The organism is Streptomyces boninensis (genome assembly GCF_048572725.1).
In the GTDB taxonomy this organism is placed as follows: Bacteria; Actinomycetota; Actinomycetes; order Streptomycetales; family Streptomycetaceae; genus Streptomyces; species Streptomyces boninensis.
In genome coordinates this window covers 6,533,779-6,591,449 of sequence record NZ_CP183837.1, presented here as the reverse complement: position 1 = coordinate 6,591,449, position 57,671 = coordinate 6,533,779, and the positions used below count along the sequence as shown (strand labels likewise).

The window sequence follows — 57,671 nt, the reverse complement described above, 5'->3', positions numbered from 1 at the left end:
ACAGCGCACCCCACCCCCCACGCGCTGCCGGGCGCCGCCCTCCCCACCCCTGTCGCACACAGCAACGGGCGGGCGGGTGGGATCAGCCTGCGTTGTCCGACGGGGCCGTAGCCGCGTCCTGGGCGTCCTTGGTCTTGTCTCCTGCGGAGCCCTTTAGGGCTGACTTCGGGATGGGGTGGTCTGCCTTCAGGGCCGCCCAGACTTGCTTCGCCTGGGAGTCCAGGGGGATGACTCGGTTGCCGTCCGTCGTGTCGTACGTGACCGGCAGCGTCGCCATCTGGATGTCGTTCGAGCTGATGCCCTTGAGGCTCTTGGCCAGGTCCGACAGGTCGGAGACCGAGGCCAGGTCCTTGTCCGTGGTGATTGAGCTCGTCGCCGTGTCGGCCAGGCGGTAGAGCTTTGTCGGGTTCGACAGCACGCCTACGCTCTTGACCTGGTCTAGCAGCGCCTTGATGAAGGTGTGCTGCAGCTGTATTCGACCGAGGTCGCTGCCGTCGCCGACACCGTGCCGGGTGCGGACCAGGCCGAGGGACTGCTCGCCGTCGAGGCGATGCGTGCCGGCGGCCAGGTTGAGGTGGCTGTCCTTGTCGTTGATGGCCTGCTTCGTCGTGACCTCGACCCCGCCGAGCTGGTCGATGAGGTCCTTGAAGCCGGAGAAGTCGACCTCGACGAAGTGGTCGATGTGGATGTCCGTCATCTGCTCCACGGTCTTGATGGAGCAGGCGGGGCCGCCGGTGGTGTACGCGGAGTTGAACATCACCCGCTGCGCCGCGGGCGCCATCTTGCCGTTGTCCTGCTCGCACTCCGGACGGCTGACCATCGTGTCCCGCGGTATGGAGACGATGCTCGCCTTCTTACGGTCCTCGTAAAGGTGCACCACCATCGCCGTGTCCGAGCGCGCCCCGGACTCCACATTGCCGCCGCCGATCTTGCCGTTCTCGCCGGTGCGGGAGTCGGAGCCGAGGACGAGGATGTCCATCGAGCCGTTGTCGGCGTCGTCGGGGCGGTCGGTGCCGAGCTTGGCGTCGACGTCGACGCTGGAGAGATTTCCGTTGAGCTTGAAATAGACGTAACCGAAGGTGGCGCCGCCGAGCAGAACCGCCACGGTGAGCACCCAGGCCGAGATCAATACGACCTTGCGGCGGGTGCTGCGCTGGGGGCGCGGCTTTCGGTGGTCCGTCATTAGGGGATCAAGCTCCTCGGGCATTTGTCCGACATGAACGGACACAGGGATTACCCGAAAGAGTGACACACCGTTGTTCGTAGAGGCAAAGTCCAGCGACTGGAATGGGACCTTAAGCACCCCATGAAGGGCCCTTTGACCAGGCGTTTAGCCCCTTCATGAGAATTCCGTGAACGGCCGGGGCCCCCGTCACGCGCGGTGACGGGGGCCCCGGTGATGATCGGCCGTACGGCCGATCAGTCGCCGTTCGGCGTCGGCGTCGTCTTCTGGATCTGGAGCAGGAATTCCGCGTTGGACTTCGTCTGCTTCATCTTGTCCAGGAGCAGCTCCATCGCCTGCTGCGCGTCGAGCGCGTGCAGCACCCGGCGGAGCTTCCAGACGATCGCGAGCTCGTCATTGGCCATGAGGATTTCTTCCTTACGGGTGCTGGACGCGTCCACGTCCACCGCCGGGAAGATCCGCTTGTCCGAGAGCTTCCGGTCGAGCCGCAGCTCCATATTGCCGGTGCCCTTGAACTCCTCGAAGATCACCTCGTCCATCCGCGAGCCGGTCTCGACCAGCGCGGTGGCGAGGATGGTCAGCGAGCCGCCGTCCTCGATGTTCCGCGCGGCGCCGAAGAAGCGCTTGGGCGGGTAGAGGGCGGTCGAGTCGACACCACCGGACAGGATGCGGCCGGAGGCCGGGGCAGCGAGGTTGTACGCGCGGCCCAGGCGGGTGATCGAGTCGAGCAGCACGACCACGTCGTGGCCGAGCTCCACCAGGCGCTTGGCGCGCTCGATGGACAGCTCCGCGACCGTGGTGTGGTCCTCGGCCGGGCGGTCGAAGGTCGAGGAGATGACCTCGCCCTTGACCGAGCGCTGCATGTCGGTGACCTCTTCCGGACGCTCGTCGACCAGGACGACCATCAGGTGGCACTCGGGGTTGTTCGTGGTGATCGCGTTGGCGATCGACTGCAGGATGATCGTCTTGCCGGTCTTCGGGGGCGCGACGATCAGGCCGCGCTGGCCCTTGCCGATCGGGGCGACCAGGTCGATGATCCGCGGGATCAGCGCCTGCGGGTCGTTCTCCAGGCGCATCCGCTCCTGCGGGTACAGCGGCGTCAGCTTGCCGAACTCCGCGCGGGACTTGCCCTGTTCGGGAGCCTGGCCGTTGACGGAGTCGAGGCGGACCAGCGCGTTGAACTTCTCCCGCCGCTCGCCCTCGCGCGGCTGCCGCACGGCACCCGTGACGTGGTCACCCTTGCGCAGGCCGTTCTTACGGACCTGGGCCAGGGACACGTACACGTCGTTCGGGCCCGGCAGGTAGCCGGAGGTGCGGACGAACGCGTAATTGTCGAGGATGTCGAGGATGCCGGCGACCGGGATCAGGACGTCGTCCTCGGAGATCTGCGGCTCGGCGCCGAAGTCGTCGCGGCCGCGGCCACGGCCCCGGCGGTCGCGGTAGCGCCCGCGGCGGCCGCGCCGGCCGCCCTCGAAGTCGTCGTCGTCATCGCGGTTCTGGCGGTCGTCGCGGTTCTGGCGCTGCCCGCCGCCCTGACCGCCGCCGCCCTGCTGGTTCTGCCGGCCGCCGCCCTGGTTCTGCTGCTGGCCGCCGTCGCCGTCGCCCTTGTTGCGCTGGCGGTCGCGGCGGTCGCGGCGGTTCTTGTTACGGCCGCCGCCGTCGCCGTCGCGCTGCTTGCCCTCGGCATTGTCGACCGCGGCCTCGGCCTTGGCGTCCTTCGGCTGCTCGCCCTTGGCGCCCTTGTCCTTGTCGCCCTTGTCGCCCTTGGACTGCGCGTCGCGCTCGCCCTGGTCCTTGTCCTTGGACTTGGCCGGCTGACCGGGGATGTCGATCTGCTGCTGGCCGCCGTCGGCCTGCTCGCCGCCCTTGGCGGCCTTCTCGGACTTCGCGGCGCTCTGCGCGGCACCCTCGCCGGTACGGGCCCGGGAGGTGGCGCGGCGCTTGGGCTTGTCGGCACCGCCGTCGGCGGGGGCCGCGTCGGCCTTGGCAGCCGCGGGTGCGGAGGAGCCGCCGGCGGCCTGCTTCTCCTTGATCACCTCGATCAGCTGGCCCTTGCGCATGCGCGCGGTGCCCTTGATGCCGAGTTGGGACGCGACCTGCTGCAGCTCGGCCAGCACCATGCCCTCGAGGCCGGGGCCGCGGCGCCGGCGAGTGCTGCCGGAGGAGGCGGCGGGGGCGTCCGAAGCGCTGCTGGCTGCACCCTGGGCAGCATCCACGCCCATCAGATCGGTGGTGTCGCTCACGAAGGGTCCTTCCCTGGAGCGGGCGTCGGCCTGTCTGGCTCGGCGACCGGTTGTGCTTCTCCGGCAGTGGTCCTATGGCTTGCGGACCCGCCGGGGCGGTGGTCCACCGCTATGTGCTTCGTACACACACGGCGGAGAGATCTGTGCTGGCTTGGCGTCGTAACCACGCCGATCGGGCGCCTCACTGCGCAGGCAGGCTGCTCAGGCAGTGCAGGGGGGTCCCGGAAGAAAGGCACACAGGCGAACGATGCGCTGGTGCTGCCTTGAGGTTAACACTATCCGATCCAACAAACATTCCCCCTCTCCAACGCTTGCGGTCCGTCACGCCAACGGCAGCAGGCTTGCCCCGTCGGCATCCAGGTCGAGCCGGCTGGCCGTCCAGCCGTCGGCCGCCGCCGCGGCGACCTTCTCCGCGGAGCCGTCGTCCGTCAGCGCGAGCACCGTAGGCCCCGCACCCGAGATGACTGCAGGGACGCCATCGGCCCGCAGCCGGTTCACCAGCGCCACACTTTCGGGCATCGCGGGAGCGCGGTACTCCTGGTGGATGCGGTCCTCGGTGGCGGCGAGGAGATGCTCGGGACGCCTGGTCAGCGCCTCGACGAGCAGCCCGGCGCGGCCCGCGTTGGCGGCCGCGTCGGCGTGTGGGACGGTGCGCGGGAGCAGCCCTCTGGCGGTCTCCGTGAGCACCTCGGTGGCCGGTACGAAGACCACCGGAACGATGGAATCGGCCGGATCCATGCGTACGGCCCTGACGGCGCCGCCGCCGGCCGGGGCGCCGGTCGCGCCGTTCTCCGACCAGGCCAGGGTGAAGCCGCCGAGCAGGCACGCCGCGACATTGTCGGGGTGGCCCTCGATCTCGGTGGCCAGCTCGACCAGGCCCGCGTCGTCGAGCTTCGCCTCGCCGCCTATCGTCACGGCGCGGGCGGCGGTGATGCCGGCGCAGATCGCGGCCGCGGAGGAGCCGAGGCCGCGGCCGTGCGGGATGCGGTTGGCGCAGACGACTTCCAGGCCGCGCGGCTGGCCGCCGAGGAGGTCGAAGGCGGTGCGCATGGCCCGTACGAGGAGGTGGGACTCGTCCCGCGGGAGGGTCTCTGCCCCCTCACCCGCGATGTCCAGGTGCAGTCCGGAGTCGGCTACGCGGACCACGACGTCGTCGTACAGACCTAGTGCGAGGCCGTACGCGTCGAAGCCCGGGCCGAGGTTGGCGCTCGTCGCCGGCACGCGGACGCGTACGGCGGCGGCGCGGAATGCTGGACCGGCCATCGCTGTGGTGACTCTCCTCAGGTGGGGTGCGATGTGAAGAAGATGTCGTCAAGCGGCGCATCGGCCCCTGCGACCGCTCGGCGTCGCGCCTTGGGGAGGGGCCATCCGGAAAGATAATGCAACGACAGCTTATCGAAGGAAGGTTCTGTGGCGACATAGGGCGCACAGGAGGCGCACGGTGTGTTTCGCACGGCTGCCCTGTGCGCCCGTCGTCTTAGGCGAGGCCCAGCTTCTCCGCCGCGGCGTCCGCGTCTACCGGGACCGAGACCGCCGGCGGGGCGCCCGCCACCGCCCAGTCGGGGTCCTTCAGGCCGTTGCCCGTCACCGTGCAGACGATGCTCTGGCCTGCGGTTACGCGGCCCTGCTCCGTGGCCTGCAGGAGGCCGGCGACGCTTGCCGCGGAGGCGGGCTCCACGAAGACGCCCTCCTTCGAAGCCAGCAGCTTGTACGCGCGCAGGATCTGGCGGTCGGTGACCGACTCGATGTGGCCGCCGGATTCGTCGCGGGCCTGTTCGGCGAGGGACCAGGAGGCCGGGTTGCCGATGCGGATCGCGGTGGCGAGGGTCGAGGGGTTGGTGACCGGGGCGCCGTTGACGATGGGGGCGGCGCCGGCGGCCTGGTAGCCCCACATGTGCGGGGTGCGCTTGGCGAGGCCGTCGGCCGCGTATTCGCGGTAGCCCTTCCAGTACGCGGTGATGTTGCCCGCGTTGCCGACCGGCAGCACGTGGATGTCGGGGGCGTCGCCGAGGGCGTCGACGATCTCGAAGGCGGCGGTCTTCTGGCCTTCGATACGGAACGGGTTGACCGAGTTGACCAGCGCCACCGGGTACTTCTCGGAGAGCCCGCGGGCGAGGTTGAGGCAGTCGTCGAAGTTGCCGTCGACCTCGATGATGCGGGTGCCGTAGACCAGCGCCTGGGCCATCTTGCCCATCGCGATCTTGCCCTTCGGCACCAGGGCGGCAGGCATCAGCCCCGCGCGAGCCGCGTACGCGGCCATGGACGCCGAGGTGTTGCCGGTGGAGGCGCAGATGACGGCCTGCGCGCCGTCGCCCTTGGCCTTGGAGATGGCCGTGGTCATGCCGCGGTCCTTGAAGGAGCCGGTGGGGTTGGCGCCCTCGACCTTCAGGTGGACGTCGCAGCCGGTGACCTCGGACAGGGTGTTGGCCCTGACCAGCGGGGTCCCGCCTTCGCCGAGCGTCACCACGGGAGCGTCCGCGCCGAGCATGGGCAGCCGGTCGCGGTACTCGTGGATGATGCCCCGCCACTGGCGGGTGCCCGACATTCGGCTGTCGTCGATAAGTGCGTTCATGGGCTGGTTCCTCTATTCCCCTTCGACCCGCATGATGCTGGCGACTCCCCGCACGGAGTCGAGCTTCCTCAGCTCGTCGACGACCGTCCGCAGCGCCTCGTCCGGCGCCCGGTGGGTGACGACGACGAGCGATGCCTCGCCATCCTTGCCCTGCTGTCTGACCGTGTCGATGGACACGTCGTGCTCGGCGAAGATGGCCGCCACGTGGGCGAGCACGCCCGCGCGGTCGGCCACGTCGAGGCTGATGTGATACCGCGTGACCACGTCGCCCATCGGGCCGACGGGCAGCTGCGTGTACGCCGATTCGCCGGGCCCGTGGCCACCGTTGAGCTTGTTACGGCAGACGGCGACGAGGTCGCCGAGGACGGCGGAGGCGGTCGGCGAGCCGCCGGCCCCGGGTCCGTAGAACATCAGCTGGCCGGCGGCGCTGGCCTCGACGAAGACCGCGTTGTACGCCTCGCGGACCGAGGCGAGCGGGTGGCTGAGCGGGATCATCGCCGGGTGCACGCGGGCGGTGACGGAGCGGCCGTCGGCGGCGCGCTCGCAGATGGCGAGGAGCTTGACGGTGCAGCCCATCCGTTTCGCCGAGGCCATGTCGGCTGCGGTGATCTCGGTGATGCCCTCGCGGTAGACGTCGTCGAGGCGGACCCGGGTGTGGAAGGCGATGCCGGCGAGGATCGCGGCCTTGGCGGCGGCGTCGTAGCCCTCGACGTCGGCGGTCGGGTCGGCCTCGGCATAGCCGAGGGCGGTGGCCTCGTCGAGGGCCTCGCTGTAGCCGGCGCCCAGGGTGTCCATCCGGTCGAGGATGAAGTTGGTGGTGCCGTTCAGGATGCCGAGGACCCGGTTGACCTTGTCGCCCGCGAGGGATTCCCGGAGGGGGCGGACGAGGGGGATCGCGCCGGCCACGGCCGCCTCGTAGTACAGGTCGACGCCGCGGGCGTCGGCGGCCGCGTAGAGCGCGGGGCCGTCCTCGGCGAGCAGGGCCTTGTTGCCCGTAACGACGGAGGCGCCGTGCTCGAAGGCGGTGGTGATGAGGCCGCGGGCCGGCTCGATGCCGCCGATGAGCTCGATGACTACGTCGATGTCACCCCGTTTGACCAGGGCTTTCGCGTCGGTGGTGAGGAGCTCGTCCGGGATGCCGGGGCGTGAGCGCCCGGCCCGGCGGACGGCCACTCCGGCGAGCTCGACCGGGGCGCCGATGCGGGCGGCGAGGTCGTCGGCGTGCGTCGTCATGAGGCGGGCCACCTCGGAGCCGACCGAACCGCAGCCGAGCAATGCCACCTTCAGTGGCGATGCCTCGCTCATCACGACCTCGCTTCCCGCAGACGCGCGTTTGTCTTCCGGACCAGTCTCGCCCAGGGGGCCGCGACCGCGACCCGCTGTCCAGAATACGAGACAGGTGACTTGCTTATTGAGATGATCCTCAGCCGACGTCCAGCCGCAGGAGATCTTCCTCCGTCTCCCGGCGGACGATCACCTTTGCCTCGCCGTCCTTCACGGCGACGACCGGCGGCTTGAGGGCGTGGTTGTAGTTGCTCGCCATGCTGCGGCAGTACGCGCCGGTGGCCGGGACCGCCAGCAGGTCGCCCGCGGCGACGTCCGCGGGCAGGTAGGCGTCCCGTACGACGATGTCGCCGGACTCGCAGTGCTTGCCGACCACGCGGGAGAGCATCGGCGCCGCGTCGGAAGCGCGGGAGACCAGCGCGACCGTGTAGTCGGCGTCGTACAGGGCGGTGCGGATGTTGTCGGACATGCCGCCGTCGACGCTGATGTAGGTGCGGATGCCGTCGAGCTCCTTGACCGTGCCGACCTCGTACAGCGTGAAGGCGGTCGGGCCGACGATGGCGCGGCCCGGCTCGACGGACAGGCGCGGCTGGGCGAGGCCGGCGGCGGTGCACTCGCGGGAGACGATGTCGCCGAGCGCCTTGGCGATCTCGTGCGGCTCGCGCGGGTCGTCGTCGGTGGTGTACGCGATGCCGAGGCCGCCGCCGAGGTCGATCTCGGGCAGCTCGATGCCGTGCTCGTCGCGGATCTCGCGGAGCAGCCCGACGACGCGGCGGGCGGAGACCTCGAAGCCGGCCATGTCGAAGATCTGCGAGCCGATGTGGGAGTGGATCCCGACCAGCTCGAGGCCATCGAGCTTGAGGACGCGGCGTACGGCTTCCGCGGCCACCCCGTCGGCGAGCGCGAGGCCGAACTTCTGGTCCTCGTGGGCGGTCGCGATGAACTCGTGGGTGTGCGCCTCGACGCCGACCGTGACGCGGATCTGGACGCGCTGCGTCTTGCCGAGCCGCTGGGCGATGTGCGCGACGCGGACGATCTCCTGGTACGAGTCGAGCACGATGCGGCCGACGCCGGCTTCTACGGCGCGCTCGATCTCTTCGTTGGACTTGTTGTTGCCATGCATCGCGATGCGGTCCGCGGGCATGCCCGCGGAGAGGGCCACGGCGAGCTCGCCGCCGGAGCAGACATCGAGGTTGAGGCCCTCCTCGGTCAGCCAGCGCACGACCGCCCGGGAGAGGAAGGCCTTGCCCGCGTAGAAGACGTCGGCGCCGGCGAAGGCGTCCGCCCAGGCGCGGCAGCGGGCCCGGAAGTCGTCCTCGTCGAGGAAGATCGCCGGAGTGCCGTGCTCTTCGGCGAGCCGCGTGACCGGGATGCCGGCGACGGTGGCGGCGCCGTCGGCGGCGCGGTCGACCGTACGGGACCAGACGCGCTTGTCGAGCGTGTTCAGGTCGGCGGGCGGCGGCGAGTAGTGCCCCTCGGGGAGCACGTCGGCGTGCCGGGGTCCTGCGGGGTGGGCGGAACGACTCACGGTGGCTTGGCTCCTCGGGCGGGTTTCTCGGGACGGCTGCTTGGGACGGCGGCTGGGACGGCTGGTTCAGATGCGTTCGGGGGCGGTGATGCCGAGCAGGGTGAGGCCCTGTTTCAGCGCCGTCCCGGCGGCGGCGGTGAGGCGCAGCCGCGCGTGGTGTTTCTCGGTGACCTCTTCGTCACCGCGGGGTAGCGGGGGGTGGTCCGCCTGGAAGGCGAGGCAGGCGGTCGCGAGCTGCTCCAGGTGGCGAGCGAGCCGGTCCGGGGACCGGTGGATCGCGGCGGTCTCCACGACGGTGGGGAGATCGGCGATCGCCGTGATGAGGGCTGCGCCCTCGGTGCTCGGGATGTCGCCCTGAAGAGTGTGCCGTATCGCGAGGTCTGCTGCGTTGCGCGCGGTCGCGCGGGTGCGGGTGTGGGCGTACTGGATGCGGAAGAGAGGGCTGGACTCGTGGGAGGTGAGGAGGGTCTCGTCGAGGCGGGGGCGGTCGCCTGCGGCGGGGCGGAGGAGGGCCCAGCGGAGGGGGTCTTCTGGCCATGAGCGAGCTTCTTCTGCTTGCGCGCGGCTCAGGGGGGTGGGGTGTACGCGTACGTCGATCGCGGTGCCGGCTGGGTGGGGCGGGTTGCGAAACGTCCCGGGCCAACCCGTCCCGCCTTGCGGGACGCCTTCCCCCGGAGGGAGCGGCATGACCTCCGCGCCGGCGGCGCGGAGGAGCCTGGACAGGGACTGTGCCGTGAGCTCTGCTCGTACGTCCCCGGGGGTCGGGTGCAGTGTGTACGTCTCCCCCGCCAGCGCGCTCGATTCCGCGTACGAGCCGCCCTCCCGGAGGGCCGCCGCGATCGTCTCCTCGTGCCGGTTCGCCGCCAGCGTGAAGTTCAGGAAGCCGGGGCCCGTGATCTCGACCTTGGTGATGCCGTCCGCCCGCTCCAGGCGGGGGCGGAGGCGCTCGGCCAGCTCGCGCGGTGGGAGGTTTGCCGCGGTGGCGAGCTGCAGGGCGATGCTTGTCGCGTAGTCGCCGGTGCCGCCTGGGCGCGGGGGTGTGACGACGATGCGCTCCGGCAGGTCGCCGGAGAGGGTGAGCTCGCCCTCCGCCGTGGCTGCGCGCAGCGCGCAGCGGACGGTGCGGGAGAGTTCGGCGGGGGTCACGGGGCAAGCGTATTTCAGGGGTGGGGGGCCAGGGCTAACCAGTTTCGCCCGGTGGGATCAGCGCAGGGCGCTCTCGGCGGACTCGGCGCCGTCGGCCGCGGGGCCTTCCGCCCCGGCGCCGCGGCCGTCGCCCGTACTCGCGAGCAGCCGGCGGACCAGGCTGACCAGATCCGCCGGGTCGAATGGCTTGGCCAGGAAGGCGTCGACCGGCGTCGACCGCCCGGCCTCCGCCTCGAGCTGCGTGCAGGCGCTGACGATGGCGATCGGCAGGTCGCGGGTGCGGGCGTCGGCGCGCAGCCGGGCGGCGGTGCACAGGCCGTCGAGGCGCGGCATCGCGATGTCGAGAGTGATCACATCGGGCCGTACGCGATGCACGACCTCCAGGCATTCGGCACCGTCGGCCGCGGTCACGACCTCGAAGCCCTCCAGCTCGAGATTGACCCTGATCAGCTGCCGGATCACCTTGTTGTCGTCCACAACAAGGACCCGACCGGACAAGCCAGGCACAGAGAAAAGGGTAGGTGCGCGACCCCCGCCGCGTCCCGGATTTGCGTACTTCCCCGCGTGCGGGGAGGGGAGTGTGGAAGCGTTTACTGCTATGTGGCCGCAGCCTCAACGGCCGCGTCGACGGCTGTCTCCGCGGCGTGCTCGACCGTCTCGATGCCGTGCTGCCGGGTGGTGTGGCCGTCGGACAGGACCGCGATCAGGTAGGTGTGGCCCGCGCGCTGGGCGCGGCCGATGCTGTTGACGTCCCAGCGGCCGGTGGCGGTGCGCGGCAGCCAGCCGTTCTTGAGCGCCACGGAGCCGTCGGCGGCGCCCGTGACCGCCGCGGATATCCCCCAGCGCTGGTCGGGGACGACGCGGCACATGAGGTCGTCGAGGACGGCCCGGGAGGCGCGCGTGAGCGGGGAGTCGGTGGTGAAGACGGCCTTGAGGAGGCGGAGCTGGTCCGCCGCGGTGGTACGGGTCAGGCCCCAGTGGCCGCCGCTGCCCGGGTCCGTATCGGTCAGGCCCAGGCGCTTGTTGGCGGCGGCGAGGCCCGCGGCGCCGCCGATGGACTGCCAGAGGGCGTCGGCGGCGTCGTTGTCGCTGCGGGTGATCATCGCTTCGGCCAGGCGGGTTTCGGACGCGGAGAGCTTGCGGTGGGCGTCCTGGGCCTTGAGCAGCAGGGCGGCAAGGATGTCGACCTTGGCGATGCTGGCGGTGTCGTACGTGCCGCCGCCGTGCGTGGCGGTGTCGCCGGTGGTGAGGTCCGTAACGGCGAGGGCGTACCGGCCTGATGGGACCGGGAGGGCGGCGAGGGCGGCGTCCACCGTCGCGTCGAGGTCGGGGGTGGGTGTCGGCGAGGGGGACGGATTGTCCGTCTTCCCCGGTGACTTCGGCGACTTCGACGGCTCCGCCGCTTCCGCGGTGCGGGCCGGTGACTGGCATGCCGTACCCGCGGCGAGGGTCAGGAGGGCCAGAAAGGCGGCGGTCGTGAGCGCGATGCGCGGTGAGCGGGACACGCCGGGGAAATTAGGCAGCGCATTTCACAGCCGTCTGGGAGCGGCCTCAACATCGGCTTAAAAACGGAAAGTCGGGAACGCGGGGGACGCATGCGTACCGGAGCAACCACGGAGGGTCAAGGGTCGAGCGTTTGTCCGTGATGTGCTTGTGATCTACCGCCGAGATCTCTTAGTGTCACGGCAGTTCGCACATGCGAGCACCGCGTCCCCCGATCCGCCGAATCCTGCCCGTCGGGGGCCGGCACCGTCGTCTTGCCACCGCAGGGCAGGAGCGGGGGAACCACCGTTCTCCGTCGGGGACTTTCCCGACTAGGGGTGCAGCCGCACCAATTGGCGCGGCCGGGCAGCTCCAGCCCGAACCCGACAGCTCACCTCGCAGGCGCCGGAGAAAGTCCCAGCATGGCCGGTACCGGCACACGCCGCGCACCCAAACAGCGCGTCGGCACCCGACGCGTCGTCACCGTCGCGGGCATAGGCATCGCCCTCCCCGCGCTCGGCACGCTCGCGGCCTCGGCCGCGAACGCGTACACGGTGGAGAAGGGCGACACCCTCTCGGACATCGCGGCGGACCACGGATACGGATCCGACTGGCAGCGGCTGTACGAGGACAACAAGAAGACGGTCGGCGGCGACCCCGACCTGATCCTGCCCGGCCAGGAGCTGGACATCGACGGCAAGGCCAAGGCCCCGGCCGCCAAGCCCAGCTCCTCCGCCGACAAGGCCGCCGACAAGGCCGAGGCCCAGCGGTACGTCACGCACACCGTCGCGGCCGGGGACACGCTCGGGAAGATCGCGGCGAAATACGACGTGCCGGGCGGCTGGCAGCGCGTCTACGCGGACAACAAGGACAAGGTCGGCTCGGATCCCGCCGCGCTGAAGGTGGGCACGAAGCTGAAGGTGGACACCAAGGGCGGGAAGGTCTCGAACCCCGTTCAGCAGGCGTCGGATTCCTCGGGCTCCGGTTCCTCCGGCTCCGGTGGCTCCGGCTCGTCCGCGATCCCCACCACCGAGGCGGGCATGAAGGCCGCGGCGCAGAAGCTGATGCCGGCGGACCAGTTCACCTGCTTCAGCAACATCGTGGAGCGGGAAAGCGGCTGGAACCACAAGGCGACGAACCCGTCCTCGGGCGCGTACGGCCTGGTGCAGGCGCTGCCCGGCTCCAAGATGGCGTCCGCGGGCGCCGACTGGCGGACGAACCCGGTCACGCAGATCAAGTGGGGCCTGACCTACATGAACGAGCGCTACGACAGCCCGTGCGGCGCCTGGGAGTTCTGGCAGGCGAACAGGTGGTACTGAGCGCCTGACCTACTCGTCGAGGTAGGCGTCCAGCGCCTCGTCCAGTGAGGTCGTCCACTCGTTGAGGGCGGCCTTGCTGGACGCGGCCACCTCGGCCGGGTATTCGCGCCGGCGGCGGGTGTGCACGGTGACGGTGAGCCGGCGGCCGAAGCGCGAGGTGGCCCACTCGACGGCGCCGATCTCGTCCCAGCCGAAGTCCGCCTCGGTGTCGTCGAGGGTGAAGCGGACGCCGTCGGCGTCGACGGCGATGGAGCCGCGGCGGTCGGAGGCCTCGAAGGCGGGACCGTCGCCGGGCTCGCCGTCGGCCTCATCCTCGTCCGTGGACTCGCCGTCCTCGTCCTCGCCGGCGCTCTCCGCCGCGTCGCCGGCGTCCGCCGCGTCCTCGGCGGCCTCCGCCTCGACGCCGTCGCCGTCCTCGTCCGTCTCCACGCCGGCCTGCGCCTGGTCCTGCGTTTCCGGCTCCGGCTCCTGGTGCGCGGGCACGAGGCCCGGCACCGCGCCCGGGTCGGTGGCGGCGGCGTTCACGGTCGGTATCTTGGTGCCCTTCTTCTCCGTCACAGCGCGCATTATTGCGGATCACCCGCCCGTCCCGTCCAGCCCGGCAGCGCCAAGGCGGCGGAGCCGGAAAAACTCATCGTTCTTTAAGGTGCGGCGTCCGCCGTCAGCCCCAGGCGGCCTCGGCCACCGCCACCCCGACGAACACCGCGCCGAGCCCCGCCACCACGCTCGCGACGGCGTTGGCCGCGGCGTAGAACCGCGCCCCCTCCTCCGCGAGCCGCAGCGTCTCGTACGAGAAGGTCGAATACGTGGTGAGCGCCCCGCACAGCCCGGTGCCGAGAAGCAGCTGCAGCCGGTCTCCCGCCGCGCCCGCGACCACCGCGCCGGTGAGGACGCCGAGGACGAGGCAGCCGGCGACGTTGACGGTCAGCGTGCCCCAGGGGAAGACGGAGTCGTGGCGGAGCTGCACGGCGCGGTCGGTGACATAGCGGAGGGGGGCGCCGACCATGGCGCCGGCGATGACGAACAGCCAGTTCACCGCGGGTCGCCGCCCCGGCCCACGTAACGGATCACCTCGACCTCGTCGAGGATGACCAGGCCCTCCCCCACCAGCTCGTCCAGCTCCGGCAGGAAGCCGCGGACCCGCTCCTCGGTGTCCACGATGACGATGGCGACCGGCAGGTCCTCGCTCAGGGACAGCAGCCGGGAGGTGTGGATGAGGGAGGAGGCGCCGAAGCCCTCGATGCCGCGGAAGACGCTGGCGCCGGCGAGGCCGGCGGCGTGGGCGCGGTGGACGATTTCGGTGAAGAGGGGTTTGTGCTGCCAGGTGTCGTTCTCGCCGATGAAGATGGTGACCCGCAGGGCGGGGCCGGTGAGCCTGGTCATGGCCTGGTGCCTCCGGTTCGCTCAGCGCGCCACCTGACCAGGCGGCGGGTGGTGGACGCGGCCGCCCAGACCGCGAGCAGCGCCGCCAGCAGGGTGAGCCCGAGGTACAGCAGGCCCAGGCCCGGGCGCCCGCCGTCTACGAGCCGCTCGATGTCCACGGCGTACGTCGAGAAGGTGGTGAAGCCGCCGAGGACGCCGGTGCCGAAGAACGGGCGGACCAGGCGGTGCGCCGCCCATACGTCGGTGATCACGACCATGAAGACGCCGATGACCGCGCAGCCGACGACATTGACGGCGAGCGTCGTCCAGGGGAACGCGGCCGGGGCGGCCGTCGGCCACAGCAGCGCGGCCCCGTAGCGGGCGGCGGCGCCGAGACCGCCGCCGAGCGCGACCATGCCGATGACGGGGCCCTGTCCGCGCCAGGCGCGCTGCCGCGGGGCGGGCAGGGGCGTCTCGGCGTCGGGGTCGACGGGCTCCTTCGTCAGGTGCGGCCTGGGCGCGGCCGTCATGCGCTTCTCTCCTCCTGCTGGCCGGGCTCCAGGCTATCGAGGGGGTGCGGGGGGCACCACGCGAGCGAGGGCTCTCACGCCGCCGCCCGCAGCAGCCCCCGCACCGCCTCCAGCGCCCTCCGCGCCTCCGGCGTCCGTACGGCCCCGACGTACACATGCACGCCGCTGGGCGCGTACTGAAAGCTCCCCTCGTTCCCGGCCTCGGCCAGTCTCGCCGCCAGCGTGAAGACATCGGGGGCGAGGATGTCGCGGCCGCCCTGGAAGAGGTGCACCGGCGGCAGCCCGGCGAGGTCCGCGTGTACCGGGCTCAGGCGCGGGTCGCGCGGGTCGGTGCCCGCCGCCCACAGCTTGCCCGCGCCTGCCAGCGGTCCGGCCTGGAGCATCGCGTCGTACGGCTGCAGCGCGGCGATCGCGGGATGGCTCAGGGAGACGTCGAGCCAGGGCGCGAAGGCGATCACCTGCCGGGGCGCCGGCAGGCCGCGGTCGCGGTAGGCGATCGCCTGGCCGAGGGCGAGGGCGCCGCCGGCCGAGTCGCCGGCGAGGGTGACCTGCTCCGCGCCGCCCGCCTCGGCGACGGTCTCCTCGTAGACGGTCCGCAGGAAGTCGTACGCCTCGTCGACGTTGCCCTCCGGCGCCAGCCGGTACAGCGGGACGGTGACGGTGGCGCCGGTGTCCCGGCTGATGCCCGCCACGATCCGCCAGTGGGCGGCCTGGAGCGCCAGCACGTAGCCGCCGCCGTGGGTGTAGACGACGTGGTGGCCGCTCGCCCCGGCGGGGGGCGTGAGGCGCAGCACCGGGCGCCCGGCGACGGTGGTCTCGGTGATCTCGTGGCTCCGCCGCAGGGCGGCCGGGGTCGGAGCGGGCTGCGGGTACTGGCGATTGAAGAGGTCCGCGGGGCCGCGGCGCCGCGCCCGCCAGCTCTCCACCCGGATCCGCGCGGTGGTGGCCGCCATGGACAGACTCATCTGCCGCTCCCTGCTCTCGACTTCCCGGTGCCCGCCGCCCTGTGCGGCACCGCTCGATCCTGCAGCCTTCTGACCGCTGTGACCAGGGGTGTTGGCGACGAGTCGACTCAGTCGCGGACGCCGATGCCTTCCTTTGGCCGGGTCTCGTCCGGTACGGAATCGGAGTACTCGAAGAACAGCAGCATCCCGATCGCCGACAGCACCACCGCCGCACCGCCGAGCGTCACCGCGGCGCGGCTGATGCCGCGGGCCGTGGAACGTCCGGCCCGCACTCGCGCCCAGGCGCCGGCGCCAAAGGCGAGGGCGGCCGCGCCGAGCGGGTACGCGAGCCAGAAGAGCTGCATGGTGGCCCCGATGAGCACGCCGGCTATGGCGAGGACCAGGGCGGTCGTCGCGAGCTTGTCGCCACGGGCGGCCGGCTTGGCCGGCGGGATCGGCGCGGATGGCGCAGGCACCGCAGCACCTGGTCCCGGACCCGGCCCCGGCCCGCCGACCGGCACCGGCACCCAGCGCCCGCGGCTGCTCGCCGCGTACAGCAGCGCGGGGCGGATCAGGTGGCGCCGCTGCCAGATCGCTTCGAGGTACTCCTGCTCTCGGCGGGCGGGGGCGGAAGCCGCCGCCGGCTCGGACGCGCCTACGCCGCTCACCGCCGCCCCGGGCAGCGCGCCGCCCGGCACCGCGCCGAAGTCGCTCGTACCGGCCGGGTCGGCGCTGCCCCCATCGCCGGCGGCGACGCCGCCCGTATCCGAAGCGCCCGCGTCGAAGCCGCCCGCGCCGGGCACGCCCGCGCCGAGCCCGCTCGCGCCACCGGCACCGAAGACGGCCGCGTCCGGGACCGGCGCCCCGAAGGCCGTCGCGTCGCCGACGCCCGCCCGCGGCACCTCCCCCAGCACATCCGCATGCCCCGCCCGCAGCCGCGCCAGCCGGGTCGCCGCGCGCACATACGCGTCGTACTCCTTGCCCGCCTGCTTGCCATGCCAGCCGGTCACGAAGTCCCGCCCCGCGCGGCGCGCCGCCCGGGAGCCGAGGGCCGCTATCTCCATCGGCTCCAGCCAGCCCGCCTCCGCATACCGCGGGAGCTGCTCGCGCGCCGCCGCCAGCACCCGCTGCCGGTCCCACACCGCGAGCCAGATCACGCCGCCCAACGTGGGCGCGAAGAGCAGCGCGTACAGCAGCATGAACGCGGCCTGGTGCACCATCGCCCCGGCGTTCCACAGCGCGTGCAGCAGCATCGCGCCGCCGAGCCCGGCCAGCGGCCACAGCACGCGCGCGGCCTTCCGCCGCGACATTACGGCCAGCGCGATCCCGATCCCCGTCATCGACGTGAACAGCGGATGCGCGAAGGGCGACAGCGCGCCCCGCGCGAGGAAGATCAGCACCGCCCCGGGCGCATTGCTCTCGTCGTCCCCCGCCTCGTTTACGTCGTCCACGAAGCCGGAGCCGATGTAGAGGATGTTCTCCACGAACGCGAACCCCGCCGCGGAGGCGCCCGCCAGCACGATCCCGTCCGTAATGCCGCGCAGCTCCCGCCGCCGGAACCACAGCACCAGCAGCACGACGACGGCCTTGCCTATCTCCTCCACGACCGGCGCCCCGGCGATCGCGGTCAGCCGGTCCGCGTCATGCTCGGACACCGGCGACAGGTCGCCGACCTGGATCCGGAACCAGGAGTTGAGCAGCATCGCGGTCAGCGTCGCCGCGCAGGCACCCCAGGCGAAGGACAGCACCACGTTGCGTACGGGCCCGGGGTCCGGGCGGTCGAGCCACACCAGCCCCCACAGCACCAGCGGCACCGGGACCGCGGCGAACAGCATCCCGCCGATGAACCCGCCGAGACCGACCTCGCTCTGCAGGACATAGAGCGTGGCGGTGCCGGTGCCACACAGCACGACGATGAAGAGGACGAGCCACACCTTGGGCCGCCGCCACACGGCGGGCTTCTTCGGCGGGGCGGCCGGGATGACGGGGTCCATCGGCGCCCCGCCGGAGGGGGGCGAAGGCTGAGGCGGCGGGGACGACGGGGAGGGATACGGGGGCGGGAAGGATGCCTGGGTCATCAGCTGCCACCCGTCTCGGCCTCGTTCAGCAGGTCGGGGTGCAGCACCAGATAGATCATGAACGCCAGCCACACCGCACTCACCACCACGCCGACCGCCCCGACGATCACCGCGGCGAGGGCCATCCCGCCGTTGGTGGCGGTGCCCCGCCGGGCCTGCCGCCGGGCGACGGCGCCGCAGACCACGCCCGCGGCGGACAGCGGCAGCCCGGCGAAGGCGACCAGCCACAGCACCAGCCCCGAGATGGAGAACACCAGCCCGGCAATCCCCAGCCCGTTACGAGCGGGCTCCTTCAGCTGCCAGGTCCAGGGCTGCGGCTGCGCGTAGGGCTGCGCATGCGGCTGCGTGGCACCCGCGCCAGGCGGCACCCCCCACGAGGCTGTCATCGTCCGCTCCCCTTCCCTACCTCGGCCTACGTCGAACAATTATCCAATACCGGGCATCCACTTCGCTCAGCGCTGTGGACAACGAAGACATCACACCGGTCAGGATCGGAGAAGCCCCGGCGACCGCCCCGCTCCTAGCGTGAAGCCATGACGCAGACCAAGCAGAGCAGGCAGAGCAACCTCTCCCTATGGTTCCAGCGGAAGATGAATGCCCGCATGAACCGCAAGATCCGCCGCGGCCGCGGCGCCGTCATGGGGATGGAGCTGCTCATCCTCCACACGAAGGGCCGCCACAGCGGGCAGCCGCGCGAGACCCCAGTGGCCTGGTTCGCCGACGCCGATGGCTCCCGACTGATCGTCGCCTCCGGCGGCGGCAGCCGGCACCCCGACTGGCACGTCAATCTCATGGCGCACCCCGCCGAAGCCTCGATCGAACTCCCCGGCACCGGCGCCGTACCGGTCACGCCCCAGCCCCTCGAAGGCCCCGACCGCGACGCGGCCTGGCGGCACATCACCACCGCCCAGCCCCGCTACGACAAGTACCAGCGCAAATCCACCCGCCAATACCCGGTGATCCGCCTGACCCCGCGCGACACCTAAAAGCGGGCCCCCCGGCGCATGAACGCCGAGGGGCCCGCCCGCGATACCGCTGTTACGGGAGCTACATCACGGCTGCCCAGCCTTGACCGGCTCCCCGTCCTCATCCGGGCTGCCCTGCTCCGGCGCCTCCGCCGCCGCCACCCGCTGCGGCAGCCGCGCCGCCAGCGCCACCGTCACCAGCGCCAGCGCCGCCGCGACGATGAAGGCCAGCTTCAGCCCGCTCACCTGCGCGGCCGCCGGCCCGGCGCCGTTCTCCAGCTCGCTCGTCGTACGCGCCGTCATCACCGTCACCATCAGCGCGGTCCCGAAGGCCGCGGCGACCTGCTGGAGGGTGCCGAGCATCGAGCTGCCGTGGGAGTACAGCTGCGGCGGCAGCGCGCCCATGCCGAGGGTGAAGACCGGGGTGAACGTGAAGGACAGGCTCAGCATGAGCAGCACGTGCAGCCCGAGCAGCTGCCAGTACGGCATGTCCATCGAGATCTGGGTGAAGCCGGCCAGCGCGACCACGATGCCGATCGAGCCCGGCACCACCAGCGGCCGGCTGCCGACGCGGTCGAAGAGCTTGCCGACCTGCGGCCCCAGCACACCCATCGCCAGACCGCCCGGCATCACCAGCAGGCCGGTCTCCAGCGGGCTGAGCCCGCGCAGGTTCTGCAGGTAGAGCGGGAGCAGGATCATCGCGCCCATCATGGTCAGGAACCCGATGGACATCAGGGCCAGCGACAGCGCGTACGTGCCGTACCGCAGCGAGCGCAGGTCCATCAGCGGGGTGCCGCCGCGCTGCAGCTTCAGCTGCCGGAGCACGAAGACGCCGATCAGCACGATGCCGGCGGCGGTGATGCCGAGCGCGAGCCCGCGCTTCTCCTCGCCCTCGCCGAAGAGGCTGAGGCCGTAGACGAGGGAGCCGAAGCCGAGGGCGGCGACGCCGACGCTGAACCAGTCGATCTCGCTGACCTGCGGCTCACCGATGTTCTCGACCTTGCGCAGCCCGAAGAAGGTGACCGCCAGCGCGATCGGCAGCACGACCACGAACAGCAGTCGCCACGAGCCCATCTGCAGGATGATGCCGGACACCGCGGGCCCGAGGGCGGGGGCCACCGAGATGGCGAGGGTGACATTGCCCATCACCCGGCCGCGGTCCTCGGCGGCTACGACGACCATCAGGGTGGTCATCAGCAGCGGCATCATCACGGCGGTGCCCGCGGCCTGGATGACGCGGCCGATCAGCAGGATCGCGAAGGACGGTGCGACGGCCGACAGGACCGTACCGACGAGGAAGATGCCCATGGCTATCCCGTACGCCTGCCGGGTGGTGACCCGCTGCAGGAACCAGCCGGTGACGGGAATCACCGCGGCCATGGTGAGCATGAACACAGTGGAGACCCACTGCGCCGACTGCTCGGTGACGTGCAGGTCCTCCATCAGTCGCGGGATGGCGTTGACCATGATGGTCTCGTTGAGGATCACCACGAACGTGGCCAGCACGAGCAGGCGCACCACCAGTGGTGTTCGGCCCTTCACGGCCGTCGGTTCCGGGGTCGCAGCTGACACGACAAGCTCCTAGCTGTGGGTTCCTGGTCACAGTCGCCACACAGCCAAGGGCCGCGCCGGCGTGGACGTCGGTTGGTTACACCAGTACTGACCGACGCACCTGCCATAACTCATCGGTCCGCCCGGATGCTTCCCCATCCGCCGCTTTTTCTCCACGCAATTTCGGGAGGCCAGGGCCCCGCCGGCGCCTGCTCAGCCGAGCTGGAGACCCTCGCGCACGTGCTCGTACACCTGCTGCCCCTCGGGTGCCGCCCATCCCTCGGCGGGCATCGACACCCGCACCCGCCAGTACTTGGAGCCGTCCGGCACCAGCAGCTCCTGCCAGCGATACCGGTACGAATCGTCCTCGGTGCTGCTGTACGGCACGTAGTCGACGGTGGTCAGCCAGCCCTTCTTGCCGTCGACTGTCACCTTCTCCTGATTCACCCTCGCGTTCTTGATGTCCGTACCGTTGTCGCCGCCCTTGCGGTAGTGCTCGGCCCACGCCGCACCGGTGGGCTTGATCGCGTCGGTATCGTCCGCGGTGTCGTACCGCTCGACCATGATCGTGAAGACCGCGCTCGGGTCGTGGTAATTGATCAGGCCGTCGTTGGTGGTGCTCACCTCGCGCTTGTAGTCCGTCGGCACCGGGACCTTGGCCTCCAGCGCCTCCGGCTCGGGCCGGACCTCCCAGCCCTCCGGCAGCCCGCCGCCGCCGAACGGGTTCGCGAAGATCAGCACCAGCGCCACCACCACCGCGACGAGTCCGGCGAGGAAGCCGTACTGCCGCTTGCGGCTGCCGGCCAGCACCGGCGGCACGAATTGATTGCCGGCCACCGTGGGCCGAGTCCCCAGCCCCGGGTCGTACGCCATCGTGGGCGCCGGCGCCGCCACCGCCTGCAGCGCCCGGCGCACCTCGGCCGCGTCCGGGCGGGCCGCCGGGTCCTTGCGCAGCAGCTGCATGATCACGCCGGCCAGCGGCCCGGCGGCGCGCGCCGGGGTCTGCGGCTCGGCGGAGAGTACGGACTGCAGGGTCGCGGGCGTGTTGTTGCGGCGGAACGGCGAGACCCCCTCGGTCGCCGCGTACAGGACCACGCCCAGCGACCACAGGTCGGACGCGGGCCCCGGCCGCTGCCCGAGCACCCGCTCGGGCGCGATGAACTCGGGCGACCCGACGAACCCGCCGGTGTCGGTCAGCGACGTCTCGCCCTCGATCTGCGCGATCCCGAAGTCGGTGAGGACGACGCGCTCATGCCGCCCGAGCATGATGTTGTCGGGCTTTACGTCCCGGTGCAGGATGCCCGCCGCATGCGCGGCCTCGAGCGCGCCCAGCACCTCGACGCCGATGCGCGCGGCCTCGACCGCGCCGACGGTGCCCTCCTGCAGTACGTCCCCGAGCGAACGCCCCTGCACGAACTCCATGATGATCCACGGCTGCCCGTCCTCGACGGCCACGTCATGGACGCTGACCACCGCGGGATGATCGAGCCCGGCCGCGGCGCGCGCCTCGCGCCGCATCCGCTCGAACGCCTTCTCCCGCTCCCGCTCGGTGAGATGGTCCGGCACCCGGGGCTCCTTGACCGCCACCTCCCGGTCGACCGTCTCGTCCTTGGCCCGCCACACGGTCCCCATCCCGCCGTGCCCGAGCTTGGCGAGCAGCCGGTAACGCCCGGCGATCAGCCGCCCGGTCCCGGGCGCGGGCGCCTCCTGCGGTACGACCTGCGTCGGCACCGGGGCCGACGGCGGGGTCTGCGCCTGGGGCGCGGAGCCGGCGTGGGGCGGGGGGCCTGGCTGGTGCGGTGGTACGGGCTGGTGTGGGGCCGCGGCCTGCTCGGTCGGCGCGTTGGGCTCGTACGGGGCCTGCCCGAACTCGCCTGGCGGCGGCGGCTGTTGCGGGTATCCCTGTTGTTGCTGAGCGTGGCGGGCGGCCTCTTCCTGTCCCCCATGGTTCGTCATGCGCACATCCTGGCGTAGCCGATGCCGCTCTTGAAGGGGGAACCTCCGATTCCACGCGCTCCAATTCGCAACTGTGACGCCGCCGTTGCACGGCACCGCCCCCGACGGCAACCATGTCTCCCCGCCGCGGCGACTCGGTGATGACACATCGGCTCGACCCGCCGGACGGATGGGCATGACGACGACACAGCAGGCCGCACGGAGCCACGGGCGCGGGGCATGGACCGGCCCGCCGCTGGTGCTGCTCATCACGGCAGGTGTACTGATCTGCCTGACCGTCGCCCTGCTGCCCGGCCGCGAGGCAGCTACCCAGCGCCCGGCGGCCGGGGCCGCCGCCACCGAATCGACGGCACCACCCCGCTCCCAGCCGCCGTCCCCCTCGGCGCCCACCACCGGGCAGCCGAACCCGTCCCGCCGCCCGTCCGCGACGCCGCGGAGCCCGGCTCCGCGGACCTCCCCCACCCGCACCCCGCGGGCGAACGCGGCACCGGCCGCCGGCCGTATCCGCCCCGGCGTCGCCTACGAGGGCGTGGCCACCCACTACGACGCCGCCGACGGCAACGGCGCGTGCTCGTACGGCCCCAGCGACACCGTCCTGACCGCGGCGATGAACCACGCCGACTACGAGACCTCGCGGGCGTGCGGGGCGCACATCCTCGTACGGGCGGCGAGTGGCGCCACTGTCACCGTCCTGATCACCAACGAATGCCCGCTGCCATGCGCCCCCGGCCAACTCGACCTGAGCAAGCAGGCCTTCGCCGAGCTCGCCGACCCGGTCACGGGCCGGATCGCGGTCACCTGGCGGCTGCTCAGCCCGGGCGCGCGGGACACGATCGCGATCCGCTACAAGCCGGGGTCGTCGAGCCACTGGTGCGGGATACAGGCGATCGGCCACCGCAATCCCCTCGCCCGCCTGGAGGTACGTAACGGACAGGGCTGGCGGCGGCTGGCCCGTACCGAATACAACTACTTCCTCTCCCCCACCGGCGGCGGCTGCGGCGGCCCGGTCAGGCTCACCGATATATACGGTCAGCGGCTGGTGGTCGACGGGATGGCGGTGCGGCCGGATGTGATCCAGCAGACCGGGCTCCAGTTCGCCCGTCACTGATTACTGTGGCGGTCGTGGAGAGGAGCCCGGCGTGACATCAAATGAGCGCGGCCTTGGGAACATTGACATCAGCAGGCCGCACCCTGCGCGGATCTACGACTATCTGCTGGGCGGCAAGGACCACTACGACGTCGACCGCCAAGCCGGCGAGGAGCTCGCCGCGGCCGCCCCCGAAGCGCGGATCGGCCTGCGCGCCAACCGCGCCTTCCTGCAGCGCGCCGTCCGCTACGTGGTGGGCAGCGGCATCCGCCAGATCCTCGACATCGGCACCGGACTCCCCACCGCGCCGAACATCCACGAGACCGCCCACGAGACGGCGCCGGATGTGCGGGTGGTGTACGTCGACAACGACCCGATCGTCAGGGCGCATGCCGACGCACTGCTCACCGGCTCCGGCGCGACCAGCGTCGTGCTCGCCGACCTGCGCGATCCGCAGGCCATCCTGGACCACCCGGACGTCCGCCGGGTACTCGACTTCGACGAGCCGGTCGCCCTCATCCTCCTGGCCGTCCTCCACTTCCTCACCGAAGCGGACCAGCCGCGGCAGGTCGTCGCCACCCTGCGCGACGCCCTGCCGCCCGGCAGCTTCCTGGTCCTCTCGCACGCCACCGGCGACTTCGCCGACCGCCGCGACGCCCAGGCCGTCTACAACAAGGCCTCCGCGGGCCTGAACCTCCGCACCCGCGCCGAGATCGAGCCGTTCTTCGACGGCTTCACCCTGGTGGACCCCGGCCTGACCCAAGTCCCCTTCTGGCGCCCGGACACCACACCTCCGGCGCGCTTCAACGACATCGGCATCTATGCGGGCGTCGCCCGGAAACCCTGACCAGGCCCGTCCGTTACGGAAGCGGCCTGGGCATGCGCCAGGCCACGACCGCGCCTGCCAGGAGCCCCACGGCGGCCAGCAGGGTGGCGACCAGGAAGGCGTCGAGGGAGTGGAGGGACGGGGCGAAGCCGATTCCGACGCAGATCGCCACCCCGGTCGCACCGCCCAGTTGGTCGGCCGCGCGCTGCACGCCGGAGGCGACGCCGGCGTCGTCCTCGGTGACACCGCTGACCGCGAGGTACTGCAGGCCCACCAGCCCGAACCCCATCCCGGCCGCGATCAGGAGCATGGCCGGGACCATCGCCAGGCCACCCGCCTCCAGAGCCGAAACGAGCGCGATCGCGGCCATCGCGGCCGCGGTGAACCCGATGCCGGCCAGCACGCACGCGCGTGCTCCCCAGCGGCCCAGCAGCCGCGGCACGAGCACGGAGAACCCGATCAGTGAGACCGCCAGCGGCAGCATCGTCAGCCCCGCACCGAGCGGGCCGATGCCCAACCGGTCCTGCAGATAGAAGGTGAACAGCAGGAACGAGGTCGACAGCCCCCCGCTCAGCAGCATCGTGGCCAGGTTGGCCGCCACCCGCGTGCGGTTGGCGAAGAAGCGCAGCGGCAGCAGCGGGTTGCGCGAGCGGGCCTCGACCCGTACGAAACCGGCCCCGGCCGCCACCGCCGCGGCGAGCGCCGCCGGCACCACCCATGCGGGCGTTCCTGGTTCACCGGCCTCGACCACGCCGAAGGTGAACAGCAGCGGGCAGGCGGTCAGCAGCAGCGCGCCGGGAAGGTCCAGCGACGCGGCGCCCTTGGCCGCGGGCGCCCGCCGGTCGCCCTCGACCAGGAAGACGGCCGCCAGCAGCACGACCAGGATGAACGGAACCGAGATCAGGAAGATCCACCGCCATCCCAGGTGGGCGGTGATGACTCCGGACAGGACGAATCCGAGTACGAGACCGCAGCTGGCCACCGCGGCCCACACGCTCAGCGCCCGCGACCGGCGCGGGCCTTCGGGGAACAGCAGGACGATGGTGGCCATCGCGGCAGGCAGCGCGATGGCCTCACCGGCGCCCTGCAGCAGGCGCGCACCCACCAGCCAGGCGAAGGAGGGGGCCAGGCCGGCCAGCAGGGAAGCGGCGCCGAACAGGCCGGTGCCGAGCAACAGCACGCGCCGCCGCCCGAGCAGGTCGCCCAGCCGGCCGCCGAGCATGAGCAGCCCGCCGCCGGTGACCGTGTACCCGACCACGACCCAGGTCAGGGTGTGCCCGTCGACGTCGAAGCCGGCGCCGATCGAGGGCAGGGCGATGTTGACCACGGTCACGTCGACCGCGATGAAGAACTGCAGCATGGACAGCGCGCACAGCACCAGCCATGCGCGGGCAGGGAAAAGCATCAAATGCTCCGTCGCTCAGAGAAAGCTCCGAGCAGCACGAACGTGCCGCTCCGGTCAGATCACGAAGCGGCTGGACGCCCAGGTTGGAGAGTGTGAGTCGAACGTCCCGCCGCTAGCGGGACGCCCTGGTCACTGCGGCACAAGCGGCCGCACACGAAGCTGCAGACATGCCGGGCAGGCTATCAGGGGCGGTACCGAGGCCGGAAAACCGCCTGATGCGCGGCGACGGATGCGTAGGTTAATTTCTATTCACTTGGTAGGGTGAATAGAAATTCACCCCGATTCGTGGAGCCCACACGCATGCAGGAGCCACCCGCGATACCCGGCCCGAGCCCGACCGGCCTCCGAGGCCGGCTCACCGTCCCGGCGCTGGCGTTCGGCGGAATCCTGATGGCGGTCATGCAGACCGTCGTCGTACCGCTCCTCCCCGACCTGCCGAAACTCACCGGCTCCTCGGCCGGCGCGGTGTCCTGGATGGTGACCGCGACGCTCCTCTCCGGCGCCGTGCTCACCCCCGTGCTGGGCCGGGCCGGCGACATGTACGGCAAGAAGCGCGTACTCACCTCCGCCCTCGCGCTGATGACCATCGGCTCGGTGATGTGCGCGCTGTCCTCCGACATCGCCGTACTGATCACCGCGCGGGCGCTGCAGGGCGCCGCGGCCGCCGTGGTGCCGCTGTCCATCAGCATCCTCCGGGACGAACTGCCGCCGGAGCGGCGCGGGTCGGCGGTGGCGATGATGAGCTCGACAGTGGGGATCGGCGCGGCGCTTGGGCTGCCGCTGGCGGCGCTGGTGGTGCAGTACGCCGACTGGCACGTGATGTTCTGGCTGACCAGCGCGCTCGGCGCCGCGGGCGTGGCGGGGGTTGCGTGGGCGGTACGGGAGTCGCCGGTGCGCGAGCCGGGCCGCTTCGACGTAACGGGAACGCTCGGCCTGGCCGCCGGCCTCGTCTGCCTGCTGCTGGGCGTGTCGCAGGGCGGGCAGTGGGGGTGGACCAGCGGGCGGGTGCTCGGCCTGTTCAGCGGCGCGGCCGTGGTGCTGACGCTGTGGTCGTGGCAGCAACTGCGCGCCAAGGCCCCGCTGGTGGACCTGCGGCTGGCGGTCCGGCCGGGGGTGGGGCTGCCGCACGTGTCCGCGCTGCTGATCGGCTTCGCCTTCTTCGCGAATTCGCTGGTGACGGCGCAGCTGGTCCAGGCGCCGAAGGCGACTGGTTACGGACTCGAGCTCTCGATCGTCGCGACGGGGCTGTGCCTGCTGCCCGGCGGCGTCACGATGCTGCTGTTCTCGCCGGTGTCGGCCCGTATCTCCGCGGCTCGGGGTCCGCGGGTCACGCTGGCGCTGGGAGCCGCGGTGATCGCGGGCGGTTACGGGCTGCGCATCGCGGACAGCCGCGACCTGGTGATGATCATCGTAGGCGCCACGGTGGTGTCGACCGGCACGACGCTGGCCTACTCGGCGCTGCCGACGCTGATCCTGCGGGCGGTGCCGGTGGCGCAGACGGCGTCTGCGAACGGCGTGAATGTGCTGATGCGCACGATCGGTCAGGCCACGTCGAGTGCGGCTGTGGCGGCGGTGCTGGTGCACCATACGAGTGTGGTGGGTGGGGCGCCGGTGGCTACGTTGCATGGGTATCTGCTGGCGTTCGGCATGGCTGGGGCGATTGCGTTGGTCGGGTGCGCCGCGGCGGTGGCAATACCGCGGGATCGGGACGCTCCCACTACCACCGCGGCCCCCTCCACCTCCGCCACCCCCGCCACCACCAGCCACAAGACCGCCGACGAGGGATCATGACCGGTGTGACCACGCCCGCCCCCGCCCGCCGCGACGCCGAGGCCACGAAGACGACCATCCTCCGCGCCGCCCGCTACCTCCTGGCCCGTCGCCCACAAGCCGACATCACCCTGAAGGAAATCGCCGAACGGGCCGGAGTGAGCTCCCCCCTGGTCCTGAAGTACTTCGGCAACAAACACGCCGTATTCACCGCGGTGATGTCCTTCGAAACAGACGCCGACGCCCTCCTGGACGCCCCCCTCGACGAACTCGGCGCCCACATGATCCGCCACATCCTGCTCGGCCAGCGCGAACAAGGCGCCGACCCGCTCCTCCGGATCGCCTTCGCCCCCCTGCACGGCGAAGACGGCGAGACCCTGCGAATCAACTTCCGCACCCAGGTAATCGACCACCTGACCACCCGCCTCACCGGCGAAGACCGCGCTCTCCGCGCCGAGCTGGCGATCGCCACCCTGATCGGCCTGGGCGTCATGCACGGCATCGCCCGCGGCCCCGCGATCCGCACCACGGCGGTGGAGGAAGCGGTCAGGTGTTACGCCCCGGGCGTGCAGGCATTGCTGACGCCCGGCCCGTAACCCCCTTCGGCAGCGATGATCCGCAGGTGCGCGGCTCAGTCCGTACGGACGGTGTGCCGGTCCTGCGGCTTGGCATCGAGGTCGTCCGGGGCCACCGAGAAGACGGTCTTGCCCGCGGCGACCACCAGAATGCCATCCGTCAGCCGGACGGTGGCGAAGAGGTCGAGGGTCTCGCCGCGTTCGAGCTCCGTACGCCGGGTCTCGGAGCGCCGCAGCTCCTTGCCCGAGGTCCGGTCCCGGACCAGCAGCCGGCCGTATCCGTCGGTGAAGTAGACCTCGCCCCGGGACGGAGAGGCGGCCGGCGCCGAGAGGCGGCCGAAGGGGCTGGTGGCCTGCCAGCGGCGCTTGCCCGTGTCCGGGTCGACGGCGGTGACCTCGCCCGAGCGGGTGGTGAAGAAGAGCGTGCCGCCGGAGAGGGACGGGGCGCTGTTGCCCGGGAGGTCGGACGGCAGCTCGATGCGGCGCAGCTTCCCGGTGCGGCCGTCGACGCGCAGCAGCTCCTTGTGGACCGCGGTGTACTCCTCGCCCTCGGCGGCCTCGGGGACGAAGAGCAGGTCGCCGTCGTGTACGGCCTCGTAGCCGGGAAAGCCACGGGGCGACTCCGCGTCGTTCTTGAGCGTCGCCGTCTCCGTCAGCTTTTCCTTCTTCGCATCGAGGCCGTACACCTTCGTCTCCATCGGGAGCGCGCCGCCGGTCCTGTCCATGTCGTCGCAGAGGACGTACGTCCGCGAGGACGCCGCGACCGGCCGGCACCAGCGGTCGTCCGGCGTCTCGATGCGCGCCTCCTCCTTGCCGGACTCCGGGTCCCAGACGGTCAGATCGCCGCCCGGGCCGACCGTGGCGGTATCGCGGTCCGCCTTCTTCCACTGGGTGCCGATCACGCCGTCCCCGGTCAGTGCGGCGGCGCCGTCGACGATGTCGTGCGACCAGCGCTCCTTGCGGGTGCGGTCGTCCACGGCGCGGATCACGGAGCGGCCGTCGTCGCCCTTGCCGTCCTCGGAGCGGGTGAAGACGAGGCCGTCGCGCCGTCCGATGTCGCCCCGGTACTGCCACCGCCCGTCGTTCCAGAGCGGGCTGCCGTCCGCCGCGTCCTTGACCGGGCTGCCGTCGCCGGCGTTGAGCGTCTCGCCGGTGAAGCCGCCGCCGGAGCACTGCAGTTGCCCGCGCCCCGCATCGGTGCAGCCGAAGGAGACGGTCGACGCCTTTCCGCCGGAGAACGTCGTCTGCCAGGGCCGCCAGTCCTCCGCCCCCGCACCGTCCGCGAGGCCGAACTTGATCACGGCGCCGGTGGTGCCGCCGGCCAGGAGCAGCAGGGACAGGGCGATCAGTGCGGCGCGGCGGCGACGCGGGCGGCGGGCAGGGGCGCCGAGCGGGGTGGTGGGACGGTCCTCGACCGCCGGAGCGCGGGGTGCTCCCGGTACCGGTGTCGGCGGGCCCGAGGCGCCGGGCCGCGGGGCGGTGTTGTCGCGGAGGGCGTGCAGCAGCTCCTCGGCGCCCGGGCGTTCCCGCGGGTCTTTCGCCAGGCAGGGTTCGAGGACGCGGCGCAGCTCCTGCGGCACGCCCTCGAGGTCGGGCGCCTCATGCACGACGCGGTACGCCGCCAGGTGCGGGCTGGTCGCCTCGAACGGGCTGTGCCCGGTGGCCGCGTACGCCAGCAGCGACCCCAGCGAGAAGACGTCCGAGAGGGCATCGACCTCCCCGGAGGTCAGCTGCTCCGGGGACATGAACGGCGGCGTGCCGAAGATCTGCCCCGTTGCGGTCAGCCCGCCGACGTCCACAGCCCGGGCGATGCCGAAGTCGATCACCTTGGGACTGCCATCGGCCTCGTCGAGCAGCACATTGCCCGGCTTGAGGTCCCGATGCACCAGACCAGCCCGATGAATATCCACCAACGCTTCAGCAAGCCCGAGCGCCAGCCCCCGAAACTCCGGGCCGCCGACCGGACCACCCTCCGCAACCCGCTCCGACAACGACCGCCCAGCCACGTACAACGTGGCCATCCACGGCCGCCCAGCCTCCGGATCCGCATCCACCACCGACGCCGTAAACGCCCCCGACACCCGCCGCGCCGCCACCACTTCCCGCCGGAACCGCTCCCGGAACGCGGGATCCTCGGCGAAGGCACTGTGCACGACCTTCACCGCCAGCCGCCGCCCGGACGCCGACCTGCCCAGATGGACCGTGCCCATCCCGCCGGAGCCAAGGCGCCGCTCCAGCAGATAGCCGCCGACCGTCTCCGGGCCCGTCATCGGCCCTCCTCCTCTCCCTCACCGGCCTTGTGGCGTACGGGCGTTGCCCGCGGGTCGTCCGGGCTGACCGAGAAGACGGTGTTCCCTGCGGAGACCACCAGCACGTCCCGTACCAACTCGATGGAGGCGGCACCGCCGCCCCCAGACCGCGGCGTCTCCGCACGCCAGCGCTCCTCGCCGGTCTCGCGGTCGAGCGCGACCAGCCGGCCCTGGCGGTCGGCGAAGTACGCCTCGTCGCGGCGCACGGACACCGTGGGCGCGGACAGTCCGGTGAGCGTCGTACGGCGCTTCCAGCGGACCTCGCCGGTGCGCGCGTCGACGGACGTCACCTCGCCGCGCTCGCGCCGCAGGATGTACAGGTCGCCGGCGGCCTCGTAGGCATGCGGGTCCAGCCCCAGCCCGTCCGGGAGCTCGACGCGCCGCTGCTCGCCGCTGCGGGCGTCCATGCGAACGATCTCCTTGGGCGGCTTGGCGCCCGGCTCGTAGGACGGGATCTCGCTGACCGGGAGGTAGAGGAGATCGCCGCCGTCGCGGCCGAGTAGGCGACCCTTCGGCAGGGTGCCGACCCGGTCGAGCTTCTCCTTCTCGCGGTCCAGGCGGTACAGCACGGGCCGCGGGCCGTTGGGGTTGTCCGGCTGTACGTCATAGACCGCGTCCGCGGGGCCGCAGGTCGCGTACGTCAGGTCGCCGACGGCGAAGGGGAGGCAGCCCTTGCCGTCCTTTCCGCCGGGCGGCGGCAGCCGGAAGCGCTCCTTGCCGGTCTCCGGGTCCCGTACGACAAGATCGCCGCCGGGGTCCGACTCGACGATGGTGGGGCCTTCCTCTTCCTCCTCCGTGCGGTACGGCATCCGCTCATGGGCGACGACGCCGTCCCGGGTGAGGACCGCGGTGCCGCTGATGTCGTGCTTCCAACGCTCCTTGCGGGTACGGGAGTCCACGGCACGTACGCCGTCGTCCCCGGCCTCGCCGGTCTTGACGTAGGTCAGGCCGCCGCGGTGGCCGAAGTCGGCGCGGTCGGGCGGCTCGGAGTCCGGGAGCTTCTCCCCCGTACGCGCGTCGAGCCAACCGCCGCCGTTCTGGGTGCCGGAGCAGACCAGGCGGTTTCGCGGTCCGGTGGCCGGGAGCTCGCAGGCGTTGGCGGTGCCGGTGTCATCGCCCTGCTGCCGGTGCGGGAACTTCGCCATCCAGGGCCGCCAGCCCGCGGCTTCCCGCGCGGCCGGCACCACCGGCTGCTCCCCGCCCTCCGGCAGGCCCATGCCGACGACGGCGCCGACCGTGCCGCCCGCCAGGAGCAGCAGGGACAGGGCGATCAGCGCGACGCGGCGGCCGCGCCGCCTCGGCGCCACGGTCGTGGGCAGCGCTGCGGTGGGCGCGGGCTGGGGTGAGGGCTGGGGCGCGGGGAGCTCCAGCATCCGCTGGAGGCGGTCCAGCAGTTGGGCGGGCGTCGGCCGTTCCTGCGGCTCCTTGGCCAGGCAGGGTTCGAGCACGCGGCGCAGCTCCTGCGGCACGCCCTCGAGGTCGGGCGCCTCATGCACGACGCGATACGCCACCAGGTGCGGGCTGGCCGCCTCGAACGGGCTGCGCCCGGTGGCCGCGTACGCCAGCAGCGCCCCCAGCGAGAAGACATCCGAAGCCCCCGTCAGCTCCTCCGGCCGGGTCAGCTGCTCCGGGGACATGAACGGCGGCGTGCCGACAACCTGGCCGGTCGCCGTCAGCCCAGCGGTATCGACCGCCCGGGCGATGCCGAAGTCGATCACCTTGGGACTGCCATCGGCCTCGTCGAGCAGCACATTGCCGGGCTTGAGATCCCGATGCACCAGACCGACCCGATGGATATCCACCAGCGCCTCGGCAAGCCCGAGCGCCAGCCGCCGAAGGTCCGCCCCGCCGACCGGCCCCTCCTCCGCAACCCGCTCCGACAACGACCGCCCAGCGACATACAACGTGGCCATCCACGGCCGCCCGGCCTCCGAATCCGCATCCACCACCGGCGCCGTAAACGCCCCCGACACCCGCCGCGCCGCCACCACTTCCCGCCGGAACCGCTCCCGGAAGGCGGGATCCGCAGCCAGATCCTCATGCACAACCTTGACCGCGACCCGCCGCCCGGACGCCGACCTGCCCAGATGGACGGTGCCCATCCCGCCGGAGCCAAGGCGCCGCTCCAGCACATAGCCGCCCACCGCTGCGCTGCCTACCGCTTCGCCGCCTACCGCTTCGGGCTCCCCCGCCCCGACCTCCACTGCCATCTCCCCGCACACGACTCCCGGCTCCGGGACACCCTACGTTTCCCGACCGGCCGCGGTCAGGACTCTCAGGGGAACATTCAGGCCCGCCGGTGACGCTGCGGCTGCGTCCGGCGGAGCCGGTGCAGGACCCGCTCCGTAGGCGATCCGGGGTCGGCTGTGATCAGGGCGACTTCCTGGTCGTCTTCGGGTACGAGCAGGATGTCGCAGTTCAGTCGCAGGATGCCGGCTTCCGGGTGGTCGAGGATCTTGGCGCGGTGCCCGGGGGCGTAGACCGGGTGGGTCTGCCAGATCTGCCGGAACTCTTCGCTGCCGGCATGCAGATCGGCCAGCAGAGCGGTCACCTGCGGGTCGTGCGGGTAACGCTCGGCGGTCCGGCGCAGCCGCGCGACAACGATGTCCGCCTCCTCGTCGCCGGAGCAGCCGTACACCCGCCCCTGGCCCAGAAAGCGGCGCCGGGCCAGGTTCGTCGTCCCGGCCCCGAGGTCGCCGCCGAGCAGCGTCTGGGCCAGGGGATTCCAGGCGACGACGCCGTATAACGCGTCGGTGACGATGGCGCCGGTCTCCGGCAGCCGTTCGAGCATCCGGGCCACGTGCGGGCGCAGCCGGGGCACGGCGTGGCGGCCGGGCGACGCGCTCGAGCCCGCCAGGTGGAACAGGTGGCTGCGCTCCACCGGCGTCAACCGCAGGGCCCTGGCCAGTGCGTCCAGGATCCGGGGCGAGGGCCGCGGTCCGCGGGCCTGCTCCAGCCGCGTGTAGTAGTCGACCGACATGTGGGCGAGCTCGGCCACCTCCTCGCGGCGCAGGCCCGGCGTACGGCGGTCGGTGCCCGCCGGCGTCAGCCCGGCCTCGTGCGGCCGCAGCCCCGCCCGGCGGTTCCGCAGGAAGCGGGCGAGTTCCTGCCGCGCCATGCCGTCTCCTCCCCCCTGCCTGGTACAGACAGTCCCTGGCAGATCAACTACGGCTGGGCAACCGTAGTTGCCATGAACGATCGCACAGTCAGGAGGGAAACAGCTCCATGTCCTCTGCACATGCCGCAGCCGAACTGGCCCGTCGTCTCCAGGAGCGCTTAGGGGCCGAACGTGTGCACCGGCCGGGAGATCCGGCGTATGCCGGCGCAGCGGCGCTCTGGAACGGCGCGGTGACCACGCGGCCGGCTCTGACCGTACGGCCGCGTACAGGCGCGGAGGCCGCCGCGGCGGTGACCGCGGCGCGGGAGTCCGGCTTCGGGCTGTCGGTGCGTGGCGGTGGTCACGACTGGGCCGGCCGGGCCTTGCGCGAGGGAGGCCTGGTCATCGACCTGGGCGAGATGCGTACGGTGCGGGTCGAACGGGACATTGCCGTGATCGGCGGCGGCAGCCTGGCCGGTGACGTGGTCGGGGCCGCCGCGGCGCACGGCGCGAACGTCGCTACCGGGACCGCCGGGGTGGTCGGCATGGCCGGGCTCTCCCTCGGTGGGGGCTATGGCCTCTTGCTGGGCACGGCAGGACTGGCCGCCGACAACCTGCTCGGCGCCGAGGTCGTACTCGCCGACGGCCGGCTCGTCTCGACCGACGACGACCCCGAACTGCTGTGGGCGCTGCGCGGCGGCGGGGGGAACTTCGGGGTGGTGACGTCGATGCGCGTCCGCCTCCACCCCGATCGCGGGCTTGTCGGCGGCATGGTCCTGTTCCCCTGGGACGAAGCGGCGAAGGTGCTGGCCCGGTACGCGGAGCTGACCGCGAGCGCGGCCGAAGGGCTGACCGTCCTGCTCGAATTGACCTTCGTCCCCGACATCGGGCCGTGCCTGCTCGCCGTGCCCGTCTGGTCGGGCGAGCGACGGCACGCCGACGCCGCCATCGACGGCGTCCTGCGGCTCGGCACCCCGATCAGCAGCACGGTCGGCCCGACCACGCAGAAGGAGTTGCTGGCGCAGTTCGACCAGCACGTACCCCGAGGGATGCACTGGGACCTGCGCACCCGCACCATCGCCGCGCTGACGCCCGACATCACCGACCTTCTCGTCGCCTCCGCGGAGGCCCGCCCCGGGCCGGGAGCGGGGATCGGACTACGCCAGTTCCACGGCGCCGCCACCCGCGTCGGCGCCGACGACACCGCCTTCGGCCTGCGCACCGGCCACATCGTCGTCGAGATCTCCGCCGGCCGCGGACCGGACGAGGACGCCGGTGCGTACGGGAATTGGGCCGAAGGCGTCAGGACGGCACTGGAACCGCACGCCCTGCCCGGCGGCTACCCCAACTTCCTCCTTCCGGACCAGCACGACCAGGTCGCGCACGCCTACGGCTCCCACGCGGCACGCCTGCTCGCGGCCAAGCAGTCCTACGACCCCCAGCACATCTTCACCGCCACGCCGCTTCCGAAGTGAAAGAGAGAACGATGCGCAGGACAGCCGGATTCATCGCCACTGGCGCGCTGCTCGCGGGGATGTCGCTGACCGGAGGGACGGTCGCTTACGCAACCCCCGGTGGCCCGGGAGTCACCGGAAAGATCATCTCGCAGGTCACCGTCGGGGGTAAGGACTACATCCTGCGCGAGGTCACCATCCCGCCGGGTCAGGCCACCGGCTGGCATTACCACGACGGCCCTCTCTATGGGGCCGTCAGGCAGGGGACGTTGAGTCACTTTGACGCCAGTTGTGCCTCGGACGGTGTGTACAAGACCGGCAGCACGCTGAAGGAACCGGCCGGCTCCGACCATGTCCACATCGGCCGCAACCTCGGCTCCACGGACGTCGTTCTGGAGGTCCTCTACGTCCTCCCGCACGGCGCCCCCCTCTCCGAGGACGCCCCCAATCCCGGATGCGACTTCCAGTAGCTTCAGCCACCTGAGGAATACCCTGTGAACGACTACAAGACCGGCGACCAGGAAGCGATGATGTCGATCATCACCGCCCAGTGGGTCAGCCAGATAGCACGGACCCTCGCCGAAATGCGGGTCCCCGACCTGCTGCACGAAGCTCCGCGCACACCCGACGAGATCGCCGAGGCCGCCGGCACCCACCCGGAGACGACATTCCGGCTCATGCGCGGGGCCGTCGGGACCGGCCTGGCCGCCTACGACGATGCCTCCGGCCGGTTCACCGCCACGCCCTTGCTCGACCGGCTCCGCACCGACGCGGCCGACTCCCTGCGCAACCTCGCGATCGTCTGGGGCGCCCCCGGACACTGGCGGCTGTGGGGCACCCTGCCCGACGCGGTACGCACCGGAAAAGACCAGGCGGTGGAGACCCTCGGGCAACCCCTGTGGGAGTACTTCAGCGACACCCCTGAGGAAGGCGAGCTTTTCACCCAGGGCATCACCGAACTGTCGCTCCCGATCATCCGGGAGGCAGTCCCGGAGATCGCCGCCGGTCCCGGTGAGACGATCGTCGATCTCGGCGGCGCCACCGGGGCATTCGTGCTCTCCATGCTCGACGGACATCCCGGGACCACCGGCATCCTCTTCGAGCTTCCCCACGTGGTGGACTCCGCCCGCGCGCACATCGAAGCCAGCTCGCTGCACGGGCGGTGCACCGCCCAGGCAGGCGACTTCTTCGAATCGGTCCCGGAAGCCGACATCTACCTGCTGAAGTTCGTCCTCCACGACTGGGACGACACCGCCTGCGCCCGGCTCCTCGAGCGGTGCAGGCAGGCAATGCGGCCCGGCGGACGAGTCGTTGTCGTCGACATGCTGATCGGCCCGGTCTCCCGTCCCGGCCCTGCCGCACTGATGGACGTCAACATGCTCACCCTGCAGCCCGGCCGCGAACGCAACCACGACGACCTCGACCGCCTCTTCACGGCAGCCGGACTCAAACGCTCGAACACCACACCCCTCACCCCTCCGTACTACATCGTCGAAGCCGTCACCTCCTGATACCTGCGCGTATCCGCTACACCTGCGCGTACCCGCCATCGGCGAAGAACTCGGCGCCGTTGACGAAGCTCGCCGCGTCCGAGGCGAGGAATGTCGTCACCGCGGCGATCTCCTCGGGCTCGGCGAGGCGGCCCAGGGGGATGGCCTTTTCGGCCTGCTTGAGCACCTCGGCCGGGACCAGCTCCAGCAGACCCTGGGTGCGGGTGCCGCCCGGCGATACGACGTTGACGCGGAAGCCGCGGGCACGCGAGCTCAGGGCCCAGCCACGGGCGAGGTTGCGCACCGCGGCCTTCGACGCCCCGTAGATCTCAAGCCCCTCGTCGGGCCGCGTCGTGGCGACCGAGCCCGTCAGGATCACCGAGGCGCCGGTATTCAGGTGCGGCAGTGCCTGCTGGAACGTGAAGATCGTGCCCTTGACGTTGGTGGCGAACACGGAGTCGACCACCTCCTCCGTCACCTCGCCGAGCCGAGCAGCGATGCCGATGCCGGCGTTCGCGACCAACACGTCGATACCACCAGCCTGTTCACGCACGGACTGATAGAGCGCGTCGAGCTCTGCGGGCACCGAAACGTCGCACACCACGCCGGTCACGCCGCTGCCGAGCTCGGCGACCGCGGCGTCCAGGGCGTCCTTGCGGCGACCGGTGATGAACACCTGGGCGCCTTCCTCGCGAAACGCGCGTGCCGTGGCGAACCCGATGCCGGTGCCGCCTCCGGTGATCACTGCGACCTTGCCTGCCAAGACGGCCATGCCGTCCTCCTCAATGGTTATGGACCGTTAAGTCAATAACAACCATCACCGAAATGGACCGAACAGTCAAGAACAGGGTCAGGAAGGAGCGACTCCGCAACCCGAGCCGAGCAGGCAGGTGGCTGCTACTGCGGCGTGAGAGCGGGCAGAAGTCGCGCCAGAGCCGACTGCGCTGCCGCGGCGAGGTTGTCGATGTCCACGCCGGTGCGCCCGAGGGCGACGAGGCCGAGCTGGGCGACGAGGACGGCGCGGGCGGTCTCGGCGGGGTCCGCATCGGGGGCGAGGTCGCCTTCACGCCGGGCCCGCTCCAGCGCCTCGGTGAGGATGCCGGTGATCGCGTCGTAGCTGCGGCGGGCCTCGGCGGCCACTTCCGGAGTGCTGGTGGCGAGTTCGGCGCTGCTGTTCGCCAGCAGGCACCCGCGCCGCGCGACCGCCCCGGTGGGGTCGGCGGCCGGGCCGAGCACGAATTCGCGCACCACGTCGATCCCTCGCGCCGCAGACTCCAGGCGCTCGCGCAGCTTCAGCAGGTTCGCGTCGTCGTAGTCACGCAGCACCCGCAGGAACAGGCTGCGCTTGTCTCCGAACGCGCCGTACAGACTGCCCTTGCCGAGCCCACTGACGCGCAGCAGGTCCTCCAGGGACGTCGCCGCGTAGCCCTTGTCCCAGAACTCATCGCGGACAGCAAGGACCACGCGCTCTTCGTCGAACTTGCGAGGACGGGCCATGCCGTCACGATACCGGTTATGGACCGGACAGGCCATAATGGCTGTCGGTCGGCGCCGGGGCGCAGGCCCCTACCCGGCGAGACCGCGGAACAGCCCCTCGAGGTCCCGTTCGCCGTCCCGGGTCTGGGCGCCGCCTGCCAGTCCGGCGCCCATGAGCTGTGCTGTGGCGGGGCGGAATACGAGCCCGGCCCAGGCATCGTTCTCCCGCGCCAGGCCGGCAGAATGATCGCGGGGGACGATGGCCTGCTTGGCTGCCGCGACGACGCCGTCGGGCAGCGCGGCGATGTTGCCGGCGAGGCGGTCTACGAACTCGTCCAACTGGTCGGCGGGGACGGCGCGGTTGACCCAGCCGTACCGCTCGGCGGTCTCGGCGTCCATCAGGTCGGCGCCGAGCACGACCTCCAGGGCACGGTTACGGCCGACACGCTCGGCGAGGTACTGCGTGGCGCCGCCGCCGGGGACGATGCCCATGAGGGCTTCGATCTGACCGAGCCCGGCCGTGCCGATCGCCGCGAACGCCATGTCCGCGGCCGCGACGAACTCGGCTCCCCCGCCGCGCGCCATACCCGCAAGCTTGACGATGGTCACCTGCGGCTGGCGGCGCAGCTGCTCCCCCACCGCCTGGAAGACGTTGACGCCGGCCGGCAGGTCGGCCATGAGCCCGGCGAGGGCGTCCGGAGTGGCGGTCATGTCGACGTGCGCGAGGAAGAAGTCCGGGTCCGCGCTGTCGAACACGATCACGCGCACGGTGCCGTCGCCGGCCAGCGTGGCGAGCAACCGCCGCAGGTCGGCCATGACTTCGACGCTGAGGACGTTGACCGGCGGGTTGTCGATCGTGACGTACGCGACGCCGTCCTTCCGGCTGACCCGCAAGGTCTGGTAGCCGTCACGGCCCATAGCATGTCTCCTAGGTATCCGGCAGGATTCTGGTTCCTGTTGCATACCTACCGTGAAACCGGCTTTGACCTGCGTCAATAACGCACTTCGAGCATCCTAGGGATCGTGGAGGATACCGCCATGACCACATCTGAGGGCGTCTTCCGGTCCGACTGTCCCAGCCGGCCGATCCTCGATCAGATCGCCGACAAATGGTCGATGATGGTGATGGCGGTCCTGGCCGAACCACGCCGGTTCAACGAGATCAAGCGCCGCCTCGACGGCGTCACACAACGCGTCCTCACGCAGACCTTGCGCCGCCTCGAACGCAACGGGATGGTCGAGCGCCGCGTGCTGCCGACCTCGCCGGTCGGCGTCGAATACTCGCTGACCCCGCTCGGCGAGTCCCTGCGCGAGCCGTTCGCCCACCTCTACGACTGGACCGTCACACACGCCCCCGAGATCCAGGCACGCCAGCGAGCCTACGATCAGCGAGCCGCACGCTGACCTCCAGCAGGAGATCATTGACGGAGACAGAGACGGAGACAGGAATGGAGAACAAGGTGGGGACCCAAGGGCAGGCCAATATCGGAGTCGTCGGGCTCGCAGTCATGGGCTCGAACCTCGCGCGCAACCTCGCGAGCCGCGACGGCAACACCGTCGCCGTGTACAACCGCTCCCCGGAGCGCACCGACAGACTCCTGGCGGAGCACGGCGACGCCGGGTTCATCCCGGCGAAGACGATCGAGGAGTTCGCGGCGTCCCTCGCCACGCCCCGTACCGCGATCATCATGGTGCAGGCGGGCAAGGGCACCGACGCCGTCATCGACCAGCTCGCCGGCCTCTTCGAGGAGGGCGACATCATCGTGGACGGCGGCAACGCCAACTTCCACGACACCATCCGCCGCGAGGCCGACCTGCGCGAGCGCGGCCTGCACTTCGTCGGCACGGGCATCTCGGGCGGCGAGGAAGGCGCCCTCAACGGCCCGTCGATCATGCCGGGCGGCTCGGCGGAGTCCTACCGCACCCTCGGCCCGATCCTCGCCTCGATCGCGGCCGTCGCCGAGGGCGAGCCGTGCGTGACCCACGTCGGCACCGACGGCGCGGGCCACTTCGTCAAGATGATCCACAATGGCATCGAGTACGCCGACATGCAGCTCATCGCCGAGTCCTACGACCTGCTGCGCCGGGTCGGCGGCCACGAACCCGAGGCCATCGCCGCCGTGTTCGAGGAGTGGAACGGGGGCGAGCTGGAGAGCTACCTCATCGAGATCACGGCCGAGGTGCTGCGCCAGCGTGACGCGAAGACCGGCGGCCCGCTGGTCGACTCGATCCTCGACGAGGCCGGATCGAAGGGCACCGGCGTGTGGACGGTGCAGAACGCCGTCGGCCTCGGTGTGCCGGTCGGCGGTATCGCCGAGGCGGTCTTCGCCCGCGCGGTGTCCTCCAAGCCCGGCCAGCGGGCCGCCGTACGGCGGGTCGTCACCTCACGGCCCGAGATCCAGCAAGCGGGCGACGGCTTCGAGGACGACGTCCGCAAGGCCCTGTACGCCTCGAAGATCGTCGCGTACGCACAGGGCTTCGACGCCATCATCGCCGGGGCGAAGGAATACGGCTGGGCCATCGACAAGGGCGCGGTCGCCAGGATCTGGCGCGGCGGCTGCATCATCCGCGCGCAGTTCCTCAACCGCATCGTCGAGGCGTACGACAACGACGCCGGCATCACGACGCTCCTGGAAGACCCCTACTTCGCGAAGGCCGTCGCCGACGGCGAGGCGGCCTGGCGCCGCATCGTCGCCAAGGCCGCCCTGTCCGGCATCCCGGTCCCCGGGTTCGCCTCCGCGCTCAGCTACTACGACTCACTCGCCTCCGAGCGGCTCCCCGCCTCGCTCATCCAGGGCCAGCGGGACTTCTTCGGAGCCCACACGTACCGGCGCACCGACGAAGAGGGCGTCTTCCACACCCTCTGGTCGGGCGATCGCACGGAGATCGCCACCGAGCCCTCCACACACTGAGGGCGCGGTCAGCCCAGCAGGCTCCGCAGTTCCTCGGCGAGTTCGCGGGCCCTGGCCAGGTCGGCCGGTGCCGGTGCCGCCGCTGAGGGTGGGCCGGGCGGGTCCGGCGCGGCGTCCAGTGCGCTGACGCTCACCGTCTCCGTCGTCTCGGACACGTCGATGTCGAACACCACGCGGTCGGCCCGGTGCCAGGTGCTGAACCACTCCAGCGCGCGCCCGTGCTGGTCGGTGGTCTCGCCCTCAAGCAGCAGCAGCGGGCCGCCCGGCTGCGTCCCCAGCGCCTCCGCGAGCATGTCGTCGGCCGCCACCGCGCGGACCTGGCGGCGTCCGCTGACCGGGCGCAGGCCGTACTCCTCGGTGAGCAGCCGGTGCAGCGACGCGTCCGTCAGCGACTCGGCGCGCAGGCCCGGCACCCGGGCGGCAGGCAGCCAGGTGCGTACGTACGAGAGCGGGTCGCCGTCGGCGAGGCGAAGGCGTTCGAGCCGCAGCGTGTCCGAGGTATGCAGGAACGCCTGGGCGCGGGGCGGCGGGGTGTCGGCGCGCAGGGTGCGGACGATCGTACGCAGCTCCTGCCCGCTGCCGGCGAACTGCTCGAACAGCCCGGTCGCCCGCTGGACCAGCCGCCGGTACTCCGCGGGCGACGCCACCAGCGTCGGCCGGCCCTGCCGGCGTATGACCAGGCCGTCGGCGGCCAGCGAGGCCACCGCCTGGCGCACCACGCTGCGCCCGACGCCGAAGGCGGCGCACAGTTCGGCCTCGCTCGGCAGGGGCGTGCCGGGCGACAGGTCGTGGCCCAGGATCTGCTGGCGCAGAGACTGCGCGACCTGCTGGTGCAGTGGCCGCGGGTCACTTCGATCGACACCCATTGGCGGAAGTTTACGAGCCCGCGCCCGGCCGCTCCGCGGTGGCCGTGGCCGCCGCGGCTGCCTCGCCCGCCCGGGCGGTCTGCCATACCTGGTGCCAGCCCGGCGCCAGCTCGGCGGCGCGCCGGGTGGCCAGTACCAGGCTCGCCTCCCGGGCGATGCCCTGGCCCGCGATGTCGAACGCGGTGCCATGGTCGACGGAGACCCGGACGACGGGCAGGCCGACGGTGATGTTGACACCGTCGTCGCCGAAGACCGCCTTGAAGGGGGCGTGCCCCTGGTCGTGGTAGCAGACGACGACGAACTTCCACTTGCCCCTGACGGCCGCGGGGATCAGCGCGTCGGCGGGCAGCGGCCCGACCGCGTTGATACCCGCCGCCTTCGCCTCCTCGACCGCCGGCGCCAGCACGTCGGCGTCCTCGTCGCCGAAGAGCCGGTTCTCGCCCGCGTGCGGGTTGAGCCCGGCGACGCCGATCGGCTCCTCGGGCCGGCCGAGGGCGCGGGCGAACGAGCCGGTCAGGCGCAGGACGTTGGCGGTACGGGCCGGGGTGACGCCCGCGATGGCGTCGGTGAGGGACACATGCGTGGTGAGGTGGAAGAAGTACAGCTCACCCGCGGAGAGCACGAGGCTGAAGTTCTTGACGCCGAACTCGTGCGCCAGCAGCTCGGTGTGCCCCGGCCACAGGTGCCCGCCGGCGTGCATGGCGGCCTTGTTCAGCGGCGCGGTGACGATGCCGTCGACCAGGCCCTCGCGGGCCAGGGCACAGGCGCGCATCACGAAGCGGGCTGAGCCATCGCCCGCCGCCGCGCTGAGCTCGCCGTACGGGACCGCGCCCAGGGACGGCCCGTCCTGCACCAGCTCGATGGTCCCCGGCGCGTTCACCGCGTCCCGCGGGGAGTCGATGACGCGTACGGCGGCGGGGTCCTCGCCGATCAGCTCGACGGCCTTGCGTACGGCGTCGGCGTCCCCGATCACGACCGGCCGGCAGATGGTACGCAGCTCGTCGTGGTGCAGCAGCGTACGGGCCGTGATCTCCGGTCCGATTCCGGCCACGTCGCCCAGGGTGAGGGCGAGCGTGGGCAGCTGCGGGTGCGGGTCGTTCACCGGTAACTCCTCATCGTTTTTGCGTTCGTTGTGGTGCGTACCGCTGTGCGTACCGCTGCCGCGGCTCTGATCAGCACATCGGGGCTGCCGAAGCCGCCGGCCTTGGTGGCCACCGGCAAGCCGGCCACCGGGCCGCCGACGACGGTGCCCAGCGGCACGCCCGGCTCGACGGTGCCGTGCAGCCGGATGCCGGTCCCGTCGAGCCGCTCCAGGACGGCGCGGGCGCCGTCGCCGCCGGTGGCGACAAGACCGGCGACGGCGCCCGCCGCCACCGCCTGGGCGGCGGCATCGGCGAGGCGGCTGGCGACGAGTCCGGGGGCGATCGCGGTGGCGGGGGTGCCGCGGTCGGGAGCGGCGGTGTCGCGGTCGGGAGCGCTCAGCAGCAGCGCGGACGGGTGCGCGGCCGCCGACTTCCGTACCCGGGCGGTGAAGTCCGCCCAGGCGTCGGCGTCGGTGAGTTCGTGTGCGGTGGGCTGGAGTCGCTCGGCACCGTGGGCGGCGAGGGCTTCGGCCTGCGTGCGGGAGGCGTCGTGCAGGCTCGTCACGACGACGAGGGCGGTGCCCGCGGGGACGGGTGGCTTGGGCTCGGGGCGTGGGCCTGGGCGGATGTCCGGTGCTTCCCCGGTCCCCCCAGTCCCCCCGGTCCGCCACCGGGCGGCCAGCGGACCTGCCAGTCCCGCGGAGCCCACGGGGAGCGCCTGCTCACCGAGCTCGACCACCGTACGCGCGATCCGGTCCAGGTCCTCGTCGCCGGCGGCGTCGAGCACGACGACGCGACTGCCCGCCGCGCATACCGCGTCGGCCCAGGACGCCGGCGTCCCCCGCGGGGCGAGGCGTACGAGCGGCGCGTCGAGCAGCGTCGGCAGGTGGCTGACCGTCACGGGCGTCACCGGGTCCCGGCCGACCGACGTCTCACTGACCGGGCGGCCGTCGACCAGCAGTGTGCCGTCCACGACAGTGCGGCCTACGGCCGGGAACGCGGGGCACACGAGCGCGATGGCACCGGGTGCGAGCACGTCCAGAAGGGCGTCGGTCTCAGCGCGGACGGGGCCACGCAGCGTCGAGTCCACCTTCTTGAAGACATGCCGCACCCCGTGGCGCAGCAGCCCGGTGGCGGCCCGGCGCACCTGGTTCGCCGCCTCGGCCTCCGGGAGGGCGCGGGAGTCCGTGGTGACGGCGACCACCGAGGCGTCACCACCGTCGCTCCCATCCGTCGCGCCGCTGCCCTCGGCCGAGCCGTCGCGCAGCCGGAGCACGGCGGGCCGGCCCGCGTGGGCGAACTGGACGGCGGTGTCCCCGGCGCCGGTGAGGTCGTCGGCGATGATCGCCACGTCGTACCTCATGCGCGCTGCTCCTGGCTGGTGTCGGTTGGAGTGTCGGTTTCCGTGTCGCCCAGGGTGCCGCCCGTAGTGTCTGCCGGTCGCAGAGCCCCCGCCCGCTTCAGCGCGTACGCGGCGAGCAGCGGCGCGACGATGGCCGTGACCAGGGCCGACGCCGCGACCTGGGCCGTGGCGGTGCCGACGTACTCCTCGAAGCGCGGGTCAGCGGCGGCCACGACCGCCGGGGTGGCGATGGCGTTGCCGGCGGTGGTGCCCGCGGCGAAGCCCATGCCGGACATGGAGCCGCGGCGCAGGATGTACCGGTAGCCGAGGTAGACCAGGAAGCCCGTGAACGGCGCGATGATCAGTCCGAGGAGCAGGCCGGTCACGCCACCGGTGACGATGTCGCCGAGGTCGATGCCGGTGCCGAGGGAGAACGCGAAGAACGGGATCACGATGTTCGGCACCGGCTGGACGACCTTGCGCCACTCGTTGTCGATGTTGCCCACCAGCACACCCAGCACGAACGGCACGATCGCGCCGAGCAGGGCGAGGAACGGGATGTCGCCGAGGCCGGAGGCACCGAGGAACAGCAGGGTCAGGAACGGGCCGTCGTTGACGGCGCTGGCGACGTACGCGCCGCGGTCCCGCTCGTCCCCGTACTGCCCGGAGAAGGCCAGCCACAGGCCGCCGTTGCTGTTGTCCATCGACGCGAGCAGGGCGAGCAGCGAGACGCCGAGCAGGCCGTCGAGGCCGACGAACAACCCGAGCACCACGACCAGCGTGGCTGGGACCAGGCTCTTCATCAGCAGCACCGCACCCGCATGGGCCAGGATCGGGCCGCCGGTGCGGAAGGAGACCTGGGTACCGGTCGCAAAGATCAGCAGCGCGATAAGCGGGAGCGCGCTGTCCTGGAACAGTGCGGTGGTGAAGCTGCCGATCTCCAGGGCACCGGAGGCGAAGGTGCCGAAGACGGCCCCCAGGACCAGCGGAATCAGCATCAGCCCGCCAGGTATGCGCTGCATCGTGGCGAACAGGGGGACCCGGGACTTCTCTGGACCACTCACGCCAACCTCCTCGTCGGCATCAGTCACGGCGCCTGCGCCGCACTTGTACGTACATGCTGTGCGTACAAGATGCCACACCAGCCCGGGCCAGGGAAAGAGCCCCCGCCCCGCAAGCCGCCGACCGCATTCGCCACACCGGCAGGATCAGCGCAAGCCAGCGGGTCAGGCCGGTGTTCGCCACGATGCCGGAGGCGCCTTGATTTCCCCGCCCTCGAAGCGGCGAGCGGGAATGAAGCCACCGCGACCCTCGCTGCTGGGTACGCCCGAGATTCGCTGTCACGGCGACGTGCGGCTGTTCGACCGTCACTCGGCCGTCCACATGACCGTCACTCCTCCGGCTGAATGACCACAGATAGGCCGTCCAGGTGACCACATGCCGCGGCAGTCGGGGGGTGCGCGGCAGGCCGGGAAGTCGACGCTGACGCGGATGACCGCGATGGGCCGGGACGGGGCGGTCGTCCGTCTCCTCGACGACGCTGCGACCCTGCGTGCCGCCAAGGACGACCCCGCCGGCTTCGTCGAGCACGACTCGCTGATGCTCATCGATGAGATTCAGCTGGCCCCCGAGCTGCTGAGCGCCGTCAAGGTGGCCGTCGACCTCGACCCAACACCCGGACGCTTCCTGCTCACCGGGTCCTCGCGCATCCTGGCCATGCGGACGCTGCCGGACGCACTGCCCGGCCGGATGGAGGTCATCGAACTATGGCCACTGTCCCAAGGGGGGCTGCACGGCGGTCCCGACCGATTCATCGATGCCGCCTTCGCCCACGGCCCTACCCTGAGCCACAGCTCCGAGCTGCGTAAACGTGACTACCTCGAGCGGGCGGTGGCCGGCGGATTTCCCGAAGCGGTCAGGCGCACTCCCCGCCGGCGCTCCGCGTTCTTCAACGCCTACCTGTCCACCCTGATCGAACGCGATGTCATGGAACTCGCCAGCATTGAGCGGCACGGCGAGCTGCTGAAGCTGCTCGGACTGCTGGCCGGCCGCACCGGCGGGCTCCTCGTCCCGGCAGCCCTCGCCGGTCCTTCCGGCATTCCCCGTACGACGCTGGTGCGCTACCTGGAGCGGCTCGCCTCGGTCTTCCTTGTCAAGACCGTGCCGGCCTGGGCCTCGGGCCGGACGGGGCGAGCTGTTGGCACGGGGAAACTTGCCTTCGTCGACACCGGCATCGCCGTACTGGAGAACTTCGCCGTGATGGAACTCGCCCGACAGCTGAGCTGGTCCGAACAGCGGGGCCGCCTGTACCACTACCGCACCAAGGACAAGCTGGAAGTGGACGCAGTCATCGAAACGCCGCGCGGCGACGTGATCGGCGTCGAGGTCAAAGCCGGAGCTACGGTACGCACCGACGACCTCGCCGGACTTCGCAATCTGGCCAGACTTCTCGGCGACCGCTTCATCGCCGGCTATGTGCTGTACACCGGGCAGCAGACCCTGCCCTTCGGCGACCGCATCCGCGCCCTACCCATGGACGCACTCTGGCACCTCGATCGGTAGCGACTCTCGGCACTAGCCGCATCCGGCACATGATGAGCACGGCCTCGAGGGCTGCGCCGGCCGGCGGACTCAAGACTGCAAACCAGGGTGGAGCCGAGCCGCTCGACGCCCTGCCCCAGACAACGGTCGCCCTCGAGGAGCTCACCCTCCGGGTCGTCGTCCCGGCGTGCGAGACCCGGCAGATCAAAGATCCGTCGTTCGGCAGATTTAAAGGCATGGGCACGGCAGATTTAAATTCGCTGCCATCGTGGACGGCGAGCGCGGTGCAGACAGCTATCTCCCCCGCCGAGCGGCGGATCTCGTGGGCGAGGCCTGACAGACACACGGGTCGTCGTACTCAACGGTGCACGCTATGTCGGCAAGAGCACTCTCGCGGAGCGCGCTGCGCTCCGGCGAAGGCGGGCTCGCCCGCTACCTCGACAACCCCGGCAAGTGTGCCGCTGCCGAACTGGCCATACATCTCGCCCTTGGCGAAGGGCACGAGCACCACGATGGCCCAGTCCCAGCTCGCCAGGGCCCGCCGTCCACGAAGCTCCTTGCGTTGGTTGGAAGTTGGCACTCCCCGTAACCGCGAGGAGCTTCGCAGCGTCAGGGGCGCGGGGCCATCAGCTGCCGCGCCGTTCACCGTCACCGAGCACGATGAGATCTGCTCAGTGGCCCATCATGTGTGAATGCAAACACGAGATGGGCCACTACGGAGGAGCTTGCACCCCTACCTACCATCAATAACCTTTGACGGATGGGGACGACCCGGGGAAGTCCGGTGGCAGCCCATCAGGCGCCACCTCTCCACTGACCAGCCCTGCGAGATAGCTGGTCAAGGATCCATCAAACTCTACCCAGTCCCCGTTCCGACCGGCGATCACTACCGTCCATTTACTGCCGTCCGATCCAAGGGTGCGCCAGTAGAACCTATCCCCATCGATCGTCTCCCCCCAGGGCAGCAACCCATGGTTCTCGGGGTAAGGAGCGTACCCGCCAGCGGCGTCAGCGCTGCGGAGTTCTTCGAGATCCCGCAAGTCTCTCTGGAGGCTTGCGACGTATCTCCTTTCCATTCCTGGCCTGGGGAGACGGACGCTGAGGAAATCATCGATCGCGAACGAACTGTAATGCTCGCTGAGATCCATAAAGTCCGGCGGCAATCCCGTTCCCAGGCTCTCCGAGATATGGACCCAGTCGATATCTCGAGGGTGATCAAGACGGATTGACGCGAGAGCAGGGAGCACCCGTTCAAAGTCACCTAGGCTCACATCTCTCCTACGGCTCATTGGGTAGCGTCACGCTGAACAGCGGACCGTCCGCTGTGAACGCTGTCATTCGAATGGCTGTCGGCAAGTTCTCGTCACCGTTTCCGTACACGAGCTTTCCAGAGTACGTGACAGGCTTCTGCGCGGCAAGGGCCTTTGCCATCTTGGTCTCGTACTTTGTCATCCCTGGATGGTTCAGCCTGCGGTATCCAGTGAAGATATTTTCCCTCCTCCATTCCCCATGGAACCGGTCGCCTACTATGTGGCTTCTATGGAATACGTCGAGCCCGTCGTCGTCTTTCTTGAATTCGTAGCCGGGAGGATCCCAAGTCCCCTTGCGCTGGCCACGGCTTTTGGCCGCTTTGAGGTCGCTGGGACAGATGAGCGCGGTAGCCCCGGCGGCCCCACCAGCCTCGTTCAGGGGTTGATATTGGTAACGCTCCTCTCGCGACATAGCCTCGCATCTGATCTTGTCGAGTACGGAGCCGATCTTCTTTCCGTTGCCGAACCCGACCAGGCTGGCAAGGGCACGCCCAATCTTGAAAAGTTTGTCCGCTTTGGTGACCCCTCCGGTCCCGGGGGGAGCAATGACTCCAATCTTCGGCTTGGCTATCTTGTTCCGGGGATCGGCGACGATGTCGTTTACTGTCGGCTTCCTCTTAACTGATTCAGAATCCGCAGTGACAACTCCACCTTTGCAGTTCCTCAGTGCGCCTGTGGCGCATTCGAAGGAGGCGTGGCCGTCGATCTCGATCCTGCCGATGGGGTTCCCACTGCCGAATGCGTACCGATTCCCAGTCAGTGGGTCCAAATCGAGCGACATGTCCCGCGTGGCGCCGTTGTACATGTCCCGGGTGGTGAAGCGGTTCAAGTCCGGGCTGTAGTCGCGAAAGCCCATGTCGTACGTGCGGGATGAGGCGTCCCAGCGCTTGGAGTTGAAGCGGTAGGCGTTGTACGGCTCCTTGGTCGGATCCGCGTCGGCGGGTTTGTCGATGCCGGTGAAGTCCGCCTTGTTGTCGGTGCCGTAGCCGGTGTATCCGTAGGTGGCGACGGGGTTGCCGTCCGTTCCCGTGAGGGTCTCGACGTCGGTGTGGGAGTTGTAGCCGTAGTAGGCATCCTCCGCAGCGGCGCCGTCAGCCCCGTGCTTGACCTGCGAAAGCCGTTCGCCCCACGGGCTGTACTGGTAGGACTTGGTGAGCTTGCCGGCGACCTCTTCGTCCAGCACCTCACCCGACATTCCGAGATAGTTGAAGTCGGTCGTCTTGCCGCCCTCGGTCTTGGAGGACGTGCGGTCCAGCGGGTCATAGCCGTACCGCGTGTTCTTCATCGAGCCGGAAGCCGCATCCAGCTTCCCGTGCTCCACCACGCGGTCGAAGCCGTCGTACGTATTGCGCTCGATCACCGTGTCGCCGGAAGTCACCGACTCCTGGCGGCCGAACGGGTCGTACTGGTACGACACCGACCCCTCGGGCGTCGTCGCCTTCAGCAGCCGGTTGCGGTCGTAGCCGAAGGTCGTGGTCTTGCCCTTGATGGTCTGGGAGACGACATTCGCGTTGTCGTCGTGGACGTACGTCTCCGTGCCGGCTCCGTGGCCCGACCTCACCGACTTTGCGAGGCGGTCTGCCGGATCGTAGGTGTAGTCCGTTGTCGACGACAGATAGGCGTAGTTGTCGTCGGCGTTCATCTTCTTCGCGATGTCCTGCGCCTTGTTGCCGTTGGCGTCGTAGGCGTAGTCGTGCGAGGAGACGAGCGTGCCGTCCGGCTGCTTCTTTTCTTCCTGGGTGTTGAGTGACCCGTCCCGGTAGTAGGTGTAGTCGACCTTGTTCTTGTTGGCCTTGATCTCTTGGCTCTTCTGGCCGCGCCACGTGTAGTCGTACGTCGTGACCTTCGGCGAGGCATCGGAGGCGCTGGTGCCGACCGAGACGGTGTCAACCAGGTCGCGCAGGTCGTAGGTGTACTTGCTGTACTGGTCGGGGTGGGTCTGCGTCTCGACCTGGCCGTTGTCGTCGTACGTGTAGGACGTCGACTTCTTCTCCTCGCCGGCCAGCGCTTCGAGGACCTTCGACACCTGGTTCAGGCCGGTGTACGAGATCGTGTACGCGTCGATCTTCGTGCCGGTCGAGGTGTCGTCGATCGAGCTGAGGTTGGCGTTGACGTCGTAGCCGTACGCGAAGCGCTTGCGCTCGGTGTCCGCGTCGGCGGAGTTGTCGCGGACGAGCTTGACCTGCTCGGCGTCGGCCTTGAGCGTGGTGATCTCGTCCTGCTGGTACTTCTTCTTCTCAGCGAGCTTGGCCCACTTCGCACCCACCGCGCTCTGCGCGTAGGCCGTATACGTGCCCGACTCGGGGATCGTCAGCTTCCAGGCACGCTCGTCGCCGCCACCAGCGCGAGCCGTCCCCGTCTTGACCGACTGGGATTCGGCGCCGAGGACCTCGTTCTTGCCGACCGGAATCCCGTCGTCGTCGCGCGACTTGAGCTTGCCGTCGGGGTAGTAGCCCCACCGCATGGTCCGGCTCGAGGAGCCCGCGGCCGAGGTGAGTTGGCGTGCCGACTGCAGCCCGAGGGCCGAGTAGTCGTAGGTCGTGGTGATGTTCCACGAGTCCGTGGACTTCTTCACCCAGCCGTTGTCGAAGTAGTCGTAGGTGGTGTCGTTGCGGGTGGTCTCGCCCTCCGATGGGGGCATCGACACCTTGTCGACTCTGCCGACCGCGTCGTATGACGTCTCCGTCCAGACCTTGCGGTTGTAGCGGGGGTCCTTCGGGTCGTACGGCTGGATCTGGCGCGCCGGACGGTTCAGGGCGTCGTACGTCGTCTCGGCGATGAAGTCGTCGGGCTCGTCGGTGTCCACGCCGCGCGGCGTGATCACCTTGACCTGGTTGCCGACCTCGTCGTACCCGAACTTCGTCTCACGAATGATGTCCGCGGTGTGCGGGACCTGGACGACCGCGAGCTTGCCGCGCTCGTCGTAGTGGTTCTTGGTGGTGTTGTTCTCCTGGTCGGTCGTGGAGACGACCAGCGAGTCCTTGTCGTAGGACTGCTTTACGGTGCGGCCCTCGGCGTCCGTGACCGCGACGACGCGGTGGTTGTGGTCGTAGTCGGTCTTGGTGGTGTAGTCGTCCGGGTCGGACGAGGCGTTCTTCTTCGGGTCGATGACGCGGGCGACGTTGCCGACGCTGTCGTAGAGGTATCTGACCTTGTCGTTCTCGGCGTTGACGACCTCGGTGAGCTGGTAGATCTCGTCGTAGACGTTGGTGGTGACGTAGTCCTTCGGGTCGGACGGCGTCGCCACTCCCTTCGGCTCGGTCGTCGTCCGTAGGTTGCCGACCTTGTCGTAGGTGTAGCGGGTGCGTCGCTCGTTCGAGGCGTCTGTGTCCTTGGGCGCTGTGGCCTCGGTGATCTGGTCGGCCTTGTCGTAGCTCGCCGTCCATATCGCGCCGTTGGGCGCCGTGGACTTGGTGACGTTGTCGTTGGCGTCGTACACAGGTGCCGGGGTCGTGATGAAGTCTCCGGCCGCCTGGTCCTTGGGCACCCGCGAGACCAGCGGCCGACCGAAGGTGTCGTACGACTGCGTGGACTGCTTGCCGAGCGCGTCCGTGACCGACCGGACGAGACCGCGCTCGTCGTAGTGGGTCTTCGTGACCTTGCTCAGCGCGTCGGTCGTCGTTCCCGGGTAGCCCGAGGGCTGGAAGTTCTGGTACGTGGTCGGGTTGCCGTTGGCGTCCGTAGCCTTGGTGAGCTGCCCGTACGCGTCGTAGTCGTAAGACGTCGTGTAGTCGCCGGCCTCGGAGGATGCGACGCCCTTGGGGTCGGTGACCGTCTTCAGGTTGCCCTTGGCGTCATAGCCGAACTGCCAGGTGCGGCCCTCCGCCGACGTCTTCTTGACCAGGTCGGCCGCGTAGCCGTCCGCGCGGGTCCGGTATTCGTAGCGCACCGAGTGGGCCGGTGACTTGTCCGGCGCGCAATCACCCGCCGACGGCAGGCCGCCCTTGTTCTCCTCCGCCGAGCGCTCCCACAGCGGGTAGCCGGTCTTCGGGTCGTAGCAATACGCCGTCTTCGCCCCGTTGGCCTCCTCCAGGACGGTGACGTTGTTGTCGCTGTCCCAGGTCAGCTTCGTGGCCTGGCTCTTGGCGTCGACGGCCTTCACCGGCCGGTCGCCGGAGTCCGTCTGGTACGTGGAGGCGTGCTGCTCGGCGTCGGTGACCTTCGTCTCGCCGCCGCCGCCCGAGATCTTCTTGTACGCGAAGTCCGTCCGGGCGTCGAGGCGGTCGGTGATGTCCTTGGTCGACCAGCGGTAGTCGGTCTCCGCGGTGACCGAGTAGCCGAGGCGGGTGGCATTGCGGAGCGGATCGGTGACCTTGGTCAGCTTCGCGTTTTTGCTGCCCTGCTCGGCGTCGTAGGTGAACGAGAACTCCTTCGGCTGGGAGGCCCCGTCACCGTCGGTGATCCGGCCCAGGTGCCCCTTCTCCGTATAGAGGAAGGAGACTTTGCGGCCCGAGATGTCGGTGACCGACTTGAGGTGACCGTAGATCGCGGGGTTCCACAGGTTGGTTCCCGAGACCTTCTCGCCCTGGGCGTTGAGGTAGTCGTACGTCGCGTCGCCGTGCCGGTAGTAGTCGAGCTTCATCGTGCTGCGACCGGACGGGTCCTTGATCTGCGTGAGGAACTTGACCTTGCGGTTCCCGTAGTTCTGCAGCTCGTATTCGTAGGTCTGGGTATTGCCGTTCTTGTCCACGACCGATGTCAGGTAGCCGTCGCAGCCAATGACGAAGCGGGTGCCGTCCGGGCGCGTCATCGTCCAGGCGTCGGGGACCTCGGCGGCGGCGCTCACGGCGCATGACGCGGGAGCGCCTGCCTTCGCGGTGAGCCGGTAGTGGTAGCCGGGTGCGGGCTTCCAGCTGCCGTCGGCCTGCTTGCGGAAGGTCTGCTGGGTGCCGTCGCCGTCGACGACGTACGCCTCGGTCGGGTTCGTATCCGGGTGCACGTCCAGCGCGCCGCCGAGCCGCAGCGGCCCGGACATCTGCGCCGACCAGCCGTGGCCGAGTTGGCTGTCGGAGGTGTCCTGTGCGTTGTACGTCAGCCGCGCGAAGGTGTTGATGCCGCGGCCGGGGTTGTTGAACACGTTGTAGGACCAGGCGGCGTTGCCCGACCCCAGGTTGGACATCAGCGTCGAGCCGGCACCGGTGTCCTCGCCCGTGTAGGCGTGGTAGTTCTCCAGCCCGAGGCGGTCGGCGGTCGGGTCCTCGACGGCCGTCTTCTGCGCCAGACCGCCGATGCCCGGCTTCTCGGAGAGCCAGGAGCCGTCCGCCTTGTTACGTACATCCCAGGTCAGCGTGTAGCCCGCGCGCCGGTTTCCGTCCACCGCCGGCGCCTTGGCGGTGGCTTTCACGGTGGCGGAGGCCCCCGGAGCCAGCGCGGGAATATCGGCCTTGAGCTGATTGGCGGCACTCGTCGCATCCGAACCGTCCGGGTGCGACCACCGATAGCTCAGCTCACGCTCGCCGGCGGGCCACGCGGCATCGGTCGTATTGGTGACCGTGACGTCGACCGGATAGGTGTTGGCCGCCGTCATACGGGTCGGAGTACCGGGCGCGTAGTAGGTGTCCCATGGGTTGGGCTGCGCGGTAACGACACGCAGCTCGGCCGGGCCGGCGACGTCCGCTCCGCTGCTGGTCTCCTCGGCGGGTCCGACCAGGACTCCCTTATTGGACTTCGGAGTCTTCACCCACTGGTGCGCCAGCGACGTGACGTCCAGGGTCAGAGCCTTGCCGCTGACCTTGCCGTCGGCGAAGACAGGGGCGAGCTCACCCGGATTCCTCTTGGTGGCCTTCTCCTTCAGGGGGTGGAGTTCATACAGCGCATCCCGCTTGCCCGCCCTGCTCGCGTCCGGCAGCTGAAGGCTCAGCCGTGCCCCCAGGATCTGCGCCTTCTTGGGAATCTTGGAGGTAGGGAACTCCAGAACCGAACCGGTCTCCCCGGAAACCCTCGCGGCATCCGAACGATCCGCCTCAATCACGCGCACGGTGTGCCCCGGCTTGGGGACCCCCACGCGCAATGCCGCCGAGCCGAGCAGCCGGCCGTCCTTGGTCCGGGCCAGGACACGGTACGAATAGTGGCGCCCGATCTCCGCGGCGCTTGCGGCCGGCGTCGGCTCGGCGGTGGTGTCCTTGAAGCGCGTTGCCCCCTTCCCGAGCTTGGCCATGAGAGTTGACGTCGTCGGCTTGAAGTCCGACCGGGTGGAGCGATGCACCTCGTAGGCGACGATCTCGGATTTACTGCCAGTGGACTTTGCCTTGCGCCAGGACAGTTCAGGTCCCGTTCCACGTACCACCGTTGGCTTATTGAGGGTGGCGCTATCGGCCCCGTACGTGACCTTCAGGCGCGGGGAATTCTGCGGGTAGCTGCGCTTGGGTGGATCAGGTGGCGGGTCGCTGCGGGCGACATGCCTGCCTCGATCTGCCTGTTCGGGTAACGCGTCGGGCGCCGCGAAGGCGACCTGGGGCAACATGACGCCCAGAACTCCCGAGGCGATGAGGCCGGCGAGCAGCCGGCGATGGCCAATTCTCACTGTGCCAACTACCTCTCTGCCCTTCTCGAAGCCTCATCGCAACAATCCGCGGCAACACAGAAGCGCAGCACTGAGCACTGCTCACCTGAACAGGAGCAGTGCACGGACAATGGGAGAGACTTTCTAGACAGTCAAACAAGATCATGTCAATTGAGCTCAGATTTCGGGCACTCTGTCATCATCCGGGAAAGCGGATGCAGTGAATCCGGGATACCGCACCCACTTTTCGCCTTGTTGTCCGTTTTCTGTCATGACTAGCGTGGCGGGGCTGCGCTGATGTATAACGAGCCGGAATTCTGCGGGCTCTGGCTTATCGAAGGGACTGGCCATGGACAGCGACAGAGAATCGCTCGAGTCTGGGGTCACCACGGAAACCGAATCCGGAATCGGTAATTCACCCACCGAGAAGGCGCGCCCCTACCGATCAGTGTTCATCGTCGCCGCCACCCTGCTCCTGATTGTCGGAGGGTTCGTCGCCTACGGCATCATCGATGACGGCAAAGCGGAGAAGCCGCCCGTCCCCACGGCCGCGGTCACCTATGAGATCACCGGCAAGGGCACGGCCAACATCACCTACCTCGCCCGCAGCGTGCAGGGCAAGTCCACGACGCTGCGGGCTGTCGCGCTCCCCTGGAAGAAGGCTGTCCGAGTGCCCCTCGGCAAGGAGCCGACCGTCCAGGTCCAGCTCAGCGTGCGGGGCGGAGAGGCGAGGTGCACCCTGGCCATCCGCGGCGAACACGTGCAGCGCGCCACCGCCCTTGGCCCGCACGGGCGGGCAACCTGTGCTGCGGCCGAGCTCACGGCCGGCAGGCGTTGACCATGCGTCCGCCGGAATTCACCATCGGTGACCAGGTCTTACACTTCCGCGAAGGCAGGAACATCGGCACGGTCGTGGACGTGGAACGCCGCGGATACGTGTTCCGGCGTTGGGTGTATTACGTGCAGTGGCGACCTGGCGTCGACCCCGTACCCCTCCGCGACGGCTTAAAGCCGGCTTCGTCGCTGATCGGCTACCGGGGGCCGCTGAACGACCTCGACGAACATGGCGAAGATGCCACACATGACGACCCGTATGTGCTGTTGGAGGAAGAGGACGACGGGACGGCCTGCGAATTCTCTTGATCGGCGACACACCGCGCAGCAGGGATCGGCCGCACAGATGCGGAGCGCATTACGCCCCAACGTGATCCCTTACGGCATCAGTGCGAGGTCACGGGCTGGCAGCGGATGGCCAACTCGGCACCCAAAAGGTCAAGATTTAGCTTGCGTTGGGTGCTCGGCCCTCTGATCTTTCGTGGTGTACCGACCGTGCACGGTGAGATAGAAGTGATGAACGGGGGCGGCATCTTGGCGTTCGATCCGCTTACGAGCCACTCCGATCGGATTCCAGATGCGCTCATCCGGCATCCGGACTCCAAGCGGAACTGACCAGAGCTCACGCTGTGCCTCACCAAGGTCCACCCACGTCGCGCCGTGCCGACGAACGAGGACCTCCCCCAGGTAGCCACCGAGATCACAAGCGATCCGCTCGGCTCGCTCGGCGCTCGCGTTCTGGGCTCGCACGGAAGAAAGTATGCGGTCGACAAAGCGTAAGCTGTCGACACTGAAGTCCAGGGGCACGCGCCAACGCTGGACGATCTCGGCAGCAACGTCGGATACGTATGCGGCCATTCGGGCAGCATCGAGCGCACGGTGGTCCAGATTGCCCATCGGGTATCCCAATCCCTAGTGTCGGGTCACTGACTGCCACCTGAGCGCAGCCCAATCCGCGCCTAATAGGGACAGCGTCGTCAGATCGGCGAGCGTCACCATCTGGGCACGTGAACAACCTCATACAACGGCTCTCGCAGTTTCGTACAACCATTTGGCTCACTTATGCGTCGCCGAGTGCGGCCGATGCCGGCGCTTAGGTGCCGGGGCGTGCACAGGAAGTCGACTGCGTCGAAGAACGAGTTCCCGCCGTTTCACCAGCCGTCGGGAGCCGCTGAGGTTGACATTCTGTCTCGATAGTCAAGTCGATGCGGAGTCAGACCTACCCAGATAGCGGTGCGAAGGATCGTAAAACACTCAGCCGCATGCGCAACGAGCCGAACGTCTGCTGGGCTGAATAGGCTTGAGGCTGGCCGAGACCGTTGCCAGCAAGATCCCAGAGCAGTCGCCATACCACACTGACGCCCCGCGGCCGTCGGCAACGGTGACCTGCTGTGCATTGGAGTCCGGTTGCGTATCCACCTCCGACGCCCCGGCTTCCGAGCCGTCGAGATTTATGCGCAGCAACCTCCCCAGTGCCGTATCGGTGGGCTCAACCGCCCGGAGCGCGAACTCCAGCTGCCGCGTAGCCGCTTCAATCACCGGAGCCGAGGTGCTCGCGGGTGACTTGGCACGCAGGAGTCGTAGCGTGTTGCCGGCTGCTCGGACGGCAGTGAAGCGGGTGTCCAGGTCGGGGCGGTGATCAGCAGTCCCCATGCCAGGCAGTGCAACTGGTCGCCCCGAGGATGGCCCTCGTCCAGCAGGGCAGCGGCGTCCTTGGTGCCGAACGTGGGGCCCTCCCTGACACCGGGAACAGGCGCATCCAAGACTGCAGACGACTGCTCCGTCCGGTTCAGTCGGCAGTTCCGGGCGGTACGACCCATTCGGCCCGTTGCCCCGTCACGCCGACGATCATGTCGAAATCGCCGTCGTAGTGCAGGATCGTCACCCGGTGCCGCTCCGCGGTCGCCGCGATCAACACGTCGGCCAGGGACAGCGCTCGGTGGAAGCCAGCGTTCATCGCGAGTGCCTGCACCTCGAGCGCGCGCTCGAGCTGTTCGTCGTTGCACGGCAGATAGTCGAAGGCCCGCAGCAGGGTGCGGAAGCGCAGTGCTTCGGTCTTGTCACGGGCGGAGTAGAGGATCTCGTACTCCACCGGGGCGCAGACGGCCAGCAGGCCGTCCTGGTTCAGCTCGTCCAGCCGTTGCCGTACACCGGACTTGCCACGGCGGGCGAGCGCGGACTTGTCGATGAGATAGCGCTCTTTCACGCCGCGGCGGTCCCTCCGGGACGCTTGAGGGTGCCATCCGCGTGCCGCGGGCCGGTCTTGGCCCTGATCTCCGCGAACATGTCCTCGAACTCACCGTCGTCGATCGCCTCGAACAGCTCACGGCGCAGGCGCAGCTTCACGCCTTCTTCCATGGCCGCACGCACGGCCGCGGCCTTGGTCTTGGTGCCGTACAGGCGCATGGCCTGCTCGACGATGTCGTCGTCCAGATCGATCACAGTTCTCGCCATGGGAACCTCCTAAGCCGCCCACCATCAAACGATATCAGAAGGGCAACATAAATGACATCGACTTCAGATCGCGCCCTGCACTCCCACGCCGACCGCTCACCACGTCAGGGCCGGCCGGGCCGACGGCGGCCACGCCAAGTGGCCAGTCATCGAAATCGCCACCTTTGCGCCACGGGGTCCGGCCGACCCGACCCGC

47 protein-coding genes and 1 riboswitch are annotated in these 57,671 nt (G+C 70.2%); of the genes, 14 read left to right on the top strand and 33 right to left on the bottom strand.

The features are described 5' to 3' along the window. Positions 1–82: 82 nt before the first annotated feature. The 9 genes from ACNNMR_RS30300 to ACNNMR_RS30260 all read right to left on the bottom strand — a co-directional run bounded on the left by ACNNMR_RS30300 (position 83) and on the right by ACNNMR_RS30260 (position 11,461). Complete coding sequence (locus ACNNMR_RS30300; protein ID WP_419997856.1) at positions 83–1,183, bottom strand: LCP family protein; 1,101 nt, start codon at positions 1,181–1,183, stop codon at positions 83–85. Positions 1,184–1,419: 236 nt separating this feature from the next. Then, on the bottom strand, positions 1,420–3,426 hold the full coding sequence (rho, locus tag ACNNMR_RS30295; protein ID WP_419997855.1) for a transcription termination factor Rho: 2,007 nt from the start codon (positions 3,424–3,426) through the stop codon (positions 1,420–1,422). Positions 3,427–3,747: 321 nt separating this feature from the next. Next, complete coding sequence (thrB, locus tag ACNNMR_RS30290; protein WP_419997854.1) at positions 3,748–4,689, bottom strand: homoserine kinase; 942 nt, start codon at positions 4,687–4,689, stop codon at positions 3,748–3,750. A 214-nt stretch (positions 4,690–4,903) separates the two neighbouring features. Beyond that, on the bottom strand, positions 4,904–5,971 hold the full coding sequence (thrC, locus tag ACNNMR_RS30285; RefSeq protein WP_420000534.1) for a threonine synthase: 1,068 nt from the start codon (positions 5,969–5,971) through the stop codon (positions 4,904–4,906). A 39-nt stretch (positions 5,972–6,010) separates the two neighbouring features. After that, positions 6,011–7,303, bottom strand: a complete 1,293-nt coding sequence (locus ACNNMR_RS30280; protein ID WP_419997853.1) for a homoserine dehydrogenase — start codon at positions 7,301–7,303, stop codon at positions 6,011–6,013. Positions 7,304–7,421: 118 nt separating this feature from the next. Then, the gene (gene lysA, locus ACNNMR_RS30275) at positions 7,422–8,810 is read right to left on the bottom strand and encodes a diaminopimelate decarboxylase (protein ID WP_419997852.1); all 1,389 of its coding nucleotides are present in this window, start codon (positions 8,808–8,810) and stop codon (positions 7,422–7,424) included. 66 nt (positions 8,811–8,876) lie between these two features. After that, positions 8,877–9,956, bottom strand: a complete 1,080-nt coding sequence (gene nrtL, locus ACNNMR_RS30270; RefSeq protein ID WP_419997851.1) for an ArgS-related anticodon-binding protein NrtL — start codon at positions 9,954–9,956, stop codon at positions 8,877–8,879. Positions 9,957–10,013: 57 nt separating this feature from the next. Then, on the bottom strand, positions 10,014–10,433 hold the full coding sequence (locus ACNNMR_RS30265) for a response regulator (RefSeq protein ID WP_419997850.1): 420 nt from the start codon (positions 10,431–10,433) through the stop codon (positions 10,014–10,016). 119 nt (positions 10,434–10,552) lie between these two features. Beyond that, positions 10,553–11,461 (bottom strand): serine hydrolase, encoded by a 909-nt coding sequence (locus ACNNMR_RS30260; protein ID WP_419997849.1) that lies wholly within the window; start codon positions 11,459–11,461, stop codon positions 10,553–10,555. Between the two features lie 243 nt (positions 11,462–11,704). Next, a riboswitch (cyclic di-AMP (ydaO/yuaA leader) is annotated at positions 11,705–11,858 on the top strand. Between the two features lie 2 nt (positions 11,859–11,860). Between ACNNMR_RS30260 and ACNNMR_RS30255 the strand changes: the two genes are divergently transcribed. Then, positions 11,861–12,757, top strand: coding sequence for a LysM peptidoglycan-binding domain-containing protein (locus ACNNMR_RS30255; protein ID WP_419997848.1), 897 nt, complete (start codon positions 11,861–11,863; stop codon positions 12,755–12,757). Between the two features lie 9 nt (positions 12,758–12,766). Here ACNNMR_RS30255 and ACNNMR_RS30250 read toward each other — a convergent pair whose 3' ends face one another. The 7 genes from ACNNMR_RS30250 to ACNNMR_RS30220 all read right to left on the bottom strand — a co-directional run bounded on the left by ACNNMR_RS30250 (position 12,767) and on the right by ACNNMR_RS30220 (position 18,057). Next, complete coding sequence (locus ACNNMR_RS30250; protein ID WP_419997847.1) at positions 12,767–13,315, bottom strand: hypothetical protein; 549 nt, start codon at positions 13,313–13,315, stop codon at positions 12,767–12,769. Positions 13,316–13,418: 103 nt separating this feature from the next. Beyond that, entirely contained in the window at positions 13,419–13,793 is a 375-nt protein-coding gene (crcB, locus tag ACNNMR_RS30245; protein WP_419997846.1) for a fluoride efflux transporter CrcB, read from the bottom strand. Then, on the bottom strand, positions 13,790–14,140 hold the full coding sequence (locus tag ACNNMR_RS30240; protein WP_419997845.1) for a DUF190 domain-containing protein: 351 nt from the start codon (positions 14,138–14,140) through the stop codon (positions 13,790–13,792). Before ACNNMR_RS30240 ends, crcB (ACNNMR_RS30245) begins: the two co-directional genes overlap by 4 nt. Next, positions 14,137–14,649 carry a fluoride efflux transporter CrcB gene (gene crcB, locus ACNNMR_RS30235; protein WP_419997844.1) on the bottom strand — a complete coding sequence of 171 codons (513 nt, stop codon included), beginning with the start codon at positions 14,647–14,649 and terminating at the stop codon, positions 14,137–14,139. Before crcB (ACNNMR_RS30235) ends, ACNNMR_RS30240 begins: the two co-directional genes overlap by 4 nt. 74 nt (positions 14,650–14,723) lie before the next feature. Beyond that, entirely contained in the window at positions 14,724–15,614 is an 891-nt protein-coding gene (locus tag ACNNMR_RS30230; RefSeq protein WP_419997843.1) for an alpha/beta hydrolase fold domain-containing protein, read from the bottom strand. Positions 15,615–15,721: 107 nt separating this feature from the next. Further along, positions 15,722–17,587 (bottom strand): PrsW family intramembrane metalloprotease, encoded by a 1,866-nt coding sequence (locus ACNNMR_RS30225; RefSeq protein WP_419997842.1) that lies wholly within the window; start codon positions 17,585–17,587, stop codon positions 15,722–15,724. An 83-nt stretch (positions 17,588–17,670) separates the two neighbouring features. Further along, positions 17,671–18,057, bottom strand: coding sequence for a DUF4190 domain-containing protein (locus tag ACNNMR_RS30220; RefSeq protein ID WP_419997841.1), 387 nt, complete (start codon positions 18,055–18,057; stop codon positions 17,671–17,673). A 147-nt stretch (positions 18,058–18,204) separates the two neighbouring features. Here ACNNMR_RS30220 and ACNNMR_RS30215 point away from each other — a divergent pair, with 147 nt between their 5' ends. Then, positions 18,205–18,657, top strand: coding sequence for a nitroreductase family deazaflavin-dependent oxidoreductase (locus tag ACNNMR_RS30215; RefSeq protein WP_419997840.1), 453 nt, complete (start codon positions 18,205–18,207; stop codon positions 18,655–18,657). A 66-nt stretch (positions 18,658–18,723) separates the two neighbouring features. Here the strand turns inward: ACNNMR_RS30215 and ACNNMR_RS30210 are convergent, their stop codons facing one another. Continuing rightward, a complete protein-coding gene (locus ACNNMR_RS30210; protein WP_419997839.1) occupies positions 18,724–20,208 on the bottom strand; it encodes an MDR family MFS transporter in 1,485 nt (494 codons plus the stop codon). A 192-nt stretch (positions 20,209–20,400) separates the two neighbouring features. Then, the gene (locus ACNNMR_RS30205; protein ID WP_419997838.1) at positions 20,401–22,143 is read right to left on the bottom strand and encodes a serine/threonine-protein kinase; all 1,743 of its coding nucleotides are present in this window, start codon (positions 22,141–22,143) and stop codon (positions 20,401–20,403) included. Between the two features lie 175 nt (positions 22,144–22,318). Here ACNNMR_RS30205 and ACNNMR_RS30200 point away from each other — a divergent pair, with 175 nt between their 5' ends. Together ACNNMR_RS30200 and ACNNMR_RS30195 are read left to right on the top strand one after the other, a co-directional pair. Continuing rightward, positions 22,319–23,251 (top strand): expansin EXLX1 family cellulose-binding protein, encoded by a 933-nt coding sequence (locus ACNNMR_RS30200; protein WP_419997837.1) that lies wholly within the window; start codon positions 22,319–22,321, stop codon positions 23,249–23,251. A gap of 31 nt (positions 23,252–23,282) precedes the next feature. Further along, the gene (locus ACNNMR_RS30195; protein WP_419997836.1) at positions 23,283–24,077 is read left to right on the top strand and encodes an SAM-dependent methyltransferase; all 795 of its coding nucleotides are present in this window, start codon (positions 23,283–23,285) and stop codon (positions 24,075–24,077) included. A gap of 13 nt (positions 24,078–24,090) precedes the next feature. Here the strand turns inward: ACNNMR_RS30195 and ACNNMR_RS30190 are convergent, their stop codons facing one another. After that, the gene (locus tag ACNNMR_RS30190) at positions 24,091–25,422 is read right to left on the bottom strand and encodes an MFS transporter (RefSeq protein ID WP_420000533.1); all 1,332 of its coding nucleotides are present in this window, start codon (positions 25,420–25,422) and stop codon (positions 24,091–24,093) included. 339 nt (positions 25,423–25,761) lie between these two features. Between ACNNMR_RS30190 and ACNNMR_RS30185 the strand changes: the two genes are divergently transcribed. Both ACNNMR_RS30185 and ACNNMR_RS30180 read left to right on the top strand, forming a co-directional pair. Beyond that, a complete protein-coding gene (locus ACNNMR_RS30185) occupies positions 25,762–27,252 on the top strand; it encodes an MFS transporter (RefSeq protein WP_419997835.1) in 1,491 nt (496 codons plus the stop codon). Further along, entirely contained in the window at positions 27,249–27,827 is a 579-nt protein-coding gene (locus ACNNMR_RS30180; protein WP_419997834.1) for a TetR family transcriptional regulator, read from the top strand. The genes ACNNMR_RS30185 and ACNNMR_RS30180 overlap by 4 nt, the downstream gene beginning before the upstream one ends. Before the next feature lie 35 nt (positions 27,828–27,862). Here the strand turns inward: ACNNMR_RS30180 and ACNNMR_RS30175 are convergent, their stop codons facing one another. From ACNNMR_RS30175 to ACNNMR_RS30165, 3 genes are all read right to left on the bottom strand, one after another. Further along, entirely contained in the window at positions 27,863–30,076 is a 2,214-nt protein-coding gene (locus ACNNMR_RS30175) for a protein kinase domain-containing protein (protein ID WP_419997833.1), read from the bottom strand. Next, the gene (locus ACNNMR_RS30170) at positions 30,073–32,325 is read right to left on the bottom strand and encodes a protein kinase domain-containing protein (protein ID WP_419997832.1); all 2,253 of its coding nucleotides are present in this window, start codon (positions 32,323–32,325) and stop codon (positions 30,073–30,075) included. The genes ACNNMR_RS30175 and ACNNMR_RS30170 overlap by 4 nt, the downstream gene beginning before the upstream one ends. A 77-nt stretch (positions 32,326–32,402) precedes the next feature. After that, entirely contained in the window at positions 32,403–33,233 is an 831-nt protein-coding gene (locus ACNNMR_RS30165; RefSeq protein WP_419997831.1) for a helix-turn-helix transcriptional regulator, read from the bottom strand. Between the two features lie 107 nt (positions 33,234–33,340). On the opposite strand from ACNNMR_RS30165, the gene ACNNMR_RS30160 reads away from it, so the two are divergent. From ACNNMR_RS30160 to ACNNMR_RS30150, 3 genes are read left to right on the top strand one after another with little or no spacing between them, the layout of a single operon-like run. After that, positions 33,341–34,687 carry an FAD-binding oxidoreductase gene (locus tag ACNNMR_RS30160; RefSeq protein WP_419997830.1) on the top strand — a complete coding sequence of 449 codons (1,347 nt, stop codon included), beginning with the start codon at positions 33,341–33,343 and terminating at the stop codon, positions 34,685–34,687. Positions 34,688–34,698: 11 nt separating this feature from the next. After that, a complete protein-coding gene (locus tag ACNNMR_RS30155) occupies positions 34,699–35,136 on the top strand; it encodes a cupin domain-containing protein (RefSeq protein WP_419997829.1) in 438 nt (145 codons plus the stop codon). Positions 35,137–35,160: 24 nt separating this feature from the next. After that, on the top strand, positions 35,161–36,177 hold the full coding sequence (locus ACNNMR_RS30150) for a methyltransferase (protein ID WP_419997828.1): 1,017 nt from the start codon (positions 35,161–35,163) through the stop codon (positions 36,175–36,177). Between the two features lie 16 nt (positions 36,178–36,193). Here the strand turns inward: ACNNMR_RS30150 and ACNNMR_RS30145 are convergent, their stop codons facing one another. The 3 genes from ACNNMR_RS30145 to ACNNMR_RS30135 all read right to left on the bottom strand — a co-directional run bounded on the left by ACNNMR_RS30145 (position 36,194) and on the right by ACNNMR_RS30135 (position 38,550). Beyond that, positions 36,194–36,928 carry an SDR family NAD(P)-dependent oxidoreductase gene (locus ACNNMR_RS30145; RefSeq protein WP_419997827.1) on the bottom strand — a complete coding sequence of 245 codons (735 nt, stop codon included), beginning with the start codon at positions 36,926–36,928 and terminating at the stop codon, positions 36,194–36,196. A 125-nt stretch (positions 36,929–37,053) separates the two neighbouring features. Next, positions 37,054–37,653 carry a TetR/AcrR family transcriptional regulator gene (locus ACNNMR_RS30140; protein WP_419997826.1) on the bottom strand — a complete coding sequence of 200 codons (600 nt, stop codon included), beginning with the start codon at positions 37,651–37,653 and terminating at the stop codon, positions 37,054–37,056. Between the two features lie 69 nt (positions 37,654–37,722). Then, a complete protein-coding gene (locus ACNNMR_RS30135) occupies positions 37,723–38,550 on the bottom strand; it encodes an enoyl-CoA hydratase/isomerase family protein (RefSeq protein ID WP_419997825.1) in 828 nt (275 codons plus the stop codon). A gap of 120 nt (positions 38,551–38,670) precedes the next feature. On the opposite strand from ACNNMR_RS30135, the gene ACNNMR_RS30130 reads away from it, so the two are divergent. Beyond that, positions 38,671–39,036 carry a winged helix-turn-helix transcriptional regulator gene (locus ACNNMR_RS30130; protein ID WP_420000532.1) on the top strand — a complete coding sequence of 122 codons (366 nt, stop codon included), beginning with the start codon at positions 38,671–38,673 and terminating at the stop codon, positions 39,034–39,036. 44 nt (positions 39,037–39,080) lie between these two features. After that, complete coding sequence (gene gndA, locus ACNNMR_RS30125; protein WP_419997824.1) at positions 39,081–40,544, top strand: NADP-dependent phosphogluconate dehydrogenase; 1,464 nt, start codon at positions 39,081–39,083, stop codon at positions 40,542–40,544. Between the two features lie 8 nt (positions 40,545–40,552). Here gndA and ACNNMR_RS30120 read toward each other — a convergent pair whose 3' ends face one another. From ACNNMR_RS30120 to ACNNMR_RS30105, 4 genes are read right to left on the bottom strand one after another with little or no spacing between them, the layout of a single operon-like run. After that, positions 40,553–41,410, bottom strand: coding sequence for a GntR family transcriptional regulator (locus ACNNMR_RS30120; RefSeq protein ID WP_419997823.1), 858 nt, complete (start codon positions 41,408–41,410; stop codon positions 40,553–40,555). Positions 41,411–41,420: 10 nt separating this feature from the next. Next, the gene (gene pdxA / locus ACNNMR_RS30115) at positions 41,421–42,512 is read right to left on the bottom strand and encodes a 4-hydroxythreonine-4-phosphate dehydrogenase PdxA (protein ID WP_419997822.1); all 1,092 of its coding nucleotides are present in this window, start codon (positions 42,510–42,512) and stop codon (positions 41,421–41,423) included. After that, entirely contained in the window at positions 42,509–43,855 is a 1,347-nt protein-coding gene (locus ACNNMR_RS30110; protein WP_419997821.1) for a four-carbon acid sugar kinase family protein, read from the bottom strand. The genes pdxA and ACNNMR_RS30110 overlap by 4 nt, the downstream gene beginning before the upstream one ends. Beyond that, a complete protein-coding gene (locus ACNNMR_RS30105; RefSeq protein WP_419997820.1) occupies positions 43,852–44,898 on the bottom strand; it encodes a 2-keto-3-deoxygluconate permease in 1,047 nt (348 codons plus the stop codon). Before ACNNMR_RS30105 ends, ACNNMR_RS30110 begins: the two co-directional genes overlap by 4 nt. A 373-nt stretch (positions 44,899–45,271) precedes the next feature. Between ACNNMR_RS30105 and ACNNMR_RS30100 the strand changes: the two genes are divergently transcribed. Then, entirely contained in the window at positions 45,272–46,396 is a 1,125-nt protein-coding gene (locus ACNNMR_RS30100; protein WP_419997819.1) for an ATP-binding protein, read from the top strand. Between the two features lie 1,257 nt (positions 46,397–47,653). Here ACNNMR_RS30100 and ACNNMR_RS30095 read toward each other — a convergent pair. After that, positions 47,654–53,842 (bottom strand): DNA/RNA non-specific endonuclease, encoded by a 6,189-nt coding sequence (locus tag ACNNMR_RS30095; RefSeq protein WP_419997818.1) that lies wholly within the window; start codon positions 53,840–53,842, stop codon positions 47,654–47,656. Positions 53,843–54,536: 694 nt separating this feature from the next. On the opposite strand from ACNNMR_RS30095, the gene ACNNMR_RS30090 reads away from it, so the two are divergent. Both ACNNMR_RS30090 and ACNNMR_RS30085 read left to right on the top strand, forming a co-directional pair. Beyond that, complete coding sequence (locus ACNNMR_RS30090) at positions 54,537–55,025, top strand: hypothetical protein (RefSeq protein WP_419997817.1); 489 nt, start codon at positions 54,537–54,539, stop codon at positions 55,023–55,025. Between the two features lie 2 nt (positions 55,026–55,027). Continuing rightward, positions 55,028–55,330 (top strand): hypothetical protein, encoded by a 303-nt coding sequence (locus ACNNMR_RS30085; protein WP_419997816.1) that lies wholly within the window; start codon positions 55,028–55,030, stop codon positions 55,328–55,330. A 129-nt stretch (positions 55,331–55,459) separates the two neighbouring features. Here the strand turns inward: ACNNMR_RS30085 and ACNNMR_RS30080 are convergent, their stop codons facing one another. The 3 genes from ACNNMR_RS30080 to ACNNMR_RS30070 form a co-directional block, all read right to left on the bottom strand. Further along, a complete protein-coding gene (locus tag ACNNMR_RS30080; RefSeq protein WP_419997815.1) occupies positions 55,460–55,918 on the bottom strand; it encodes a hypothetical protein in 459 nt (152 codons plus the stop codon). A gap of 892 nt (positions 55,919–56,810) precedes the next feature. Then, positions 56,811–57,227 (bottom strand): PIN domain nuclease, encoded by a 417-nt coding sequence (locus ACNNMR_RS30075; protein ID WP_419997814.1) that lies wholly within the window; start codon positions 57,225–57,227, stop codon positions 56,811–56,813. Then, entirely contained in the window at positions 57,224–57,475 is a 252-nt protein-coding gene (locus tag ACNNMR_RS30070; protein ID WP_419997813.1) for a type II toxin-antitoxin system VapB family antitoxin, read from the bottom strand. The genes ACNNMR_RS30075 and ACNNMR_RS30070 overlap by 4 nt, the downstream gene beginning before the upstream one ends. Between the last annotated feature and the right edge of the window lie 196 nt (positions 57,476–57,671).

Coding starts and splice junctions, on each gene's coding strand:
- ACNNMR_RS30135 (WP_419997825.1), bottom strand. CDS start 38,550: ATGGGCCGTGACGGCTACCAGACCTTGCGGGTCAGCCGGAAGGACGGC.
- ACNNMR_RS30080 (WP_419997815.1), bottom strand. CDS start 55,918: ATGGGCAATCTGGACCACCGTGCGCTCGATGCTGCCCGAATGGCCGCA.
- ACNNMR_RS30165 (WP_419997831.1), bottom strand. CDS start 33,233: ATGGCGCGGCAGGAACTCGCCCGCTTCCTGCGGAACCGCCGGGCGGGG.
- ACNNMR_RS30095 (WP_419997818.1), bottom strand. CDS start 53,842: ATGGCCAAGCTCGGGAAGGGGGCAACGCGCTTCAAGGACACCACCGCC.
- ACNNMR_RS30155 (WP_419997829.1), top strand. CDS start 34,699: ATGCGCAGGACAGCCGGATTCATCGCCACTGGCGCGCTGCTCGCGGGG.
- ACNNMR_RS30170 (WP_419997832.1), bottom strand. CDS start 32,325: ATGGCAGTGGAGGTCGGGGCGGGGGAGCCCGAAGCGGTAGGCGGCGAA.
- ACNNMR_RS30185 (WP_419997835.1), top strand. CDS start 25,762: ATGCAGGAGCCACCCGCGATACCCGGCCCGAGCCCGACCGGCCTCCGA.
- ACNNMR_RS30255 (WP_419997848.1), top strand. CDS start 11,861: ATGGCCGGTACCGGCACACGCCGCGCACCCAAACAGCGCGTCGGCACC.
- ACNNMR_RS30110 (WP_419997821.1), bottom strand. CDS start 43,855: ATGAGGTACGACGTGGCGATCATCGCCGACGACCTCACCGGCGCCGGG.
- ACNNMR_RS30180 (WP_419997834.1), top strand. CDS start 27,249: ATGACCGGTGTGACCACGCCCGCCCCCGCCCGCCGCGACGCCGAGGCC.
- thrB (WP_419997854.1), bottom strand. CDS start 4,689: ATGGCCGGTCCAGCATTCCGCGCCGCCGCCGTACGCGTCCGCGTGCCG.
- thrC (WP_420000534.1), bottom strand. CDS start 5,971: ATGTCGGGCACCCGCCAGTGGCGGGGCATCATCCACGAGTACCGCGAC.
- ACNNMR_RS30175 (WP_419997833.1), bottom strand. CDS start 30,076: ATGACGGGCCCGGAGACGGTCGGCGGCTATCTGCTGGAGCGGCGCCTT.
- ACNNMR_RS30140 (WP_419997826.1), bottom strand. CDS start 37,653: ATGGCCCGTCCTCGCAAGTTCGACGAAGAGCGCGTGGTCCTTGCTGTC.
- ACNNMR_RS30120 (WP_419997823.1), bottom strand. CDS start 41,410: ATGGGTGTCGATCGAAGTGACCCGCGGCCACTGCACCAGCAGGTCGCG.
- crcB (WP_419997844.1), bottom strand. CDS start 14,649: ATGACGGCCGCGCCCAGGCCGCACCTGACGAAGGAGCCCGTCGACCCC.
- ACNNMR_RS30240 (WP_419997845.1), bottom strand. CDS start 14,140: ATGACCAGGCTCACCGGCCCCGCCCTGCGGGTCACCATCTTCATCGGC.
- ACNNMR_RS30160 (WP_419997830.1), top strand. CDS start 33,341: ATGTCCTCTGCACATGCCGCAGCCGAACTGGCCCGTCGTCTCCAGGAG.
- ACNNMR_RS30070 (WP_419997813.1), bottom strand. CDS start 57,475: ATGGCGAGAACTGTGATCGATCTGGACGACGACATCGTCGAGCAGGCC.
- ACNNMR_RS30130 (WP_420000532.1), top strand. CDS start 38,671: ATGACCACATCTGAGGGCGTCTTCCGGTCCGACTGTCCCAGCCGGCCG.
- ACNNMR_RS30300 (WP_419997856.1), bottom strand. CDS start 1,183: ATGACGGACCACCGAAAGCCGCGCCCCCAGCGCAGCACCCGCCGCAAG.
- ACNNMR_RS30225 (WP_419997842.1), bottom strand. CDS start 17,587: ATGGACCCCGTCATCCCGGCCGCCCCGCCGAAGAAGCCCGCCGTGTGG.
- ACNNMR_RS30090 (WP_419997817.1), top strand. CDS start 54,537: ATGGACAGCGACAGAGAATCGCTCGAGTCTGGGGTCACCACGGAAACC.
- ACNNMR_RS30205 (WP_419997838.1), bottom strand. CDS start 22,143: ATGACGAACCATGGGGGACAGGAAGAGGCCGCCCGCCACGCTCAGCAA.
- ACNNMR_RS30145 (WP_419997827.1), bottom strand. CDS start 36,928: ATGGCCGTCTTGGCAGGCAAGGTCGCAGTGATCACCGGAGGCGGCACC.
- ACNNMR_RS30100 (WP_419997819.1), top strand. CDS start 45,272: ATGCCGCGGCAGTCGGGGGGTGCGCGGCAGGCCGGGAAGTCGACGCTG.
- ACNNMR_RS30220 (WP_419997841.1), bottom strand. CDS start 18,057: ATGACAGCCTCGTGGGGGGTGCCGCCTGGCGCGGGTGCCACGCAGCCG.
- ACNNMR_RS30200 (WP_419997837.1), top strand. CDS start 22,319: ATGACGACGACACAGCAGGCCGCACGGAGCCACGGGCGCGGGGCATGG.
- ACNNMR_RS30280 (WP_419997853.1), bottom strand. CDS start 7,303: ATGAGCGAGGCATCGCCACTGAAGGTGGCATTGCTCGGCTGCGGTTCG.
- ACNNMR_RS30085 (WP_419997816.1), top strand. CDS start 55,028: ATGCGTCCGCCGGAATTCACCATCGGTGACCAGGTCTTACACTTCCGC.
- gndA (WP_419997824.1), top strand. CDS start 39,081: ATGGAGAACAAGGTGGGGACCCAAGGGCAGGCCAATATCGGAGTCGTC.
- ACNNMR_RS30215 (WP_419997840.1), top strand. CDS start 18,205: ATGACGCAGACCAAGCAGAGCAGGCAGAGCAACCTCTCCCTATGGTTC.
- ACNNMR_RS30230 (WP_419997843.1), bottom strand. CDS start 15,614: ATGAGTCTGTCCATGGCGGCCACCACCGCGCGGATCCGGGTGGAGAGC.